Source organism: Cellulomonas sp. P4_H12, assembly GCF_056400905.1.
Genome location: NZ_JBFUKJ010000020.1, coordinates 1 through 56,487 on the forward strand (window position 1 = coordinate 1; position 56,487 = coordinate 56,487).

The window sequence follows — 56,487 nt, forward strand, 5'->3', positions numbered from 1 at the left end:
CCTCGGCCCCGCCCTCGCCGCGCCCGCGACCGCGCCCGCCGCGACGCCGGCGGCTGCCGCCCTCGCCCGACTCGTCGGCCGGACGCTCGGTCTGCGGGCCGCTGCTGCGAGGTGCGGAGCTGGTCCGCGAGTCGCCCCGACGAGAGTCGCCGCGGTTGCCACGGATCGCGTCCGAGTGTGAGCCGCCGGCCGGGCGACCGCCGCCCCGCTTGCCGGTCTCGCCCAGGTCCTCGAGCTTCTCGGCGCCGAGGCCCTCGCGGGTCTGCTGCGCCTTGGGCAGGCGCCCCTTGGTGCCCTCGGGGATGTCGAGGTCCTCGTAGACGTGCTTCGAGCTGGAGTACGACTCGATCGGCTCCGGGATGCCCAGGCCGAGCGCCTTGTCGATCAGGCCCCAGCGCGGGATGTCGTCCCAGTCGACGAACGTCACCGCGGTGCCCTTGGCGCCCGCGCGGCCGGTGCGGCCGGTGCGGTGCAGGTACGTCTTCTCGTCCTCGGGGCACTGGTAGTTGATGACGTGCGTGACGGCCTCGACGTCGATGCCGCGGGCGGCGACGTCGGTGGCGACCAGCACGTCGACCTTGCCGTGGCGGAACGCGCGCAGCGCCTGCTCACGGGCGCCCTGGCCGAGGTCGCCGTGCAGTGCGCCGGCGGCGAAGCCGCGCTCGACCAGGTCGTCGGCCACCTTGGCGGCGGTGCGCTTGGTGCGCGCGAAGACGATGGTCAGGCCGCGGTCGCGCGCCTGCAGGATGCGGGCGAGCATCTCGACCTTGTCCAGGGCGTGCGCGCGGTAGACGACCTGCTTGATGTTCTTGACGGTCTGGCCGTCGTCGTCCGGGTCGGCCGCGCGGATGTGCGTCGGCTGCGTCATGTAGCGGCGCGCCATCGCGACCACGGCGCCCGGCATGGTGGCCGAGAACAGCATGGTGTGCCGGCTGGCCGGCGTGGCGGCGAGCAGCGTCTCGACGTCCGGCAGGAAGCCCAGGTCGAGCATCTCGTCGGCCTCGTCGAGGACGACGGCCTTCACGTGCGACAGGTCGAGGTGCTTCTGCTTGAGCAGGTCGATCATGCGCCCGGGGGTGCCGACGACCACGTCGACGCCGCTGTTCAGCGCGGCGATCTGCGGCTCGTACGCGCGGCCGCCGTAGACCTGCAGCACGCGGACGGACCGGCGCGAGGAGGCGGTGGCCAGGTCGCCGGCCACCTGCACGGCGAGCTCGCGCGTGGGCACGACGACGAGCGCCTGCGGCTTGCCGGGGTGGGCCAGCTGCTCGTAGCCCTCCTCGCCGGGGGCGACCACGCGGTGCAGCAGCGGGACGCCGAAGCCGAGGGTCTTGCCGGTTCCGGTCTTGGCCTGGCCGATGATGTCGTGGCCCGAGAGGGCGACCGGCAGGGTCATGGCCTGGATGGGGAACGGGTGCGTGATGCCGGCGTCGGCCAGCGCCTGGACGATCTCGGGGCGGACGTCGAAGTCCGCGAACGAGGCCTCCACCGCCTGCACGGAGGACCAGGTGTTCTTCAGGGGACGGGTCATGGGCTCGGCCAGAGCAGAGACCTGCTCCGGCGTCTCGTCGGTGGTGGTCACGAGGACTCTTCACTGCGAAGGGTGGCGGGCCGCGCGCTGCCGGGGCCGACGGGTGTCGGAGCGTCCCGGGCGACAGCGGAGATCACCACGCGGGTTGGCCGGCAGCCGATCGTGCAAGTCGACTCGCGCGCGTCGTCCGGACGGGTCCGGGGCTGCGCGAGAATGGGTCTGATCGTCGAACGAACGGGGATTCCTAGACGACCGGGCAACCGAATTACCTGCACAGTCTATCCGACTGCTCCCGCAGGCCGGTCGACGCCCCGCCGGGGCTACGATCCTCGGATGACGACGACGCACGCACGGACCGGTGTCGAGGACGTTCCCGCCGTCGGCTCGCTCGAGCACGACGACGCCGTCGAGCTCCTGGGCCTGGTCGCACAGCTCGAGCACGTCGCGTTCGCCCGCCTGGCCGCCGACGCGTCGCTCGCCCCGACCATCGAGCAGAGCCTCGAGCTGAGCCGCTTCGCGGCCGCCGCCGTCGAGCGGCGTGACCGCGTCCTGGCCCGCATCACGGCGATCGGCGGCGACCCGGTGGCGGCCGTCCGGCAGTATCACGACGTGCTCGACGACTTCGACGCCCGCACGCAGCCCAGCTCGTGGTGGGAGCGCCTGCTCAAGGCCTACGTCGGGTACGGCGTGGCCGACGACTTCTGCCGCCTCGCCGCCGAGGGCCTCGACGAAGGGTCGCGCGCGGTCGTGCTGGAGGTCCTCGACGACGCCTCGCACGCCGAGCTCGCCGTCGCCGAGCTGGACGCCGCGGGATCGGCCGACGGCGTGCTCACCGCGCGGCTCGCGCTGTGGGGCCGACGCCTGGTCGGGGAGGCTCTCGGCGTGGTCCAGCGGCTGCTCGTGCAGCGGCCCGCGCTCGTGCGCCTGGTCGCCCACGGCTCCGCCGCCACCACGGACGCAGCGCCGGCCAGCGCGCCGACCAAGCTCTTCGGCGAGCTCACCGCGCAGCACACGCGCCGCATGAGCCGCCTGGGCCTGACCGCCTGAGCCCGAGCGCGCAAGAGCCCCGCACGGATGCTCCGTGCGGGGCTCTCGGGCGTCGTCGACCGGGTCCTCAGAGGGTGCCGAAGCCGACGCGACCCTTCGTCTCCGAGCCGATCTCCACGTAGCCGAGGCTCGCTGTCGGCACGATGACCCGGCGGCCGCGCACGTCGACCAGCTCGAGCGCGGGCCGACCGCTCAGCGCGGCTGCCACCGCGGCGGCCACCTCGTCCGGCGTCTGGTCGGACTCGAGGCTGATCTCCCGAGGCAGGTTCTGCACGCCGATGGTGATCTCCACCGTCATCTCCTTCACGTCCTTACTCCACGCTGTGGATTCTCACGTCCCGGCCCAGCCGCAGCCGGTGGGCCGTGGCACGTCGTCCGATCCTAGGCGTCCTCGTACACGAAGTCGGGCCGGATCAGCGCGGAGACCCCGCCCCAGGCCAGCTGGGAGACCAGCTCGACCGTGCGCTCGGGCCCGACCTCGGTCGGCTGGCGCAGCCGGTGGGTGGCGGCGCCCTGCGCCATGGCGATGAGCGAGACGGCGAGCATGCCCGCGTCGTCGAGGGACAGCGCTGTGACCTGCGACAACACCACCGTGATCCGGCGGGTGGCCTCGGACGACGCGTGCTCGACCCGGGCGCGCACGTCGGCGTCGTGCGTCACGTCGGACTCGAACAGGAGCGCGGACGACTCTCCTGCGCCCTCGACGAACATGATGTACGCCCGCACGATCGCGGCGATGACGTCGCGCCCGTCGCCCCGGCGCACCGGTCCCTGCTCGATGCCGGACACGGCGGAGTCGACGGCGACGAGCAGGTCCGCGCCGTTCTGGTCCACCACCGCGAGGTAGAGGTCCAGCTTGGACGGGAAGTGGCGGTAGAGGACCGGCTTGCTGACCTCGGCGCGGTCCGCGATGTCGTCCATCGAGACGTGGTGGAACCCCTCGGACGAGAAGAGCTCCTGGGCGATGCGCAGGACCTGGGCGCGGCGCTCGTCGCGCGCCATCCGGGGGCTCCGCGCCCTCGGGGTCGAGTCGTCCGTCCCGTCCGTCATCCCGGCATGGTAGCGACGGGATGTGTCAGTGGTGCGACGATGACCGGGTGACGCCTCCGGGAGTGCTCCGGGCAGACCAGGGACCGGCGCGTGCGCACCAGCGCACGCCGGTCCCTCCTCGTCGTCCGCGCAGGTCGCGGCTCCGGCGCCGCGGTGCGACGCCCGCGCTCGTCGCGGTCGTCGCCGGGCTCGCTCTCGGCGCCGGCGCCGGGTGGTGGACCATGGGGTCGCCGCCCGCGGTCGCGATGGTCGACAAGGTGCTCGGGCCGTCGTCGAGCCCGGCCGCCGTGGGTGCCTACGACGCCGAGCTGCTCGACCGCGACAACGACGCGCAGAGCCGGATGTCGGGCGGCCGCCAGCCTGTGCTCACGGACCCCGTCGAGTCGCCGCTCGGCATGCTCCCGACGGACCCACCGCCGAGCGTCTTCGCCCTGCCCCCGGGGCTGACGGCGCAGGACGTCGCCGCCGGGCTCCTGTCGCCGGACGTCCCGGAGTCGGCCGCGGGCACGTTCACGGTGGTTCCCGGCACCGACCCGGGCCCCGGCACGGGCACCGTCCGGACCGTGCGCGTCGAGGTCGAGGACGGCCTGGCGGTGGACGGGGCGCTGTTCGCCGCGACCGTGATGGCCACGCTCAACGACCCGCGCGGCTGGGGCGCGGACGGGTCGCTGTCGTTCGCGCGCACGGACGGCGACGCCGAGCTGCGGGTGCTTCTCGCCTCGCCGACGACGGTCGACGCGCTGTGCGCCCCGCTGCGGACGGACGGCGAGGTGTCCTGCGGGCGCGCCGGGCACGCCGCGCTGAACCTGCGCCGGTGGGTCGAGGCGACCGCCGAGCTGGCGTCGGACAAGGTGCAGTACCGGCAGTACCTGGTCAACCACGAGGTCGGCCACCTGCTCGGCCACGGGCACGAGCGCTGTCCGGGACCGGGGCAGCGGGCACCCGTCATGCAGCAGCAGTCGTACCAGGCGGCCCCGTGCACGCCGAATGCGTGGCCGTTCCCCTGACCGTTCTTTCCTACGTCCGCTCGGGTCAGGCGGGTCGTGCACGACGGTGTCGGTGGGTCGTGATGGGATCGGTCGCGTGACCACCTCCGCGCCCGCCCTGCGCCTCGTGCGCCCGGCGTTCGCGGACGTCCCGGCCGTCGGCCCCGGAGCCGCCGTCGCGCTCGACGCCGAGCAGGCCTCGGTGGTCGCGGCCGTGGCCGATGGGCTGGATCGGGCCCTCCTCGTCCTCGGCGCCCCCGGCACGGGCAAGACGACGGTCGCCCTCGAGGCGGTCGTCGCCGCGGTGGATCGCGGGCTCTCGGCGGAGGACGTGCTCGTCCTGGCGTCCGGACGGCGCGCGGCCGCGGACCTGCGCGACCGGCTGTCCGCGCGGCTGCGGCGGACCTCGGGCCGACCGCTGGTGCAGACCGCGGCGGCGGCGGCGTTCTCGATCCTGCGTGCGCGGGCCTCCCTGCTGGGCGAGCCGGCCCCGACGCTGGTGTCGGGTGCCGAGCAGGACCTCCTCATCGGTGACCTCCTCGCAGGCCACGCGGTCGGCGAGGGCGTGCCGCTCGCGTGGCCGCCCGAGGTGCGCCCGGACGTGCTCGGGCTGCGCCCGTTCCGCGACGAGCTGCGCGACCTGCTGATGCGCGCTGCCGAGCGTGGCCTGACCCCCGTGCAGCTGGCCGCGCTCGCGGACGCGCACGGCCGACCGGCCTGGGCGAGCGCCGCCCGGCTGTACGAGGAGTACCTCGACGTCCTCCAGCTGCGGACCGGCACGCCCGACGTCGGTGCCCGGCTGGACCCGGCGGTCGTCGTCGACGAGGCGGCGCAGGCCCTCGCCTCGTGGGACGAGGAGGTACCGGGAGCGGTCCGTCCTCGCTGGCGCCTCGTCGTCGTCGACGACCACCAGGAGAGCACGTCGGCCACCGCCCGCCTCCTGCGTGCCCTCGCCGACGACGGAGCCCGCGTGGTGCTGCTCGCCGACCCGGACGCTGCCGTCCAGACGTTCCGCGGCGCGATCCCGTCGCTCGTGGGCCGGGCGGGCGTCGACGGCCCGGGCCCGGGTGAGGTCGGCGCGCGCACGGTCGTCCTGCGCACGTCGTGGCGTCACGACGCCCCCTTGCGGGCCGTGGTCGGGCGGATCGCGGAGCGGGTCGGTGCTGTCGGCGCGGTGCAGCACCGTCGCGCGGCGGCGGGCGGCTCCGGCGGGGGCGGGGTGCGCGCAGCGATCCTGCCCAGCACGGCGCAGGAGGCGGCGTTCGTCGCCCACACGCTGCGCAGCGCCCACGTCGAGCGCGGGGTGCCATGGGGCGAGATGGCGGTGGTCGCCCGGTCGGGCGCGCAGGTCACGGCGCTGCGGCGCGCACTCGCGGGCGCCTCGGTCCCGGTCAGCGTGCTCGGCAGCGACGTGCCGCTGCGGGAGGAGCCGGCCGTCCGGCCGCTGCTCGACGCGATGCGGGTCTGCGTCGGTGCGCTCCCGCTCGACGCGGCGACCGCGACGCGCCTGGCGTGCTCGCCGCTGGGTGGCCTGGACACGGTCGGGCTGCGGCGTGTCCGGCGCGCGTTGCGCGCGCAGGAGCTCGCCCAGGGCGGCGGGCGCACCAGCGACGCGCTGCTGGTCGAGGCGCTCGCCTCGGACGAGCACGTCCCGGCGGCCGCCCGGCCCATCGCGCGGCTCGCCCGGGTGCTCGCCGAGGGCCGCCGGGCGGCGGCGATCGCCGGTGCCGATGCCCAGACGGTGCTCTGGGCGCTGTGGCACGCGGCCGAGCAGGCGGAGCCGTGGCGCCGGTCCGCGCTCGCCGGCGGCACCGCGGGGGAGCGGGCGGACCGGGACCTGGACGCCGTGCTGGCGTTGTTCCGTGCGGCCGAGACGTTCGTGGACCGTATGCCGCGCTCCACCCCCGGGGCGTTCGTCGACTGGCTGCAGGCGCAGGACCTGCCCTCGGACTCGCTCGCCGCCCGCGCCCGCCGGGCGTCCGTCCAGGTGCTGACCCCGGCCGGGGCGGCCGGCCGGGAGTGGGACGTCGTCGTCGTCGCGGGGGTGCAGGAGGGGTCGTGGCCCGACCTGCGGCTGCGCGACTCGTTGCTGGGCGCGCAGGCGCTCGTGGACGTCGTCGCGGGGCGCGTGGGATCGGAGGGCTTCGACGCCGCCGCCGCGCGCGAGGCCGTGCTGGCCGACGAGCTGCGCTCGTTCGTCGTCGCGTGCTCGCGCGCCCGGCGGTCGCTGCTGGTCACGGCGGTCGACGACGCGGACCACCAGCCGTCGCCGTTCCTCGACCTCGTGGACCCGTCGGACGACGACGTCGACCCGCGGCGGACCACGGTGCCCGCCCCCTTGGACCTGCGGGGGCTGGTCGCGCAGCTGCGGGCGCACCTGGAGCAGGCCGCCCTCGACGACGCCGAACCGGACCCCGTGGCGGCGAGCACGCTCGCGCGGCTGGCCGCTGCGGGCGTGCCCGGTGCGGACCCGGCGCACTGGTACGGCCTCGCCGAGGCGTCCACCGACCAACCCCTGTGGGGCGACGACGAGCGTGTGCCCGTCTCGCCCTCCAAGGTCGAGACCGCTCAGCGGTGCGCCCTGCGCTGGGCCCTCGAGGCGGCCGGCGGCACGGCCTCGAGCAGCGGCGGCCAGAGCCTGGGCACGCTCCTGCACGCGATCGCGCAGGAGCACCCGCGCGGCACGGAGGCCGAGCTGGCCGAGGCGCTGGACCGACGCTGGGGCGAGCTGGGCCTTGGCGCAGGCTGGCCGGCGCTGGCCACGCGCCGCAAGGCGGACGCGATGGTGCACCGGCTCGCCGTGTACCTGCGGACCGCGGGCGAGCCGTTGCTCGTCGAGGCGGAGTTCTCCGTCGACACCGACCGGGCCACCCTGCGCGGCTCCGCGGACCGGATCGAGCTCGTGGACGATGGCGCGACCGGTCCCGTGGTGCGCGTCGTCGACCTGAAGACCGGCGCGAGCCCGCCCAGCGTGAGCAAGTCCGCGGAGAACCCGCAGCTGGGCGCGTACCAGCTGGCAGTCGACGCGGGTGCGTTCGACGGGCTGCCCGAGGGCGCGACCTCCGGGGGCGCGCAGCTGGTCTTCCTCGGCACGGGGGCGTCGGCCGTCCTGCGCACGCAGGAGCCGCTCGGTCCGGAGAGCGACGGCCCCAGCTGGGCCCGCACGATGGTGGACCAGGTGGCCGACCGCATGGCGGCGTCCACGTTCGAGGCGACCGCCAACGACCTCTGCGACCGGTGCCCGGTCCGTCGCTCCTGCCCGGTCCGCGGCGAGGGCGGGCAGGTGGTCGCATGACCGGCGTGCTCTCCGCGGCCCAGATCGCCGCCCTGGTCGGTCAGCCGCCGCCCACCGAGGAGCAGCGGCTGGTCATCGAGGCACCGCTCGGACCGTCGCTGGTCGTCGCCGGCGCCGGGTCGGGCAAGACGGAGACGATGGCCGCGCGGGTGGTCTGGCTGCTGGCCAACGGCGTCGTCGAGCCCGACCAGGTCCTCGGCCTGACGTTCACCCGCAAGGCCGCGGGCGAGCTGTCCGAGCGGGTGCGCCGGCGGCTGCGGACGCTCGCGCGCGCCGCCGCCGCGGAGGGTGTCGTGCTGCACGGCGCCGTCGATCCGGCTCGCGGCGACGCGCTCGCGGGCCTGTCCCGTCCGACCATCTCGACCTACAACTCCTACGCGGCGTCCCTGGTCGCCGACCACGCCCTGCGGCTGGGGCTCGACCCGTCGGCGCGGTTGCTCGGCGAGGCCGCACAGTGGCAGCTGGCCTCCGAGGTGGTCGAGGCGTGGAGCGACGACCTCGACACCGACGCGGCGACCTCGACGGTGATCGAGGCCGTGCTGACGCTCTCGGGCGCGCTCGACGAGCACCTGCTCGATGCCGCCGGGGCGCGCGCCGGGATCGAGGGCATCCTCGAGGCGATCGCGGCGACCCCCGCCGGCACGCCGCCGCGCGAGCCGTACGCCGACGTCAAGAAGCTCCTGCGGTCCCTGGGGGAGCGGGTCCGTGTGCTCGACCTCGTCGCCGAGTACCGGGTCCGCAAGCGTGCGGGCGACGCGATCGACTTCGGCGACCAGGTCGCCCTGGCCGCGCGGCTGGCGCTGGACGTGCCCGAGGTGGGCGCGGGCGAGCGGCAGCGGTTCCGCGTGGTGTTGCTCGACGAGTACCAGGACACGTCCTACGCCCAGCTCACCCTGCTCGGCGCCCTGTTCGGCGGTGGGCACCCGGTGACGGCCGTCGGCGACCCGAACCAGTCGATCTACGGCTGGCGCGGTGCCAGCGCCGGTGGGCTGGAGGGCTTCCCGACGTCGTTCCCGGAGGTCCGCGATGACGGCAGCCGGACGCCGGCCGACGTCCACCAGCTGTCGACCTCGTGGCGCAACGACCGCCTGATCCTGGCCGCGGCCAACCACGTGGCGGCCCCGCTGCGCGCCTCGGCCACGCGCGTCGCGGTGCCGGTCCTCGCGGCCCGGCCGGGCGCGGGCGAGGGGCGCGTGCACGCCCACGTGGCCGAGACGCTCGAGGACGAGGCGCGCGCGGTCGCGCAGTTCGTCCGCGAGCGGTGGCGCCCGGCTCGTCCGGGACGGGAGCGGGTCACGGCGGCGGTGCTCTGCCGCAAGCGGTCCCAGTTCGAGCCGCTGCGCCGCGCCCTGCGGGACGCGGGCCTGCCCGTCGAGGTCGTCGGCCTCGGCGGCCTGCTCTCGGCGCCCGAGGTGGTCGATCTGGTCGCCCTGCTGCAGACCGCGCACGACCCGTCCCGCGGCGACGCCCTCATGCGGCTGCTCACGGGTGCGCGGACGCGGCTCGGTGCGGCGGACCTGCACGCGCTGGCGGCCTGGTCGGGCGAGCTCGCCGCGCGGAACGACCGCCGGTCGCAGGCCCGGCACGGGGCGGCCACAGACAGCCAGGGGCCGGCGGGGTCTGCGGCCGAACGCCTCGGGGCGACACCCGTGGACGGCGCGCCGCAGGTCGTGGTGGAGGCCGACGCCGTCGACGAGCGCAGCATCGTGGACGCGCTCGACGCGATCACGGAGCTGCCGGTGGACGGCTGGACCAGCCGGGGCGGCCGGACCCTCAGCGCCGTCGGTCGGGCCCGGCTGGGAGAGCTCGCGTCGACGCTGCGGGTGCTGCGGGCCCACACCTACCTGTCGGTGCCCGAGCTGGTCGGCGAGGCCGAACGCCTGCTCGGCCTCGACATCGAGGTCGCTGCACGGGCTCGGACGTCGCCGGGCCGGGCGCGCGCGCAGCTCGACGCGTTCCGCGACGTGGCCGTGGAGTTCGCTCGCTCCGCCGACCACCCCAACCTCGGCGGCTTCCTCGCCTGGCTCGAGGCGGCCGACACCCGGGAGAACGGGCTCGACATGCCGGTCTCCGAGCCCGACCCGGATGCCGTGCAGCTCATCACGGTGCACGCCGCGAAGGGCCTCGAGTGGGACGTGGTCGCGGTCGCGGGGCTGGTCGACGGTGGCCTGCCGGCGACGCCGACCCAGGGCAAGGACGGTCCCAAGGACTCCGCGTGGCTGACCGGGCTCGGCTCGCTGCCCTACCGGCTGCGCGGCGACCGCCACGACCTGCCGGTCTTCGAGTACGCCGGGGCGGCCGACCCGAAGGACCTCGAGGAGCGCCGCAAGCGCTTCGTCCTCGCAGCCGGCGACCACCAGGTGGCCGAGGAGCGCCGCCTCGCCTACGTCGCGCTGACCCGCGCCCGGTCCGACCTGCTGCTCACCGCGGCCTGGTGGGGCGACGGCACGCGGGCCCGCAAGGTCTCGACCTTCCTCACCGAGCTCGCCGAGGCGGGCCTCGTGGAGTCCGGAGGCTGGGAGTCGGCGCCCGACGACGGCGGGACGAACCCGAGGGCGTCGCTGACCCTGACCGCGACCTGGCCCGCCGACCCGTTCGGCGCGGAGCGCGCCTCGACCCGTCGCCCGCACGTCGAGGCGGCCGCCTCCCGTGTCCGAGCGGCCATGGCGCAGCTGGAGCCGGCGATGGCGGCGGTGGAGACCCCGACGACGCCGCCCTCGGGCGATCCCGCGCACCCGTGGGAGGTGCTCGCGGAGCGGCTGCTCGCCGAGCGTGAGCGCGCTCGGACGCCGGCGGGCGAGGTCGAGCTGCCCGCGCACCTGTCCGCCTCCGCGCTGGTCCGGCTGGAGGGCGACCCGACCGAGTTCGCGCAGCACCTGCGCCGCCCGGTGCCCGCCGAACCGTCCCCGCAGGCCCGCCGTGGCACGCGCTTCCACGCGTGGGTCGAGGGCTGGTACGGCAGCGCGTCGCTGGTGGACGTCGACGCGCTGCCGGGCGCCGACGACGACGACGAGGCGTCGCTCGACCTGGACGAGCGCGCGCTGCGCGAGGCGTTCCTGGCCACCGAGTGGGCGAACCGGTCGCCCGTGGCGGTCGAGGTGGACATCGAGATCTCCGTGGACGGCTACGTGCTGCGCTCCCGCATCGACGCCGTGTTCCCCGACCCGGACCGTGCGGCGTCGAACGATGCAGCCTGGCGCGGCGCGGCCCCGAGCGGCGCGGCTGGGAGCGACGCGGCCCCGAGCGACGCGACCGCGGACCCGGGCGGTGTCGTCGTCGTCGACTGGAAGACGGGCGCCCCACCGAAGGACGACGCGGCGCGCGCGTCCAGGGAGCTCCAGCTGGCCGTCTACCGGCTCGCCTGGTCGCGATGGACGGGCACGCCCGTGGACCGGGTGCGGGCGGCGTTCTGCTACGTCGGCGCCGGGGTGACGGTGTACCCGGAGCGGCTGCTGGACGAGGCGGAGATCACCGCCCTGCTGCGCTCCGCGACCGCGGCCGACGAGCCGCAGGCGGCCGGCCGGCTCGCCGGTCCGCGGCCCAACCGACGCGGACCCCGAGCAAATCCGCAGGGACGTCGTCGGCCCGGCTGGGAGGGCGCTAACGCCGCGCCGGCGCGCCGCTCGGCGCCGACGGCCGCACCGACGCTGTTCGACTCGGACGGAGGCTGACCGTCCGCGTCAGTCGAGCAGCCGGGCCCGCACGCGGGCGAGCTCCGCGTCCGTGAGGCCGTGCCGGGAGAGGTAGTCCGCGACGTCCAGGCCGTCCAGCAGCGCGCGCAGGTGGCCGGTGACGTCGCCGAGCCACGCCGTCAGCTCGTCCGGGGTCCGCGGTGGCTCGTCGCCGTTCCCCGCCGCCGCGTACGCGTCCATGGCGATGACGCTGCACGCGTAGTCGTCGACGATCGCGTCCACGGGCACGCCGACCGCCGAGAGCAGCAGCGCGGTGACGAGCCCGGTGCGGTCGCGGCCCGCGGAGCAGTGGACGACGACGCCTCCGGGGGGCGCCTCGGCGATCGTCCGGACGACGCCGACGACGAGGTGCGGCCAGGCGTCGAGGTTGGCGCGGTAGTAGGCGGGCGAGTTCAGGACGTCGCCCCACCGGGCCATGAAGGCGCGGTCCTCCCACACCTCGATGGGCCGATGGTGCCGCGTGACGGACGGCGGGACGGCGATTGGCTGGATCTCGTGCGGGTTGCGCAGGTCGACGATCGTGCGCACGCCCGCGTCGACCAGCTCGTCCCAGCCGTGCACCTCGAGGCCGTCGAGGCGGGGCGCGCGGTAGACGCGGCCGAACCGGGTGGTCGCCGTCCCCGCGGGCAGGCCGCCGAGGTCGCGGGCGTTGTGCAGGCCGCCCCAGCTGACCGTCCGATCGATCACGCGAGCAGCGAGCGCGCCTCGGTGTCCTGACGCGTGTGGGCGTCGAGGTCCTCGAGCATCGCCACGGCGTCGTCGATGATCTCGTCGTCCTGGCTGCGCACGCCGTAGAGCAGCCACCGGGCGAGCGCGAGCTCCCCGGCGAGCAGCGCGCGATCCGCGAGGTGCGGGTCGGTGAGCTCGGTGCGGCGCAGCTGGTACGCCTCCATGATCGAGTCGGTGACGTCGGGTGCCGCCGCGACGAGCAGCCACGCCAGGTCGTCGGCCGGGTCAGCCACGCAGACGTCGCCCCAGTGCAGGATGCCGGTGACGGCGTCGCCGGCGGCGAGCACCCGGTCGCTGGTGAGGTCGCCGTGCACGACGGTGGGCCGGAAGCGCCAGAGGGCCACGTCCTCGAGCCGCTCCTCCCAGCGCCGCAGCAGCGCGGCCGGGACCTTGCCGGTGCGGGCGGCCTCGTCCACCTCGGCCTGGCGACGCTGGCGGTACTCACCCGCGTCGTAGACGGGCAGACCGGCGTCCTCGACCAGGCCGGTCGGCAGCTCGTGCACCGCGGCGATCGCGCGACCGAGGGCGGCCGCGAGTCCCGGACCGGGGACGAGCCGCTCGAGGCGCAGGGGCTCACCGGCGATCTCGGCGTGCACAGCGGCGCGTCCGCCCTCGGGCAGGTGCGCGAAGCCGACGGGCGCCGGGACGGCGAACGGGAGCTTGCCGCGCTCGACCTGCTCGGCGAGCGCGGCGAGCAGCACGACCTCGGCCTCGAGCGCGGCACCGGCGGTCGCGTGCTGGGGTGCGCGGACCACCCACCGGTTGCGGTGGGCGTCGATGACGACGGCCGTGTCGAAGTCTGACCCGGGCTGGGCGGGCCGCCGAACGTCGAAGGCGTCGAGTCCCGGGACGGCGACGGTCGCCAGCGCGGCCAGGGCGAGAGGGGATCGGACCACGCGCCAAGGATAGGCGGGCGATCGACCGGTCCCGGTCGAGCGGCCCGGCGTGTCTCCGCCCGAATCGTCCGGAAACGGGGCGCCGCGTACCGTGACCGCGTGATCGTTCCGGATGACCTTCCGCTGTCCCGCGCCGGCATCGACCGAGCCGCGCTGCTGCGTGGCGACGACGAGGTGGTGCCTCGAGCCCTCGCCGACGAGGCGACCCGCGTCCTGCTCGTGTGCGACGGCGCGGTCGTCGCGAGCCCTGAGCCGAGGGTGACGCTGCTCTCGCCGCAGGGCGTCGCCGCGATCCTGCCAGGCCCCGGCGACTGGCTGCTGCTCGGGCGGAGCGACGCCGGCGAGACGTACCTGGCCCGGCGGGTGCCCGAGCGCCGGCCGGCCCCGCGCGTCGGCGAGGCGGCCGACGTGCTGGTCCACTCTGCGCCGTCCGCCCCGGACCCGGGCCCCGAGCCGGTCCTGCCCGACGGCCTGGGCTGGACCTCGCTGCGCGACATCGGCGCCGGCCTGACCGCGCAGGAGGCGGGGCTCGTCACGACGGCGGTCGCGCTGGACTCGTGGCACGCCCGGCACCCCCGCTGCCCGCGGTGCGGCGCCGAGACGCGCGTCGCGCAGTCGGGCTGGACCCGGGTCTGCGTCGTCGACGCCTCCGAGCACTACCCGCGCACCGACCCCGCGGTGATCATGGCGGTCGTCGACGCCGACGACCGGCTGCTGCTGGGGCACGCGGCGCACTGGGCGGCGGGCCGGTGGTCGACGCTCGCGGGTTTCGTCGAGGCCGGGGAGTCGCTCGAGCACGCCGTGCGGCGCGAGGTGGCGGAAGAGACCGGTGTGCTGGTCGGTGCCGTGTCCTACCGCGGGAGCCAGCCGTGGCCGTTCCCCGCGTCGCTGATGCTCGGCTTTCGCGCGACCGCGGAGTCGACCGACGTGACCGTGGACGGCGTCGAGCTCACCGAGGCCCGGTGGTTCTCCCGCGAGGAGCTCGCGGCGGCCGTCGGGTCGGGCGACGTCATCCCACCGGGCCGGGCGTCGATCGCGCGGGCACTGGTGGAGGAGTGGTTCGGCGGACCGCTCTGAGGACAGCGGAGCCGGTCAGACGAGCCCGCGGTCAGGAGAGGCGGGCGCGCACCTGCGCGAGCGAAGGGTTCGTCGCGGCGGACCCGTCCGGGTACACGACCGTCGGGACGGTCTGGTTGCCCCCGTTGAGCGACTCGACGAGCGCCGCGGCGTCGGGGTGCTCCTCGATGTTGACCTCGGTGTAGCCGATGCCGGCGGAGTCCAGCTGCGTCTTGAGCCGGCGGCAGTAGCCGCACCACGTCGTGGAGTACATCGTGATGGTGCCGGCGTCGGGCAGGGTCTGCGTGGTCATCGATTCCTCGGTCGCTGGTCGGGACGTCGGGCGAGATCGTCGCCCACGACGTGAACGTCCGCGAGCCCCGGTCTCTTCCCGGGTCGCACGGACGGGCGACGGTACCTGACCGAGACAGGACCGGACGTGCACAGGGCGGCACGGGGTGTGGGCGCGGGCTGCGAGACTGTGCCCGATGTCCGCCGAAGCCCTCCTCGATGCGCTCGACCCCGAGCAGCGCGCCGTCGCGACCTCGCTGCGTGGGCCCGTGCGCGTGCTCGCCGGTGCCGGCACGGGCAAGACCAGGGCGATCACGCACCGCATCGCCTACGGCATCCAGGTCGGCGCGTACAGGCCGGCCAACGTGCTGGCGGTGACGTTCACGGCGCGGGCGGCGGGGGAGATGCGCACGCGGCTGCGGCTGCTCGGCGCGTCGGGCGTCCAGGCCCGGACCTTCCACGCCGCGGCGCTGCGCCAGCTCGGCTTCTTCTGGCCCAAGGTCGTCGGGGGACCGCCGCCGCGGATCCTCGAGCAGAAGGTCAAGCTCGTGGCGCACGCCGCCACCCTGGTGGGGCTCGAGACCGACCGCGAGAGCGTGCGCGACCTGGCCTCGGAGATCGAGTGGGCCAAGGTCTCGCTGGTCACCGCGGACGACTACGCGAAGGCGGCGGCCGCGACCGACCGCCCCGGCCCGGGCGGCGTCGACCCGCAGTCGGTGGCCCGCCTGATGGCGGCGTACGAGTCGGCCAAGGACCAGCAGGGCGTCATCGACTTCGAGGACGTGCTGCTCCTGCTCGCGGCCATGCTGGCCGAGAGACGGGATGTCGCTGAGTCCGTCCGCGAGCAGTACCAGCACTTCGTCGTCGACGAGTACCAGGACGTCAGCCCGCTGCAGCAGTACCTGCTGGACCAGTGGCTGGGCGGTCGCCAGGAGCTGTGCGTCGTCGGCGACCCGAGCCAGACCATCTACTCGTTCGCCGGTGCGACCGCCCACCACCTCACCTCGTTCACGGCCACCTACCCGCGGGCGACCACCGTCGAGCTGGTGCGCGACTACCGCTCGACGCCGCAGGTGGTCAGCCTCGCCAACCACGTGATGGATGCGGCCCGCAAGGCGGGCGGTCCCGCCCCGCTCGCCCTGCGCGCGCAGCGCCCGGACGGGCCCGACGTCGCGTACGTCGCCTACCCGGACGACGACGCGGAGGCCGCCGGCGTCGTGCAGTCCATCGCGGACCTGGTGCGCCGCGGCGTCTCGCCCGCGGACATCGCGGTGCTGTTCCGGACGAACGTGCAGTCGGAGGCCTTCGAGGCGGCGCTCGCCGACCGTGGGATCGCGTACCAGGTGCGCGGGAACGCCCGGTTCTTCGCCCGCGCGGACGTGCGCAAGGCGATGGTCCTGCTGCGGGGCGGGGCGCGGGCGGCCGACCCCGGGGTGCCGATGCCCGAGTCGGTGCGGGACATCCTGCGCACGGCGGGCTGGACCGAGAGCCCGCCGGAGGGCCGGGGTGCGTCGCGGGAGCGGTGGGACGCGCTGCAGGCCCTGGTCACGCTGGCGGACTCGTTGGCCGCGGCCCCGACGACAGGCGGGGGTGAGCCGACGGTGTCCGACCTCGTCGCGGAGCTCGACGAGCGTGCCGCGGCCCAGCATGCGCCGACGGTCGAGGGCGTGACGCTCGCGTCCCTGCACGCCGCCAAGGGTCTGGAGTGGGACGCCGTCTTCCTGGTCGGGCTCTCGGACGGGCTGCTGCCGACGGTCCAGGCGCAGACGGACGCGGCGATCGCCGAGGAGCGGCGCCTGCTCTACGTCGGCATCACCCGCGCGCGCGAGCACCTGCAGCTGTCGTACTCGCGCGCAAGGCACCCGCGCGCCCGGGCCAGCCGGGGCGTCTCGCGCTTCCTCACCGACCTGTGGCCCGACGAACGCCGCCGCCCGGCCGGTCCGCGACGCGAGCTCGACGACCGCCAGCAGGAGGTGGTGGATCGCCTCACCGTGTGGCGGGACGCCCACGCGGCCGAGGTCCGTCGCCAGCCGGCGTCGGTGCTGACGTCGGCGACCATCCGGGCCATCGCCGAGCGCTGCCCCGCCACGCTCGAGGAGCTCGGCGCCGTGCGCGGGGTCGGCCCGACCACGCTCGCCGGCATCGGTGAGGACGTCCTCGCGACCGTGCGCGCGGCCCTGCACGCACCGGCGCGATGAGTCGTTCTCGGCTTGGCAGAAATTAGTCGACGAATCTTCGTTAAATCGGTTGTCCGCGTTTCCGGGCCTGTCCTAGGGTGGGCGACGTCCTTGTAGAGGGATCGCGCAGAAGATGCGAGGGTCCGAGCCGGAGAGGGGGTGGGTGCACTGATGGAGAGCATCACGATGATCGCGACGCCGAACGCCTATGCGTTCCTTCCGCGACTCGTCGCACCCGTCACGTTCCGGTCCCAGGGGATCGCCCTGCCCATCGGCGGCGGCGCCCTGGAGCTCACGGGCGGCCCTGCGAAGCGTCGTACGGCGACCGATCCCCGTCAGCACCTGATCCGGACTCCCATGATCTGACCCCCACAAGGGGCCTCAGGCCGCGGAGTCCGAACTCGGACCCGCGGCCTTTCTGTTTCTCCCGATGAGTCGGGTGGACGGGTGGGCGGTCGGTCCGGCACCGACGCAACACCCTCACCAGCAAGGACATCAGGAGGACATCGTGCGGCTCACGACGCTGCTCGACACGGTGAACCAGGGCGGATCCGGCGCTTGGCCCCTCACCGACAGCACTTCGGCGACTGACGACCGCCAGACCTTCGACCAGATGGTCGCCGACTTCATCCCGTGCCGGTCGGGTGACCCCGAGCTGTGGTTCGCCGAGCGGACCGCCGAGGTGGAGCAGGCCAAGGCTCTCTGCCGCGAGTGCCCGCTGATCGAGGGCTGCCTGGCCGGCGCCATCGAGCGGGCCGAGCCCTGGGGCGTCTGGGGCGGCGAGGTGTTCGTCGGCGGTGTGGTCGTCGCGACCAAGCGCGGTCGCGGTCGCCCCCGGAAGAACGCGGTTCCCGCGGCCTGACTCAGCCGGCCGTGACACGTCCCTGCTCGCGCACCAGCGACGCCGGGAGGGCGGTGCACCCACACTCGGGGTGCACCGCCCACGTGCGTCTGCGGGGGACCGCGTCGGGCAGGCCGACCTCGAACGTGGCGCCCGGCGCCAGCCCGGGCTCGCGGTCGAGGTGCGCCAGGACGGCGGCGGTCCCGATCCCGGCGCAGACCGTGGCGACGGGACCCGGTTCGCCGGGGGCGACCGGGTCGGCGCGCAGCTGGTCGCGCAGCGACGGCCACGCGGCGTCAGCATCAGCACGTTGCAGGTCGAGGCATCGCAGGCACGGACCGGCCCCCGGGACGACGAACGGGCCGACGACGACGTCCGCCTCCCGGACGACGACCGAGAGGTGGACCGTCGAGCCGGCGACGAGCACCGGGCTGCGCAGGGGATCGGCGACCCGGTCCTCGACGAGGACCACGGCGTCGGGGCGCCGGTCGGACACGGTCGACACGTGGGGTGCGACGTCGCGCACCAGCCGCGCCGCCACCTGGTCGCGGACCGATCCGACGTCCGACCAGCGGTAGCCGCAGACCCCCACGTCGGTGGAGCGCACGGGCCGCGCGTCGTCCACCAGCACGGTGCCGACGCCGGCCGCCGCGAGCCCGACCGCGATGCCGAGCCCGGTGGGCCCGAGCCCGAGCACCCCGACCACGCGGTCGGCACGCCCGCGCACCAGCCCGGGTCCGTCGCCGTCCGGGCGCAGCAGGGACCAGACGTCCGCATCCACGGCGGCCGGGCCGCGCAGCAGCGGCCGCACCGGCAGGTCCTCGGTCAGACCGGCGGCCGCCAGGGTGCCGACGATGCCGCGGACCCGGTCGGGGTCCACGCCGACACCGGCCGCGACGGAGTCCAGCCCGGTGAGCTCGGTGCGCGGGTCGACCGCGAGCAGCAGGTCCGCCTCGGCGCGGGTGAGGTCCGGCAGCCGGACGGCCCAGCGGGGGTCGGTGCCCACCTGGACCTCGGTGGCGGTGCGGCGCAGCACCCGCAGCCCGGCTCGCAGTCGCATGCGGTCACTCTGGCAGCGCGCCCCGCGCGCCGGCGGGGGTCGTCCACAGGCGCCGGACATGCCGAAGGGCACCGTCCGAGCGGACGATGCCCTTGGGCGATCCTGGTGGGCTCAGGCCTTGCCGAGGATGCGGTTGAGCTTCGTGCCGCAGACCGGACAGGTGGCCTTGGCCATCCTGCGACCGGACTCCGAGATCACGACGTCGCCCTCGGCCTCGCGCTTCTCCTTGCACTTCACGCAGTAGAACTCGCCTGCATACGTCTCGGCCATGGGGCCCTCCCTCGGTGTCGTGCACCGGACCGGGGGTCCGCCGGCCGGCGGCCGGGCGTGCTGGTGCACCAACGCCCGCGCGCGTCCACAGTAGTAGTCGAGGTGCCCACAGCCCGCGGAATCGTGCAGGACGCGCCGTGTGGTGGTGGGTGAAGCGGGGCGCGACGCCTCCGTCCGTGGCGCGCGCTACCGTGCACCTGTGCAGCCCACGCAGGACCTGTCGCAGGTCGAGATCCGTCGCTCGCGCAAGCGCGTGCGCACGGTGACGGCCTGGCGCGAGGGCGACCGGACCATCGTCGCCATCCCGGCGCGGTTCACGCGGGCGCAGGAGAACGAGTGGGTCCGCCGCATGCTCGCCCGGCTCGCGGCGCAGGAGCGGCGGCGGCGACCGTCGGACGACGAGCTCGCGTCGCGTGCCGCCGACCTCTCGGCCCGGTACCTCGGCGGCCGGGTGCAGCCCACGAGCGTGCGCTGGTCGAGCAACCAGGGTCGCCGGTGGGGGTCGTGCACCCCGTCGGACGGCACCATCCGGATCTCCGACCGCGTCCGCGGGATGCCGAGGTGGGTGCTCGACTACGTGCTGCTGCACGAGCTCGCCCACCTGCTGCACGCGGGGCACGGACCTGACTTCTGGGCCGAGCTGGACGGCTACCCGCGCACCATGCGCGCCCGGGGCTTCCTCGAGGGGTATGCATACGCGGCCGAGCGGGGCGCGGACGAGCGCGGGGAGCCGGAGCCTGGCGACGACGTCCCGGCCGAAGAGGTCGACGACGGCGGCCTCGACGAGCCGGAGGACGTCGTCACGGACGAGGTGGCCGACGACGAGCTCGCCGACGACGACGAAGCGATCGGCCAGCTGGAATTCGAGCTGGACTCCGACCGGGACCGCTGAGCGCGGCCGCGTCCCTCAGCTGGGGTCGGATCCCGTCGGGGCGTTCGGCCCGGCATCCGGGTCCTCGCCCAGGATCTCCGCCAGCGCGCGGTCGACCTCGGCGGCGTCGTCGACCGCCGTGGCGCGGCGCGCGGCGTAGCCGGACGGGTCGTCGAGGTCCTCGGTGCCGGGCAGCAGGTCGGGGTGGTCCCACACGGCGTCGCGGGCCGCGGGGCCGTCGTCGCGACCGATGTGGGCCCACAGCGCCGCGGCGTCCCGCAGCCGGCGCGGTCGCAGCTCGAGGCCCACCAGGTTGGCGAACGTCTGCTCGGCGGGCCCGCCTGCGGCGCGGCGGCGGCGGATCATCTCGCGCAGCGCCATGGTGTGCGGCAGGTGGGGGAGCGCGGCGGTGGCCGTCACCTCGTCGACCCAGCCCTCGACCAGCGCGAGCGCGGTCTCCAGGCGCTCGAGCGCGGCGACCTGAGCCGGCGTGGTGTGCGGTGCGAAGACGCCGCCGGAGAGGGCCTGCTGGAGTGCCGCGGTGTCGGTCACGTCGATCGAGCGGACGGCCTCCTCCAGCTGGTCGGCGTCGATGGTGATGCCGCGCGCGTACGTCTCGACGGTGGCCAGGAGGTGCGAGCGCAGCCACGGCACGTGGGTGAACAGCCGGGTCGCTGCCGCCTCGCGCAGGGCGAGGAAGAGACGGACCTCCTCGGCGGGGGCATCCAGTCCCTCGGCGAACGCGTCGACGTTGGCGGCGACGAGCGCGGGGGCGGGCCGGTCCAGCAGGGGCAGGCCGATGTCGGTGGTGCCGAACACCTCGTGCGCGAGGGTGCCGGCGGCCTGGCCCACCTGCATGCCGAACACCGCGGAGCCGAGCTGCCGCAGCAGCTGGCCGGGCTCGATGCCGCCGGGGAGCATGGGCTGGTCGTCCGAGTCGTCGCCGAGGGCTCCGCCCAGCGCGCCGACGAGCGCGGTCGACAGGGACGACGCGACGGGCTCGGTGAGCGTCCGCCACGTCGGCAGCGTCGCCTCGACCCACTCCGCCCGGCTCCAGGCGCGTGCGGCCCCCGTGGACGGCGGGAGGTCCGTGGCCGCGTCGAGCCAGAGCTCGGCGACGGCGAGCGCATCGAGCACCTGCCGGCTCTGGGCCGCGGTGAGCGACGGGTCGCCGCCGGCGGCGGCCTGCTGGCGGGCGAGGTCGTGAGCCATCTGCCAGTTCACGGGGTCGTCGCCCGAGGCGGACAGCAGCGCCTGGACCTGCGCGAACACCTGCTGGAGCGCGGCGGGGTCGTCGGGCAGGCCCGAGGCGGCGGCCATGGCGGCGGGATCGAACCCCCGCTCCTGCAGCTCGCGGATCGCCTCGTCCGCGCTGTCGCCCAGCATCGCGCGCATCACCTGCTCCCAGGCGGGCACGCCACCATCGGCTCCGGGGACGGCGGAGTTGTCGGGGCTCACGTGGACCTCCTGCGACGATAGGGCCGGCTGCGGACCACGGTAACCGCGCAGCACAGGAACGAGGGATGGTGGGCGAGCAGATTCGCTCAGGGCGCAGCACGCGTCCCGAGCCGGCGGAGGGCGCCGACGAGGTCGTCGTCGTGGGGCAGGGGCCTATCGCGGCCGCGGTCGCCGCTGCCTGGGGCGGGCACGTGCGGACGGTCGACGAGCTGCCTGCGGAGAGCCCGGCCGACGTGCTCGCGGGCGCGACCGTCGTCGTGCTCGTCGCGCACCCCGGCGATCTCGTCGGCACCGCGGTCAAGGGGCGCCGCGAGCGGGAGGCGGCGATCGTCGCGCACACCCAGCGGGGGCTGGCGGCCGCGCGGGCCGTCGGCGCGCGGCACGTCGTGGCCGTCTCGTCGGCCCTCGTCTACGGGGCGTGGCCGGACCGGCCGGTGATCCGGGACGCCGACCCGCTGCCCGGTGCGGACGAGGTGGCGCGCGACGGTCTGGTGGGCGACCTGCTCGCGGCCGAGGCGGTGCTGGCGCGCGGCAGCCGCCGCCGGTCGCCGCTGGTGACGGTCCTGCGGCCGGCCGCCGTCGTCGGGGCCGGCGTCGACACGTTCGTCACGCGGCACTTCGAGGCGCCGCGCCTGCTCACCGTGCGCGGGGCAACCCGGCAGTGGCAGTTCGTCCACGTCGACGACGTCGCCGGGGCCGCGCGGTTCGCGGTGGAGCACGGGCTGGCGGGTGTGCTGACCGTGGGGGCCGACGACGTGCTGGAGCCCGCGCAGGTCGAGGCGGCCGCCGGCATGCGACGGATCGAGCTGGCGGCGGCCACGGCGTTCGGCACCGCCGAGCGGCTGCACCGGGTCGGCGTGCTGCCGGCCCCGGCGTCCGAGCTCGCGTTCGTCGTCTACCCGTGGACCGTCGCGGCCGACCGTCTGCGGGCAGCGGGCTGGGAGCCCCTCTGGTCGAGCGCGGCCTGCCTCGACGTGCTGCTGGAGGGCGTGCAGGGTCGGCTGGCCGTGGCCGGGCGCCGGGTGGGCACGCGCGACGCGGCGGCGCTCGGCGCGGCCGGGGCCGCGGTCGCGCTCATCGGCACCGCCGCCATCTGGCGCCAGGCGCGGGCGCGTCGGCGACCATGAGCCGGGCAAGGGATGATGTGGACGTGCTCGACCAGCCCCCCTCCCCGTTCGACGGCTCCGCCCAGATCACCGACGAGCCCGAGCGGGTCAGCCCGCGCTCGATCATGCTGTCGGTCGGGATGCTCGTCACGGCGCTGCTGCTCGCGGTGCTCGTGGTGCTCCCGGTGCCGTACGCCGTGAACAGCCCGGGTCCGACGCGCGACGTGCTCGGCGAGCACGACGGCACCCCGCTCATCCAGATCTCCGGCGCCGAGACCTACGACTCGACGGGCGAGCTGCGCCTGACGACGGTGTCGGGCACCGGCGGACCCGGCTTCCCGTCCAGCGCGGTGGGCGTGCTGCAGGGCTGGCTGTCGCCGTGGGTCGTCGTGCAGCCGGTCGAGCTGCTGTACCCGCCCGACCAGACGCAGGACGAGATCGACAAGTCGAACACGGCCGAGATGGTGTCCTCGCAGGAGAACGCGACGGTCGCCGCCCTGACGGAGCTCGGCTACGAGGTGCCGGCCACGCTCGTCGTCGCCGGCACGGTCAAGGGCACCGACGCGGAGGGCAAGGTCGAGGAGGGCGACGTCATCGTGGCGCTGGACGGCACGCCGGTACCCGACTACCAGGGCCTGATCGCGCAGCTCGACGGCGTCGACCCGGGGTCGACGGTGACGCTGACGGTCCGCCGGCACGGCCAGACCGTGGACGTGCCGATCGTCACCGGCACCAAGGACGACGGGCGCGCGCAGATCGGCGTGTACATCGACCCGACCTTCGACCTGCCGGTCGACGTGACCATCAGCATCGACGACATCGGCGGCCCGAGCGCCGGCACCATGTTCGCCCTGGGCATCGTGGACAAGATGACGCCGGAGGACGAGGCGAACGGCAAGGACATCGCCGGGACGGGGACCATCGACGTCACGGGCGAGGTCGGGGCCATCGGCGGCATCCGGCAGAAGCTCGCGGGTGCGCACCGGGACGGCGCGACCTGGTTCCTGGCGCCGGAGTCGAACTGCGACGAGGTCGTCGGGCACGTCCCCGAAGGGCTGCGCGTGGTGCGCATCTCGACCCTGCACGAGGCGCGCGAGGCGATCACCAAGATCGGTGCGGGGACGGGCGCGGACCTGCCCACCTGCACGAAGTAGGGGCTACTCGAGGGTGGTCCGGACCGCGGCGACCAGGCCCGGGACGAGGTCCGCACCCTGACCGACCTGCTCGTCGACGTCGTTCGCGCGCGTGCGGACCGCGCACCACGCGGGCCCGTCGCGCAGGGCGCCGACGACGAGGCGCACGTCCTGCCGCTCGGGGTGGCTCAGCAGGTACTCCAGGGCCGCGTCGGTGTCCTGCGGCATGGCCTCCTCGGCGGCGGGCGGCAGCACCACGCGCTCGACCGTGACGGCCATCCCGTCGACCGTCGCCGGCCACGAGAGGCCGGCGAGCAGGGTCTCCAGGTCGGGCGCCTCGGGCAGCTCCTCCTGCTCGACCGACGTGAGGTGCCAGGGCTGCGCGCGGGCCGCGGCGAGGACCGCGGGGTCCAGCTGGGCGGCGAGCCCGGGCTCGGTGGTCAGCATCGCCTGCGTGCGGACGAGCGCGAAGACGCGCACCGGGCCGTCCCAGCCCGCGGCGGCCACGTGGTGCTCGATCTCCCGGACGGAGTCGACGAGAGCGGTGAGGGCGGGGGAGTCGGAGGGGACGGGGTCCACAGGGTCTGAAGCCACCCCCTCATGGTCGCATCCGTGTGGGAACCTGTGCCTCGGCCGGCACGTTCAGCGTGCGAGTGGTGCGCGTCTTGGCGCGTCGCTCGACGCGGTCCGCGACCGTGCTCTGCAGTCCCGCACCACCTGTGCTCATTCCTGTTGCCGACGACGAGGACCGCCACGCCGTGACCTTCGGAAGCCCGCCCCGACCCCGCTCGGCGCCCCCGCGGCGACGCGGTGCCCTCGCCCCGACGCTCGTCGTCCTCGGGGCGCTCGTCATCCTGGTGCTGATCCTCGCCCAGGTGTGGACCGAGGTCCTCTGGTACCGGCAGCTCGGCTTCACCAACGTGATCGCGACCGAGTGGGGCACCCGCGCGATCCTGTTCGTGCTCGGGTTCGCCATCATGGCCGGGGCGGTGTTCTGGAGCCTGAGCTTCGGGTACCGGTCCCGTCCCGTGTACGCGCCGTCGACGCAGGAGCAGGCGAACCTCGACCAGTACCGCGAGGCGATCGAGCCGCTGCGGCGCCTGGTGATGATCGTCGGGCCGGCGGTGCTCGGCCTGTTCGCCGGCGCCGCGGCGTCGCAGCAGTGGCAGACGATCCAGCTCTGGATGCACGGCGCGTCCGTCGGCAAGACGGACCCGCAGTACGGCATCGACCTGGGCTTCTACCTGTTCACGCTGCCCGGCCTGCGGTTCGTCGTCTCGTTCCTCATGGCGGTCACGGTGCTCGCGGGCATCGGCGCGCTCGCCACGCAGTACCTCTACGGCGGCCTGCGCGTCGGCGGCCCGCGCGGGGGAGCGCCGCGCACCACGCGGGCGGCCCGCGTGCACCTGTCCATCATCGCGGCCGTGCTCATGCTCCTCATCGCGGCGAGCTACTGGCTGGACCGCTACTCGATCCTCATGAACACCAAGCGGGACCAGAAGTTCGCGGGCGCCTCGTTCACCGACGTGCACGCGGTCATCCCGTCCAAGGCGATCCTGGCGGGCATCGCGATCTTCGTCGCCGCGATGTTCATCGTGACCGCGGTCCGCGGCAACTGGCGCCTGCCGGCCATCGGCGTCGGGCTCATGGTCGTCGCCGCGATCGCGGTCGGCGGCATCTACCCCGCCGTTGTGCAGCGCTTCCAGGTGCAGCCCAACCAGCAGGACGCCGAGGCGGACTACATCCAGCGCAACATCGGCGCGACGCTCGACGCGTACGGGCTCGACGACGTCGAGAAGACGGACTACAAGGCCAAGGTCACGGCCGAGGCCGGGGCGCTGCGGGCCGACGCCGACACCACGGCGTCGATCCGGCTCCTCGACCCGCAGATCGTCAGCCCGTCCTTCAAGCAGCTCGAGCAGATCCGCGCCTTCTACGACTTCCCCGACTCACTGTCGGTGGACCGGTACACGATCGACGGCCAGAGCCGGGACACGGTGATCGCCGTGCGTGAGCTGTCGCTCGAGGGCCTCGACGCGCAGCAGCGCAACTGGACCAACGACTCGACGGTGTACACCCACGGGTTCGGTGTCGTCGCCGCCTACGGCAACACCACCGCGGTGCGCGGGGGACCGGCCTTCTGGGAGGGCGGCATCCCGTCGACGGGCTCGATGGGCGAGTACGAGCCGCGCATCTACTTCAGCCCCAAGGCCCCGACGTACTCGATCGTCGGCGCCCCCGAGGGCACCAAGCCGTGGGAGCTGGACTACCCCGACGACGCCTCGGGCGGCGCGGTGAACAGCACCTTCCCGACGCAGACCGTGTCGGCCGGCCCGTCGATCAGCAACCCGCTGACCAAGCTGCTGTACGCGCTGAAGTTCGGCTCGGAGCAGATCGTGTTCTCCGACCGCGTGACCAGCGACTCGCAGATCCTCTACGACCGCGACCCGCGCGAGCGCGTGCAGAAGGTCGCGCCCTACCTGACGCTCGACGGGCGCGTGTACCCGGCCGTGGTCGACGGTCGGGTCAAGTGGATCGTCGACGGCTACACCACCTCCGACCAGTACCCGTACTCGGCGTCGCGCCCGCTGGACGAGGCGACGACGGACTCCCTCACCGAGTCCTCCGAGACGGTGCAGGCCCTGCAGCCCAAGACCGTGAACTACATCCGCAACTCCGTGAAGGCCACGGTCGACGCGTACGACGGCAAGGTCACCCTCTACGCGTGGGACGCCGAGGACCCGATCCTCAAGGCGTGGAACCGGACGTTCCCGTCGACGCTCGAGCCGCTGTCCTCGATCGACGGCGACCTCATGAGCCACCTGCGCTACCCCGAGGACCTGTTCAAGGTGCAGCGCTACCTGCTCGCCCGGTACCACGTCACCGACGCCGGTCAGTTCTTCTCCGGCAACGACTTCTGGGCCAACCCGAACGACCCGACCAGCAGCGTCGCCGTGCCGCAGCCGCCGTACTACCTGACGCTGAAGATGCCGGACCAGGACTCGGCCAGCTTCTCGCTGATGTCGTCGTTCATCCCGACCGGCACCAACGCGCGCAACGTCCTGACGGGGTATCTCGCCGTGGACGCCGACGCGGGCAGCGAGGCCGGGAAACCCTCGGCGGACTACGGGAAGATGCGCCTGCTCGAGCTCCCACGCGACTCGACCGTGCCCGGACCCGGGCAGGTCAACAACAACTTCGTCGCCGACCCGACCGTCTCCAACGAGCTCAACATCCTCGGCCGCGGCGACTCCCAGGTGGTGCGCGGCAACCTGCTCACGCTGCCCATGGGCGGCGGGCTGCTGTACGTGCAGCCCGTGTACGTCCAGGCCCGGACCGGGACCACGTTCCCGCTGCTGCAGCGGGTGCTCGTGGCGTTCGGCGACGACATCGGGTTCGCGGACACGCTCGACGGCGCCCTCGACCAGGTGTTCGGAGGCGACTCGGGAGCCGACGCGGGCGACGCCGGCACCTCGCCCGACACCGGCACCGGCACGCCACCGGCCACCGGGACCGAGACCCCGCCGCCGACCGACACCGGCACCGACGCGACCGCCCGCGCGGACCTCGACCGCGCGCTGCAGCAGGCCAAGCAGGCCATCGCCGACAGCCAGGCCGCCCTCGCGATCGGGGACTTCGGGGCCTACGGCGAGGCGCAGAAGCGGCTCGACACGGCCGTGCAGAACGCCGTCGACGCGGAGACGCGCCTCGGTCAGTGACCGCGGACCCGACCGGCGGTGGTGACGCACGCCACCGCCGGTCGGGCCCCGATCCGGGCCTCGCGATTTGGTGGGCCACCGGGGCTGGGGTAAGTTGTACTCACCGACGCGGGGTGGAGCAGCTCGGTAGCTCGCTGGGCTCATAACCCAGAGGTCGCAGGTTCAAATCCTGCCCCCGCTACAAGAAGACGAAGGCCCGGACCATGTGGTCCGGGCCTTCGTCGTTCGCGCACTCATCTCCGGCTCTGCCATTCCGCCGAGGGGCGGTCCGGTGGGCGCGTCGTCATGCCAGCAGACGCTCGAGCTCGGGCGTGGGACGCCCGGTGCGTCTCAGGGCCGTACGCAGCGCTTCGGCCAGCTCGTGCATCTCCTCGGGGGCCGCTCGGCTGTGTGCGCCGAACCACAGCTCTCCCCGGGGACCGGCAAGCACACGGCGCCAGTAGGCGATCACGAGTCTCGTCGGGAGGCGGTACAGACTGCGCAGGTTCATCGGGATCTCGGCGTTGCCGTGGGCACGCAGCGCGGCGAACGCCTGGCGGGTGGCGCTCACCATGAGGCGCATGGTGGCCGCATCGGCGGCGAGGGCGGCCGGGTCGCCGCCGACGCGGTAGAGCGCGAACGCGATCGGCACGACGAAGGCCGCGTGCCCCACGAGCCAGTTCTCGATGTCGGCGCTGATGAGGGTGGGAAACCCGGCTTCCGTGAGAACACCCTGCAGGCGCCTGGCCCGGAGGCTGGTGCTGCCGTCCGACTCGCCGAGCATCGTCCGCTGCTGACTGATCAGCACGTACCTGACGACTGGGCCCTCGAGCGTGCCTCCCACCGCCGGGAAGCCGAACAGGACACGGCTACCCACGGCGGCCGACAGGTCGGCTTGCCTGGTGGCGGTGTTGCCGAAGAACAGCACGTCGGAGCCGTCCGTCATGCCCGTCAGGATCGGCAGGGTGCCGGGGAGCTGCTCAGCCCGCACGGGGACCAGCACCAGGTCGAAGCGATCATCTGGCGCGAGCTCGCCGACCGAGGGCACCGGAACCACGGAGCGTTGCCCGGACTCCGCATCCTCGAGGACGAGGCCACGCGTTTGCAGGTCGACCAGACGGGGACCGCGGGCCAGGAGGATCACGTCGTGCCCGGCCCGCAGGAGCCTGCTCGCGTACACGCTGCCGATCACCCCGGCGCCGAGCACCAGAATCCGCATCGGTGCACCTCCGACCGCCATTGTCTGGTGCCGTCAGTCAACCGCATCGACGCACAGCGGAGCAGCCACGCCGGATTCCCACGAGCACGATTCCCGACGGCGGCACAGCGTTGCAGGCTCAGTCTTCGCCCTCCGGGGGGACCGGGGCGCCGTCGCGCTCGTCCCGCTCGGCCCAGCGCAGCAGAGGCGCGAGGTCGAACACCGCGTCGTCGATGCCGGCGTGGAGGTCGCCGACCTCGGCATAGCGTGCGGGCACCGTGTGCAGGGTGCAGTCGCGGGGATCGACGTCGTCGATCTCGTCCCAGCGCAGGGGCGTCGAGACGGTGGCGTCCGGGGTTCCGCGCACGGAGTAGGCCGAGGCGATGGTGTGGTCGCGCGCGTTCTGGTTGTAGTCGACGAACACGAGGGACGGGTCCCGGTCGCGCCGCCACCACGCGGTCGTCACATCGTCCGGTGCGCGGCGCTCCACCTCCCGCGCGAAGGCGAGCGCGGCTCGTCGCACGTCCGCGAACCCGTGCTCGGGCGCGATCCGGACGTAGACGTGCAGGCCGGAGCCGCCGGAGGTCTTGGGCCAGCCAACCGCGCCCAGCTCCTCGAGGACCTCGTGCGCCACGTGTGCCACCCGCCGCACCCGGTCGAAGGGGCAGTCCGGCATCGGGTCCAAGTCGATGCGCCACTCGTCGGGCTTCTCGGTGTCGGCCCGGCGGCTGTTCCAGGGGTGGAACTCGACGGTCGACATCTGCACCGCCCAGATCACGTGGGCCAGCTCGGTCACGCACAGCTCGTCGGCGGTGCGGCCGTAGCGCGGGAACCAGACCTCCACCGTCTCCATCCACGGCGGCGCCCCGCGCGGCAACCGCTTCTGGTGCACCTTCTCGCCGCCGACGCCCGTCGGGTAGCGGTGCAGCATGCACGGGCGATCCCGCAGCGCACGGACGATCCCGTCGCCGACCGCGAGGTAGTAGTGCGCGAGGTCGAGCTTGGTCGCCCCGCTGGCGGGGAAGTAGACGCGGTCGGGGTTGGACAGCCGCACCGTGCGGGACCCGACCTCGAGCTCGACGGCGGGTGAGTGGTCCGGGGCCATGCCTCATTCAAGCGCCCCGCCTGCCTCTGCGGCTGGTGGAGGGGTGCTACATCTCCTCGGCGCTGCCCGTGACTCGCACCCGGCCGTCGCGCGGGACCTCGACGACGATGAGCGAGGGGCGCCCGACCTCCCCACCCTGGTCGACGGTGATCGTCGCCGGCACGTCGAGGTGCCTGCCGGCCCGCAGGTACGCGCCGAGCCCGGCGGCAGCCGACCCGGTCGCCGGGTCCTCCCGGATCCCACCCCGCGGGAACGGGTTCCGCGAGGCGAACCGCGTCGGGGAGAGCCGCTGCACCACCGGCACGGTGCCGTCCCACCCGTGCGCGTCCTGCAGTGCCAGCACCGCGTCGCTGTCGTGGTCGAGGCGCTCCAGCACGCCGGCGCGCACCGGGACCAGGGGGTGCAGGTTGCCGCCGTGCACCAGCGCCACGGGCAGCTCGGGGTCGAGATCGCTCCGCTCGAGGCGCAGCGTGCTCAGCAGCTCGTCGACGAGGCCGGCGTCGAGCTCCTCGACCGTCGTGTCGACCGCGACCAGGGTCGCCCGCCGATCGCTCACCTCGACCGGGACGAGACCGGCGTTGGTCGTGAGCCGCACCACGGAGGCCGCGTCCCGGCGCTGCGCCAGGGCGACGCCCGACGCGATCGTGGCGTGGCCGCAGAACGCGATCTCCGCGCGTGGCGTGAAGTAGCGCACCCGCGCGGCCTCCGTCTCGATCGCGGTGAGGAACGCGGTCTCGCTGAAGCCGAGCTCCGCCGCGATCCGGAGCATGTCCGCGTCGTCGAGCCCCTCCGCGTCCAGCACGACGCCGGCGGGGTTCCCCGACTCGGGGTTCGGCTCGGTGGTGGTGAACGCTCGGTAGCTCAGGATCTCCATGGGCTCATCGTGACCACAGGGCGCCGCGGTTCGCGACGTCCAATCGGAAGGCTCTGGCCTTCGAGGTCGACGGCTACCAGACGAACGGCACGAGCCGAGCGCGGCCGGCCGCAAACCTGCGGTACCTGTCTCCCATCGCCGCGATCAGCGCCCGCTCCTCGATCCGGATGCGGTGCACGACCGCGGTCAGGAGCAGTGCCAATGAGCCAGCGGCACTCACCCAGTTCCCCACCATCAGTCCGCAGCCGACGCAGACGAGCAGGAGGGCCGTGTAGCTCGGGTGCCGCAGCACCCGGTAGGGACCGCGCTCGACGTCGGGCTGGTCGGCGCTCGTCGCCAGGACGACGGTGAAGTACCTGCCCAGCGCCGCGAAGGACCACCAGCGGAGCAGGAGCCCGAGCCAGGCGACGAGCGCGCCGAGGACGAACGACCAGGCGTCGCCGCCGATCACGGCGTCCGGTGCCACGAGCCGACCGACCGGGAACATCAGGACGGCGGCGACGAACATCGCCCGGAACAGCAGCTCGGCGCCCAGGTCGGTGCGGGTCGCGTCTCGCCGCACGCGCAGCACCCGCGACAGCTCGCCCACGACGAATGCGCCGACGGTGAGGGTCAGGACCCAGCGAGCCCAGTCGGCCTGCTCGACGAACGGCGTCTGCACACGAGGATTATCGGTTGCGCTCAGGGCGCAGGGTGGCGGATGTGCCCTCGCCACGCGCCCGACACGGTCACGGCGACGTCGTCCGCTGCGGCCCGACAGGCTCGTCGGCGGGCGCCCACCTGCGGTGCGTGCCGGCGCCCGGGCCGTGGGCCTGCGCCCGGGCTCGGGCGAGCTCGGCGGCGCCCTGCGAGGGGGGCGCGGCCAGGACCGGCACCATGCACCGCAGGTGCGGCTCGCCGGGTCCCGTTGCGGCGGAGCCGACAGCGTGGCACGACGCGCCGACCGGTTCGTGCGGCGAGGCGGTGGACGCGGCGGGCGGGTGCGCGGGCGAGGACGCCGTCGCGATGCCGGCCCCGATCGAGGCCGCGGTGGCGAGACCGATGGTCACGCCCGTGACGGCGAGCAGGCGACGCAGGTGCGACGCACGGCCGCCGAGGTCGCGGGATGCTGCCTGCACCGGGTCCGGGTCCAGCTCGAACTCGATGACGGTCTCGAGGTGAGCTCGTCGGTGCATGGTCGTGCTGGTCATGGCACGGTCTTTCGTCCGTGGGGATGCTGTGGTCGTCGGCCCCTGGTGCGGTGGGCGACGCATCGTGTCGGTCCAGAGAGAGTCCCGTGATCACTGCGAGCGTCGGATCAGGTGGACCCCCTGGTCTGATGACTCCCCAGCGCGCGCCGAGATACGAGACGGCGCCGGATCCGGAAGGCGGGTCCGGCCGTGCCGGGTGAGACTGGCGCGATGATCTCCGTACCGGTCCCCACCCTGACCCTGCCCGGCGGGCAGATCCCCGTCGTCGGCCTCGGCACCTGGCAGTCGGAGGGCGGTGAGGCCGAACGCGCGGTCAGCGCCGCCCTGCAGCTGGGCTACCGGCACGTCGACACGGCGACCGGCTACGGGAACGAGGCCGAGGTCGGCCGCGCCCTGGCCACCGTGGGCATCGACCGCGACGACGTCTTCGTCACCACCAAGCTGCCACCGGACCACGCCGGCCGCGCCCGACGGACGTTGACCGAGTCGCTCGCGGCCCTGGGCACAGACCACCTGGACCTCTGGCTCATCCACTGGCCGCCGGGACGTCGTGCCGCCCCCGAGACGTGGCAGGTGTTCCGGGAGGTCCGCGACGAGGGGCTCGTCCGGTCGATCGGCGTGTCCAACTACTCGATCGCCCAGATCGACGAGCTGGTGGAGGCCACCGGCGAGGCGCCGGCCGTGAACCAGATCCCGTACAGCCCGCGCGACCACGACCCCGACCTGCTGGCGGCCCACCGCGAGCGCGGCGTCGTCGTCGAGGGCTACAGCCCGCTCAAGCGCACCGACCTGCGCGCGGCTGCGCTCGTGGAGGCCGCCCACGCCCACGACGTCTCCCCTGCGCAGGTGGTGCTGCGCTGGCACCTTCAGCACGACGTGGTGGTGATCCCGAAGTCGACCACCCGGGAGCGGATCGCGGCCAACCTCGACGTGCTCGACTTCGAGCTGACGCCCGCGGAGATGGACGCGATCGACGACCTGCGCTGAGGCCGTTGCCGCGCTGTCGCGCGATCGTATATGATCCCCTCACCTGACAGAGGGGGAGTCGATGACGACGTCCACGGTCCCCGGCAGCGTGCCGGACGACAGCGCGCCCGAGGGGTTCGGCGCGCTGCCGTCCCGCCCGGGGAAGATCGTCGCTGTCCACCTCAGCTACGCCTCGCGCGCCGACCAGCGCGGCCGCCGTCCCGCCCACCCGTCCTACTTCCTGAAGCCGTCCAGCTCCGTCGCGGCCTCCGGGGGAGTGGTCGAACGGCCCGCCGGCACCGAGCTCCTCGCGTTCGAGGGCGAGGTCGCGCTCGTCATCGGCACGCCGGCACGCCGCGTCGGCCTGGACGACGCGTGGAGCCACGTCGGCTGGGTGACCGCTGCGAACGACCTCGGCCTGTACGACCTGCGCGCCAACGACAAGGGCTCCAACCTGCGCTCCAAGGGCGGGGACGGGTTCACGCCCGTCGGCCCGGAGCTCCTCGACGCCCGGACGGTCGACCCCGCGGCCCTGCGCGTCCGCGCCTGGGTGAACGGAAGGCTGGTGCAGGACGACACGACCGCGGGCCTGCTGTTCCCCCTCGCGCAGATCGTCGCGGACCTCTCGCAGCACCTCACGCTCGAGGCCGGCGACGTCATCCTCACGGGGACGCCCGCCGGGTCGAGCGTGATCGTCCCCGGCGACGTGGTCGAGGTCGAGGTGGACGTCCCCGACGGCCCGACGACCGGACGCCTCGTCACCACCGTGACCGAGGGGCACGACGCGTTCGACGCAGCGCTCGGCTCGCTGCCGTCCGTCGACGACCTGCAGCGGTCCGAGGCGTGGGGTTCGCCCGAGGCGGCCGGACTGGCGCCGGCGCTCTCGCCGTCGCTGCGCGAGAAGCTGCTGCGCGCGCCCGTCGCCGGGCTGTCGGCCCAGCTGCGCAGACGCGGTCTGAACAACGTCACCGTGGACGGCGTCCGGCCGATGCACCCGGGTGCGAAGCTCGTCGGCACCRCCCGGACGCTGCGGTTCGTGCCCAACCGGGAGGACCTCTTCGAGCGGCACGGCGGCGGCTACAACGCCCAGAAGCGCGCGTTCGACACCGTGGCCGCCGGCGAGGTGCTCGTCATCGAGGCGCGCGGCGAGACCGGGTCCGCGACGCTGGGCGACGTGCTGGCGCTGCGGGCCCACGCGCGGGGGGCCGCCGGGATCGTCACGGACGGCGCGGTGCGCGACGCCGACGCCGTCGCGGCCGTCGGCATCCCGGTGTGGTCGGCCGGCAATCACCCTGCCGTCCTGGGCCGCAAGCACGTCCCGTGGGAGGCCGACGTCACCGTCGCGTGCGGTGGGACGACGATCCAGCCCGGCGACATCGTCGTCGGCGACGCGGACGGCGTGATCGTGCTGCCGCCGGCGCTCGCCGAGGAGGTGGTCGACGCGGCGCTCGCCCAGGAGGACGAGGACGCGTGGGTCGCCCAGCAGGTCGCGGCCGGGCACCCGGTGCACGGGCTCTTCCCGATGGACGCGCAGGCCAGAGCGAGGTACGACGCGTGGCGCGCGACGCGGTGACGGTGGCGCCGGGCCTGAGCAAGTCCCAGGCGGCGTACCGCTGGATCCGGGACCGCATCGCGCAGCAGGACTTCACGCCCGGCTACCGGCTCGTGCTGGGCACGATCGCGAACGAGCTGGACATGAGCGTGGTGCCAGTCCGCGAGGCCGTGCGCCAGCTCGAGGCCGAGGGCCTGGTCACGTTCGAGCGCAACGTCGGCGCTCGCGTGTCGATGGTCGACGACACCCAGTACCGCTACGCCATGCAGGCGATCGGCATCGTCGAGAGCGCCGCCACGGCGCTCGCCGCGCGCAACCTCACCGCCGACGACCTGCGCCAGGCCCGCGCCGTGAACGAGGTGATGACCCGTTCGCTCGAGCGCTTCGACCCGCGCGCGTTCTCCGCCCTCAACCAGGAGTTCCACCACATCCTCTACTCCCGGTGCACCAACCCGCGGCTGCTCGAGATGGTCGACGCCGAGTGGGCGCGCCTCGGGCACATCCGCGACTCGATCTTCGCGTTCGTCCCGGACCGCGCCCGCGAGTCGGTCCGGGAGCACGAGGGGATCCTCGTCCTCATCGAGAGCGAGGCCCCTCTCGTGGAGATCGAGCAGGCCGTGCGCCGCCACCGGTCGGGGACGCTCGCCGCGTTCCTCGAGCACGAGCACCCCGGCGAGCCCCCCGGCCCTCCGGCGCTGTGAGGACGAAGGAGCCAGGATGCTGACCGCCGAGACGATCAGAGCCATCGCGGACGAGCTCGCCGACGCCGAGCGCTCGCGCGGCATCGTCACGCGCATCACCGCGCGCTACCCCGACGCCACGATCGACGACTCGTACGCCATCCAGGGCGTCTGGCGCGACACCCAGGTCGCCGCCGGCCGGCGCCTGGTCGGCCGCAAGATCGGCCTGACGTCGCGCGCGATGCAGGCGGCCACGGGGATCACCGAGCCCGACTACGGCGTGATGTTCGACGACACCGTCTGGGAGAACGGCTCGACCATCCCGTTCGACGCGTTCTCGAACGTGCGGATCGAGGTCGAGCTCGCGTTCGTCCTGGCGGCGCCGCTCGTCGGACCGCGGTGCACCGTCTTCGACGTGCTGCGCGCGACCGAGTACGTGACGCCGGCCCTGGAGATCCTCAACTCGCACATCGAGCTCGAGGGTCGCACGATCGTCGACACCATCGCGGACAACGCCGCGTACGGCGGCATGGTGCTGGGCGGCCGCCCGATGGCCCCCGACCAGGTCGACCTGCGCTGGGTCTCCGCGCTGCTCTACCGCAACGAGACCATCGAGGAGACCGGCGTCGCGGCGGGCGTGCTCAACCACCCGGCCACCGGCGTTGCGTGGCTGGCGAACAAGCTGCACCAGCACGGCGCGCGCCTCGAGGCGGGCGAGATCATCCTGGCGGGATCGTTCACGCGGCCCGTCTGGGTGTCCCGCGACGACACCGTGCTCTGCGACTACGGACCGATGGGGACGATCTCGTGCCGCTTCCGTTGAGACCGACGTTCCGCGACGACCTCGCGGCCGCCACCCGACCCCTCGCCGGGATGTGGGTGTGCACCGGCAGCCCGCTCGTCGCGGAGATCTGCGCCGACGCGGGCCTCGACTGGGTGCTCATCGACATGGAGCACGGGCCGAACGGGCTCGAGTCGGTGCTCGCGCAGCTGCAGGCGGTGGCCGCCTACCCGGCCGCGCCCGTCGTCCGCGTCCCGAGCAACGACCCGGTCACGCTCAAACGGGTGCTCGACCTCGGTGCGCAGAACCTGCTGGTGCCCATGGTGTCGTCCGCCGACGAGGCGCGCGCCGCGGTGGAGGCCGTGCGCTACCCCCCGCGCGGCCGCCGGGGTGTCGGGTCGGCGCTCGCGCGGTCCGCGCGGTGGAACCGGGTCGACGGCTATCTCGCCGACGCCGACCAGCACGTCGCGCTGTTCGTGCAGGTCGAGTCGCTGGCCGGCGTCGACGCCGCGGCCGAGATCGCGGCGGTCGACGGGATCGACGGCGTGTTCGTCGGACCCTCCGACCTGGCGGCGTCGATGGGCCTGCTCGGCCGCCAGACCCACCCGGACGTGACGGCGGCCGTGCTCCGGGCGTTCGAGGCGGTCCGCGGCGCGGGCGTCCCGGTCGGGGTCAACGCCTTCGACCCGGTCGTCGCGGACGCCTACCTGGCCGCGGGCGCATCCTTCGTGCTCGTCGGCGCCGACGTCACCCTCCTGGCGCGGGGGTCCGAGGCTCTGGCCGCCCGGTTCGTCGGCACCGACGACGCGCAGCGCGCCGGCTACTGACGCCGGCGCGCGTCGTCAGCGGGCCCGGTCCAGCGCGCTGCGCATCCGGGCCAGCCGGTCGCGCAGCGCCGCCGGGACGCGGTCGCCGAAGGTCGCGAAGAACTCCTCGGTCAGGTCGGCCTCGAGCTGCCACGAGTCGGGGTCGATCCCGAACAGCTGCGCGAGCGCCTCGTCGTCCAGGTCGAGCCCGCGGGTGTCCAGCGCGCCGGGCGCAGGCAGCAGACCGACGGGGCTGTGCACGGCGCCGACGTCGGTGCGCAGCCCGCGTCGGCGGTCGACCTGGTCCACCATCCACGCGAGCACCCGCGAGTTCTCGCCGAAGCCCGGCCACAGGAACGCGCCCTCGTCGTCCTTGCGGAACCAGTTCACCTGGAAGACGAGCGGCCGACGGGCGGGGTCGAGGGTGGCCCCGACGCGCAGCCAGTGCGACCAGTGGTCGGCCATGTCGTAACCGCAGAATGGCATCATCGCGAAGGGGTCGCGGCGCAGCTCGCCCACCACGCCCTCCGCCGCGGCGGTGCGTTCCGACGAGATGGTCGCGCCCATGAACACCCCGTGCTCCCAGCTCTCCGCCTGGGTCACGAGCGGCACGTTGGTGGCGCGGCGGCCGCCGAACACGATCGCGTCGAGCGGCACCCCCTCGGGGTCGTCCCACCCGTCGGCGATCGTCGGGCACTGCGCCGCCGCGACCGTGAACCGCGAGTTGGGGTGCGCGGCGGGACGACCCGAGGACGGTGTCCAGTCCTGCCCGGTCCAGTCGACCAGGTGCTCGGGCGGCTCGGGGGTCAGCCCCTCCCACCAGACGTCGCCGTCGGGCGTGAGCGCCACGTTGGTGAAGATCGTGTCGCGCGCGAGGGTCTCGATCGCGGCGGGGTTGGTGTCCGGGCCGGTGCCCGGTGCCACGCCGAAGAACCCGGCCTCCGGGTTGATGGCCCGCAGCGACCCGTCGGGCCCGCGGCGCAGCCACGCGATGTCGTCGCCGATCGTCTCGACGCGCCAGCCCGGCAGCGTCGGCCGCAGCATCGCGAGGTTCGTCTTGCCGCACGCCGACGGGAACGCCGCCGCGACGTGGTACCGCCGACCCTGGGGCGACGTCAGCCGCACCAGCAGCATGTGCTCCGCCAGCCAGCCCTCGTCGCGACCCATGACCGACGCGATCCGCAGCGCGAAGCACTTCTTGCCCAGCAGCGCGTTGCCGCCGTAGCCCGAGCCGTAGGACCAGATCTCGCGCGTCTCGGGGAAGTGGGAGATGTACTTCGTCGGGTTGCACGGCCACGGCACGTCGTCCTGCCCGTCGGCCAGCGGGGCGCCCACCGAGTGGACCGCCGGCACGAACGGCGCTCCGCCCTCGACGAGGTCGAGCACCGGGCGGCCCACGCGCGTCATGACGTGCATGCTCACGACCGCGTAGGGGGAGTCGGTGACCTGCACGCCCGCGTGGGACAGAGGCCCGCCGACGGGGCCCATCGAGAACGGGACCACGTACATGGTGCGCCCCCGCATGCTGCCCGCGAACACCGCGTCGAGCTCGGCGCGCATGGCCGACGGCTCGCGCCAGTTGTTGGTCGGGCCGGCATCGGACTCGTCGCGCGAGCAGATGAACGTGCGCGACTCGACGCGCGCGACGTCGCCGGGGTCCGAGCGGGCGAGGTAGCTGCCGGGGCGCAGGGTCGGGTCGAGCGCCAGCAGCGTGCCGGTGCGCTCCATCTGTGCCACGAGCGAGCGCCGTTCCGCCTCCGACCCGTCGCACCACACGACCGCGGCCGGCTCGGTGAGCTCGGCGACGGTGTCGACCCACGCGTGCACGTCGCCGCGCAGGGCGGCGGCGGTGACGTCGGGGAGCGTGGTGCGGGTGTGGTGACGGGCGGCGGGCGACTCGGCCAGCGTGGTCATCGTCTCGGTCTCCTTCGGTGGGCCTCGGCCGGCCCGTGCTCTCGATACCCCCATCGTGTCGTCAAGCCGCACGTGCTCCCGGGCGAACTTGGCCGTCAACTTTCGGCGTTCTTGACATAGAGTCACGTTATGGCCGCACGAGCGAGTGACACCGACGACACCGGCCGGGTGGCCGACGCACCCGACGCGCTCACGCTCGGACGCCGGATGCGGCACCTGCGCAAGACGCGGGGGCTGACCCTCGACGATCTGGGTCGTCAGGTCGGCGTCACGCCCAGCCTCCTGTCGCTCTTCGAGAACGGACGCCGCGAGCCGCGCCTCGCCCTGCTGCGCAGCCTGGCGACCGCCCTGGACGTGACCGTGGCCGACCTGCTCGACGCCGAGCCGCCCTCCCGCCGCGCGGCCCTGGAGATCGCGCTCGACCGGGCGCAGCGGTCGGCAGGCTTCGAGCGCCTGTCCGTGCCCGCGGTGCGCCCCGGGCGGTCGCTCCCCCTGCCGGTGCTCGAGCACCTGGTCGGGCTCCACGCCGAGCTCGCCCGACGGGACCTCGAAGCCGTCGCGACGCCCGAGGAGGCGCGCCGCGCGAACACGCAGATCCGGCTCGAGCGGCAGCAGCGCGACAACTACCTGCCCGACATCGAGCGGCTCGCGGAGTCCATGGTGCGCAAGGCGGGCTACTCGGCGGGCGCGCTCACGCACCGGGCCGTGTCGCGGATGGCCGAGCAGCTCGGGTTCGCCATCATCCACGTGGACGACCTGCCGGCCTCGACGCGCACGGTCACCGACCTCGCGCACGGCCGGGTCTATCTGCCGCCGGCGTCGACCCCCGGTGGGCACGGCCTGCGCTCGCTGGCGCTGCAGGCGATCGCCCACCGCGTGCTGGGGCACGAGCGCCCGACGTCGTACGACGACTTCCTGCGCCAGCGCATGGAGACCACCTACTTCGCGTCCTGCTGCCTCATGCCGGAGACGGCCGCCGCGGAGCACCTGCAGCAGCACAAGAAGGAGAAGGACCTCGCGATCGAGGACCTGCGCGACGCGTTCGGCGTCACGCACGAGGCCGCCGCGCAGCGCTTCACCAGCCTGGCCACCCACCACCTCGGCATCCCCGTGCACTTCGTCCGGATCGGCGGCGACGGCGCGATCTACCGCGCGTACGCGAACGACGGGCTGCCGCTGCCCACCGACGTGACCGGCGCCATCGAGGGTCAGCTGGTCTGCCGGAGCTGGGGCGTGCGCCGTGCGCTCACGCGGCGCGACCGCACGTCGGAGTCGTACCAGTACACCGACACCCCGGCCGGCACGTTCTGGTGCTCCACGCAGACCGGCTCCGGCACCACCGGCCAGCTGGCGCTCTCGGTCGGGGTGCCCTTCGCGTCGGCGCAGTGGTTCCGCGGGCGCGACACGACGGTCCGCCACGCCTCGACGTGCCCCGACGAGGCGTGCTGCCGCCGGCCGCCCGCCAGCGCGGCCGCGCGCTGGCAGGACGCGTCGTGGCCCAGTGCCCGGATCCACCAGCAGGTGTTCACCGCCCTCCCCACCGGAGCGTTTCCCGGTGTCGACGCCCGCGAGGTGTACGCGTTCCTCGACCGGCACGCGCCGCAGTCGCCGGACGCCGCGGGCGAGGAGTAGGCAGGCTCGCGCGGCCGGACCACCGTCCGGCTAGCCTGAGGCTCATGCCTGAGGCAGCGGCGCCCGAGCCCGCGGGCCGCGCGACGTCGGCGGACCCGGCGCAGGGCGCTGTCCCCGCGGCCGGGGCCCCCGAGGAGATCGCGCCGGATGACGCGGCCGACGCCGGCCCGCCGCCGCGACCGGAGCTCGGTGGCGCGGGCTTCGTGGCCACCAGCGCTGCGCCGCCCATGCCGAGCATCGTGTCCACCGCGCTCGGCCTCTGGGTCGGCAGCCTGGCGGCCGGGCTGCTCGCCGCCGGGTCCGTCGTGCGGTCCCAGCCCCAGCTGCGCGACCGGTTCGCGGAGGAGGTCGTGAAGGCGGACCCGACGACCACGCTCGCGACCGCGCAGGACGCCGCCAGCGTGCTCGTCTGGATCGTGGTCGGTGCGCTGGCGCTCGTCTGGCTCGTGCACCTGGTGCTCGTCGTGCGGACGGCCGGGGGGCACGGGGGAGCGCGCTGGGGGCTCGTCGTCCTCGGGGTCCTGGGCGCGCTGACCGTGCTCGTGCTGCAGGACGTCATCGCCGACCCCGACGCGTCGCCGACGGGCGACCTCAACCGGGTCGCGCTGCTCGCGCAGGCCGTGCTCGCCCTGCTGGGTTCCGTCGCGCTGGCCCTGCCGCCGGCGGGACGGTGGTTCAAGGACGTGCGTCGGCGACGCTGACCTCGTGCTGCGCCGGGGTGACCGCGAGCTCGCGCGCCGCTCGCGCCACGTCGGGGACCCGGTCGTCCAGCTGCGCCAGGTCGAGCAGCTGCTCGAGCGCGTCCTGCGCGAGGTGCTGGTCCCGTCGCTCGACCGCGACGTCGAGTCGTCGGCGCAGCTCCTCCACGCCGCTGCGGCGGGTGAGCTCGCCGGCCAGGCCCGCGGCGTCGAGGTGGTTGCCGCGCAGCAGGGCCAGGCACGTGCGGACGCCGAACATGCCGAGGCGGTCCAGCAGGTCCGCCCGCGCGTCGGGGGACACGGGCACCGCCAGCGACGGGCGTCGGAACCGGTCCACCGAGAGCAGCAGCTCCTCGACCACGTGCCGGTCCAGGGCCGCGAGCGCGTGCAGGTCCGCGACCTCGCTCGGCCGCAGCGTCTGGGCCGTCTCGGCGAGCAGTCCCGCGGCCGGCAGCGCGACGCCGCACAGCCGGGTGAGGTCCGGGTTCTCGCGGTGGCGCTGCGCCAGCCGCTCGGCGGACACGAGGGCGTCGATACGGCCCGCGCCCACCTCGTCGGCCCGCGCCACGACGGCGATCGTGCTCGCCGCGCCGCCGTCGCCCCGCAGCCGGGCGAGGTCCTCGAGGTAGCGCAGGTCGGAGCGTCGCACCTGCCGCATCAGGTAGACCACCACGTCGATCACGGAGGTGGACGCGCCGCTGGCCAGGAACTCGTGCGAGCGGCGCGACGCGATCCCGGACAGTGAGTCCAGGCCCGGCGTGTCGACCAGGGTGAGCGCGCGCAGCGCCGGCGCGGGCCACGACACGTCGACGTGGTCGATCTCGTCCGCGGGGGCGCCGCGCAGGTCGATCTCCAGGCCGGTGCGGCCCGCCATCGCGGCGCTCTCCCAGGGGCGGCCGGACCGCGGGTGCACCTGGACGCGCGGGGCGTCGCCGTACCGGTACCAGGTGACGGTGCGGGTGCACTCGGTCGCGTCGGACGCGGCGACCCGCGCGCCGGCCAGCGCGTTGAGCAGCGTGGACTTGCCGGACTTGATCATCCCGGCGAGGCCGACGGTCAACGGCCGCTCGAAGCGGTCGAGCAGCCCGCGCAGGGTCGCGGCGGCGACCGGGTCGTGCGCGTACTCCTCCAGGGCGACCTGCAGCAGCTCGCGGATGCGCCGGGACGTCGGACGCAGGGCCCCGTCGGGGTCGCCGGGTCCGCGCTGCCGCCGGCGACGGCCCGTCGCGGGGACGCGGATCTCGTCGCCGGTCATGCCGGCACCGCCTCGAGCGCGGGCAGGCCGTACCGCTCCGCATCAGCGCGCAGCCGCTCGAGCTCGGCCACGCGCTCGCGCAGCCCGCCGAGCGTGACGGCGCGGTCGCCGTCGACCGTCCGGGTCGCCTCGCGCGTCGACCGGATCGACTCGTCCAGGGACCGCACGAGCTCGTCGGCGCGCGTGGTGAAGTGGTCGCGCAGCACCCGCTGGAGCCGGCGCAGCCGGTCCTTGGAGTCCTTGCCCACCTGGAAGACGACCTCGTCGAGGTGCCGCTTCACCGCGGCCTTGGCCTCGGCCTGCCGCCGACGGACGCGATTGGCCTTGTCCTCCCGGTAGGCGCGGCCGCCGAGGATCACGCCGACCCCCACGGAGATCGGGTTGACGATCGACATGCCGAGCGCGATCGCGGTGACCATGCCGAACATGAGCACGCCGCCGTAGGACCCGCGGAGCGCGATGAGCGTCTTCTGCAGGCGCGAGACGGGCTCCACGCGGACCCGCTCGAGGCGGGCGACCAGGTCGAGCGCCTCGCCGTCGTCCCCCTGCACGAGCTCGGGCAGGGCCACGTCGGTCGCGTCGAACTGGCCCGCGACCTGCGCGGCGAGCCACTGCGCCCGCTCGTGCGCCCACACGAAGTTCGCCGCGACCGTCGCCCGGACCCGTTGCGAGAGCCACTCGTCGAACTCGTCCCAGACCGCGCCGGGGTCGCCGCTGTCGATGGCCTCCTCGGCCTCGCGGCTGATCCGGCGCAGCCGGTCGCGCAGGTCGTACTCGATGTCGGCGGTCAGGTCGGTCGTGCCGTCCTGGAGGAGCTGCTGCCACCGCGCGCTGCGTCGGCGCAGGTCGCCCGCGTTCTGCCGGCCGGTCTGCAGGCCCGCGAGGATGGTCTCGCCGCTGGCCGGGTCCTCGAGCGCCGACAGCTGCGCGCGGCTCGCCATCAGCAGGTGGTCCGTGACGGTCACGACGTCGTGCGCGACGGAGCGCCGGGCCAGCACGCCGGCGTTGTCGACGACCTCGTCGCGCAGGTAGCGGACGAGCTCGGGGAACCCGGACTCGTCGTGCAGGTCGCGGTCCTGGCGTCGCGCGGCCAGCAGCCGCAGCGTGGAGGAGACCGGGATGAGGGGCGCGCGGACGCCCGCGCGCTGCAGGTGGCGGCGGTCCAGCTCGGCGACCGCCCGCCAGTGCGGGTACAGGTCCGTCTTGGTGAGGACGCACGCGACGTTCGGGCAGACCTTGAGGGCCTGCTGCAGGAACTCGACCTCGGGTGCCGAGTACTCCTGACCCGCGTCCGAGACCAGCAGGACGGCGTCCGCCGACGGGAGGGCGGCCATCGTCGCCGCGCCGTCCGCGGAGCCGATGCCGCCCACCCCGGGCGTGTCGACGAGCACCAGCCCGCCGGCCAGCACGTGCCGCGGCAGGCCCACCTCGGAGCAGTCCACCGCCGAGCCGTCCGGTGCTCGCCGCTCCGCGACGCACCGCGCGTGCGCCTCCAGCGGGACGGTGGTGCGGCGCAGGCGTGCCGGGTCGAGCTCCGGCGTGCCGTCGGTGCCCGTCGGCAGGCCGATCAGCACCGCCGTCGGCGCCGCGGACCATCCCACGACCGTGGTGACGGAGGTGGCCACGTCGTCATCCACCGGGCACACCGGCGCGTTCACCAGGGCGTTGACCAGCTGGCTCTTCCCCTGCTTGAGCTCCCCGACGACGAGCACCCGGACGTGCGGGTCTTGGAGGCGCCGGCGCGCCTGCCGCAGCCGGCCCAACAGGTCGACGCGGTCCGCGTCGGTCGACAACGCCTCGGCGCGGTCGAGCAGGTCCATCAGTGGCAGCACAGCAGCTCCTCGGGGTGGTGCGGAGACGCGAGAGCGACCGGGTCGGGGCAGGGGACCCCGGCCCGGTCGGGCCTCTCACTGGTCAGACGTCGACATCGACGAAGTCGTCGTCGGACGCGTCCGTGTACGAGCTGTCGTCGTCGATGAAGTCGTCGTCCGAGTTGTCCGTGGACGAGTCGTTGCCCGAGCTGTCGACGTCGAAGCCGTCGTCGTCGGAGTTGTCGGAGTGGTCGTCCATGGAGTTGTCGGTCTCCGAGTGGTCGTCCGTCGAGCTGTCGTTGCCCGAGTTGTCGACGTCGATGCCGTCGTCGTCGGAGTTGTCACTGTTGTCCGAGTTGTCGGTGTGATCATCCGTCGAGCTGTCGTTGCCGGAGTTGTCGACGTCGATGCCGTCGTCGTCGCTGTTGTCGCTGTTGTCGGAGTTGTTGCTGTTGTCGCTGTTGTCGCTGTTGTCAGAGTTGTCGCTGTGGTCGTCGGTCGAGCTGTCGTTGCCGGAGTTGTCGACGTCGATGCCGTCGTCGTCGCTGTTGTCGCTGTTGTCGGAGTTGTCGCTGTTGTCGGAGTTGTCGGTGTGGTCGTCCGTCGAGTTGTCGTTGTGGGAGTTGTCGTTGTCGATGCCGTCGTCGTCGGAGTTGTCGGACCGGTCGCTGTTGTCGGAGTTGTCGTTGTAGGAGTCGCTCGGGTTGTACGAGTCGCTGGTGTTGCCCTGGTTCGAGTTGTTCGTGTTGCCGACGGTGTTGTCGTCGCCCGTGATGTTGCCGTCGCCGACGATCGCGGTGCCGGACAGGTCGCGGCCCGCGGCGACGCCGCCGCCCGAGGCGGTCACGGTGCTGAGGTCGAACATCTGGTCCACGTCGCCGTCCGCCCAGATGTTCTGGTTCACGGACGAGTCGACGATGGTGTCGCGGTCGTCGATGGTCGACGTGTTGTACGTGTAGGTCTGGAAGACCTGCTGGAGCTGCGGGATGGCCGCGCTCACGCCGACGCTGCCGCCACCGGCGAGCGACGCGGCCTCGCCGCCACCGCCGCCGGAGGAGCCGCCGCCACCGCCGGCCATGCCACCGCCGCCGGACGAGGACTGGGACGCGCCCAGCGAGTTGCCCCCGGTGGAGTAGGCGCGGTCGAAGCTCGACGGCGACGCGTCCATGAGCACGGGCATGATGTCGTCGATGTCGACCGACGTGATGTCGCCGAGGCCGTGGTCCTCGAGCGTGCCCTGCGGGTCCCGGGCGAAGGCCTCGGCGGTCTCCGGGTCACGCAGCAGGTTCAGGATGAAGTCGAGCAGTGTGCTCGCGACGCTGGACATGGTCTTCCCTTCGTTGAGCGTGGTCACGCGGTGCGGTGACCCCGACGCTAGGGAGCGAGGCCCCGCGGACCATCGGGGGCCACCCCCCTCCTGAGAGCGCCGCACTGGGGGTTCGGTGCGGTCCCGCCGGGGTCGGGGCTCCGGAGGCGCCTGGGGGGTGGGTGAAAATGGACGACCGTGCAACTCCCCGCTCAGAGCGGACCTGGTCGCGGATCATCGCTCTGACCTGCGGCATCGTTCGCCGATGCCGCGCGAGCGCCGGTCGCGCGAATCGGGGCGAATCGTGACAAGAGGGTGCGCCCCGCCGGTGGGGGAGAGCATCATGCCGTGGGGGCAAGGCCCGGCACCGTCGCCGGACCGCATCGACAGTTCCACGATCCTCGAGACCCCGAGCGGGGGCGCTGCAGAAACAGGCGCCCGTGGTCGTCGTCGGACGGGCTCGCGACCCTCGTGGTCGCCGTGCCGGCGCTGTCGTGAGTGCCGCTCGCAGCGGCTCCGTGGGGGATGAGCACATGAACGCCGACGAGGTGGGGGCCCGCGGGGTCGTCCAGGTCGAGCGGCTGCTCCGGAGCGTCGGCGCGGACCCGGGGGCGCCCCGGCTGGTCGCCGTCACCGGACCGGGCGGCAGCGGCAAGAGCCTCGCGCTCGCGTCGCTGCGCGCGCTCTACGCCCGTGGTGAGCCGGGCACGGGTCTGGCCGCACGGCAGKACCGACCGGTCGGTGGCGGTGAGGCGCCGCTCATCGTGGACGACGTCCACGCGCTCGGCGACGACGCGGTGCGCCGCATCGTCGAGGCGGCGCACCGTCCCGGCGCGCAGGTCGCGATCGCCTTCCGGCCGTGGCCGGTCGAGCGCGGCCTCGGCGAGCTCCGGGAGCTCATCGGCGATCGCGGCACGACCGTCCGCCTCGACGCGCTGGACCGCGCCCAGGTCGCGGCGCGCGCCCGCCACCGCCTCGGCCACGACCTGGACGACGCGGCGGTCGACGCGCTGACGGCGGCCACGGGGGGCGTGCTGTGCCTCGTCGACGCGATGCTCGACGGGGCCGACGGCGCCGGTCCGGCGCCGTGGGACCGGTCCGGCGCGCTCGCGGGCTGGGATCCCGTCCGGCGGCTGGCCAACGTCGACGACGCATGGCTGCCGGTGCTGCGGGACGCCGTGCTCGCGCTGTGCCTGGGCGCCCCACCCGACCCGGGGGCGTTGACCGCGGTGCTGGACCGCAGCCCGACCGAGCTGGTCGAGGTGCTGGAGCACCTGCAGGTCAGCGGGTTGCTGCGCCCGGACGGCTCGGTCGTGCCCGCCGTGCAGGAGGCGGTGCTGGTGACCACCGCTCCGGAGCACCGCACGTCCGTCCTCGACGGGGTGCTCGCGGCGCTGCAGGACCGGGGGGATGCGCCCCTCGAGATCGCCGGACGCACCGCGTCGGTGCACGTCCACGACGCCGCCCTCGCGCAGGTGCGCACCCGGGCGGCGCGCGAGCTCGTCGACACCGACCCGGCGCGGGCTGCGGGGCTGTTCGCCGACGCGGTGAGCGCGGGCGCGGACGCCGAGGCCCTCGTCGTCGACCGTGCCCGGGCCGCGGCCCTGGCCGGTGACATGCCGACGGCGACCCGGCTCGCCGACGAGGCGCTCGCGCTCGCGACGGGCACGCGTGCCGCCGACGCCGCCCAGGTGCTGGGCGCCGCGCTCGCGTACGAGGGTCTCGCGAGCCACGCGGCCGCGGTGTACCGACCGCTCGCGGACGCGGGCGACGTCGCGGCGGCGCAGCTGTGGTCGCTCGTGGCCCTGCAGACCGGTCGCGCCGAGGGGCGGCACCCCGACTGGCCCGTGGAGGACCACCCGCCGAGCCTGCTGGACGGTGCACGCGAGCTGATGGTGCGCGGCGTGCAGCAGTCGCTCGACGGCGACGGGACGGCCGGGCTCTCGACCCTGCTCGAGGCGGCCGCCGTCCTGCGGACCCGGTGCCGCGGCGCGCTGCTCCCCGACACCCCGGCCGCCCTCGGCGCGCTCGTCGCCCTGCACTGCGGTGCCGGCGACCACGCGACGACGGCGCTGCGGGAGGCGGTCGAGTCCGGGCTGGGCGGACCGGTGGCTCAGCCGCGCCACCGGTTGCTGCTCGCGTGGGCGGCGATGCTCGACGGCCGCCTGGAGGAGGCGAGCGCGGAGCTCGCCCTCGCGGAGCAGGCCTGCGACGGACGTCTCGGCGCGCGCGACGACCTGGTCGCGCGGGCGATCGCCCTGGGCGTCGCGCGCCGGTCGAACGACCTGGCGGCGCTGGTCAACGCGTGGCCGCCGGCGATCGACGCGCTCGTGCGCCGGCCGGCCGACCTGTTTGGCCTGCTGCCGCTCGGCGAGATCGCCGTGGCCGCGGCGCGCCTGGACGAGGCGTCCCGGGTCGCGTCGCACCTGGAGCAGGCCGGGACCATCCTGGAGTCGCTGGGTCATCCGGTGCTCTGGTCGGCGCCCCACCACTGGTACGGCATCCAGGTCGCCATCGTCGCCGAGCGACCGGACTGGCTCGAACGGCACGCGCGTCCGCTCGCTGAGGCCGCCCGGGACAGCCACTACGCCCGCGTCCTTGCCGACGCCGCCCGCGTCTGGCTGCAGGTGCTGGGCGCGCGGGTGGAGCCCCGCGCCGTCGAGCGGGCCGCCCGGCGGCTGGCCGGCGTCGGGATGGCGTGGGACGGAGCGCGGCTGGTGGGTCACGCGGCGGCCCGCACGCCCGACCGCGCGTCCATGGTCGGCCTGCTCCAGCTCGCGCGCTCCCTGCGGCCGCCAAGGGACGAGCCGGCGCCGTCGGGCGCGGTCCGGCCGGTGACGCGAGCCACCCGCGGCGCGCCGGCCCCCGCGTCGACCCCCACGACCGGGCTCCTGCTGAGCGCTCGCGAGCTCGAGGTCGCGCGCCTCGTCGTCGACGGACAGACCTACCGGGAGATCGCCGAGCGGCTGTACATCTCGCCGAAGACGGTCGAGCACCACGTCGCCCGGATGCGCCAGCGGCTCGGCCTGACCACGCGCGGCGAGCTGCTGGCACACCTGCGGGGGCTGCTCGCGCAGGTGCCGGCGGGCTGACGCGGATCCCTACCTGGGCGCCCAGCGGGCGCCGAGCTCGGCCGCCGTCGGGGCACCGGTGGGCAGGGGGAGCGGGTCGACCGCGGCGCGCAGGCCCTGCAGCTGGATCTCGACGTAGCGGCGGCGCAGCTCCGCGGTGCGGTCGGCGTCGCCCAGGCGGAGCGCCGTCAGCTGCTCCCAGACCATGGCGAGGTCCTGGGCGTCCGCATCGCCCCGCACGACCCCGGCGTCCTGCGCCCGGCCCAGGATCGCCGTCCCGCGCCGCCCGGCCTCGTCGGCGAGCCGGCGGTGCTCGGGTGTGGGGGTGAACAGCCCGGCGAGGTGGACGGTCAGCCCGTGCACGTCCGACGCGACGATCCCGCGGACGAACTCGGCGAAGGCCTCCCACGGGTCGTCGATCGCGTCGGCGCGGTCCGCGACGACGAGGTACTCCCGCAGCCCGTCCCGGCACAGCTGCGCGAGCAGCGCCTCCTTGCTGGGGTACCGGCGGTACAGCGCGCTGATGCCCACGCCCGCCGCCTGGGCGACGGCCGAGACCGGGGCCGCCGGGTCGGCCGTCAGGACCGTGCGGGCCGCCGCGAGGATGGTGACGTCGTTGCGCGCCGCCTGCCCGCGCCGACCGCTGAGTGTTTCCACGCGGTCACGCTAGCACTTGAACGGAATGAATCATTCCGCTACGTTAGGACCAACGGAATGAATCATTCCGTTCCGTTCCGCCTACCTCGGAGACTGACATGGGCACAGGGTTCGACGTCCTCGACCGCGCGCACGCCGCGCTGCTCGCCACCGCCGGGTCGCTGACCCCCGACGACCTCCGGCGCGCGACGCCGTGCGCGCTGTGGGACGTCGCGCAGGTGCTCCAGCACGCCGCCGGTGACCAGCGTGCCTACGCCTTCTTCGTCACGGGTGCCGACGGACCCTCCGGGGACCCGTTCGCGCCGGACGGGGTGCTCGACACGTCGCCGCTCGACCTCGTCGGTCCGGCCGTCGACGCGACGGCGCGTGCCTACGCGGGTGTCGACCCGGACGGGACCGTGCCCACGCCGCTGCCGCAGGGGGTGCTCCCCGCCGGTACGGCCGCCGGCGCCGCGGCCCTCGACGCGGCGGTGCATGCGTGGGACGTCGCCGTCGCCGCCGGGCTGTCGTCGCCGCTCGACGACGACCTGGCCGCGCTCCTCCTGCCGACCGCCCGCGCGATCGTCGAGCCGCTGCGGCAGTGGGGCGCGTACGCCGCGGAGGTACCCGGGGAGGACGACGGGCCCTCCGCCGAGCTGCTGCGCTACCTCGGTCGCGACCCGCGCTGGACGCCGCCGGAGGGGTGACGGTCGGCGGCGAGAACGCGTCGTCCGAGATGTGAGATGCCTTGACAGCATGTGGACGCAGTCGCACACTCGTGGCATGTCCCTCGACCGCACCGCGCCCGTGGCCCCTCGCCACGAGGGCTTCGTCGACGCCGCGTCGACGCACCGGTGCAGCTGTCGAATGTGTCGCTGACGACCCTGTCGTACCGGTCCCCACAGCTCTGAGGAGCTCCCCGCAGGCGTCCTGCCTGCCCTGAGGGTGTGGACCAGTCCCGCCGCACCGCGGCGCAGCCCGACACCGCCCGCCGGTGCGGACCACACAGTGGCATCGCAAGACGATCGATGGAGCATGACGTGCCGAACCGCACCCGAATCGACCTGCTTCCCATCCAGGAAGCCGTCGCCACCGCCTCGCCGAGCGCCTGGCGCGACGGCCTGGTCTCCGCGCACGAGCCCGGCACCCTCACGGTCGCCCTGCTCGACGGACAGACAGCCGTGCTCGCGACCACGGCGTCGCCCGCGATCGGCGAGCCCGTCGCCTTGCACCTGGTCGCCGGCGTCGTCGCCCTGGGAGGCGCGTGGTACTCCGCGCGCCCCGTGGTCGGCTAGGCCGACTGCATCGAGGTCATCGCGGCCCTGCAGGCATCCACCATCGCCGTGCACGCGGCGGCGCAGATGCGGCAGTGCTCGGACATCTCGGCGTGCATCGAGCACTCGGCCGCGCAGGCCTCGCCCATCGCCATGCACGCCGTCATCATCGAGGTCATGACGCCCATGTCATAGCCGGTCGGCCGCATCATCATGCGCATCATGGTCGTCGCGACATCGGCCGTGTTCATGCACATGGACGCACATCGGCCCATGCCCTCTCCGCCGTCGGCGTCCGCGCACATCGTCGCCGCCATCGAGGCCGCCGAGCACGCCTCGATGCACTCCTGCATCATCGGCATCTGCATGGCCGTGTCACCCATCGGCATGGACTTCATCATGTCCGTCATCATGTTCATGGTTGATCTCCCGCTCTCGTCGGACGCCCGGTGATCGTGCCCTTGCGACGGTACGCCGGGCGTTCGGCCCGGCGCCACGGTGTCGTCGCCGCGACCTCGTCGCGAAACGACGGCGTTACTCCTAGGGTCGGTTCCGGACGCGATGCGTCCGGATCGGAGGCGGTGTGAGCGGCGACCCGAACCCGACCTCCCGCGCCCTGACGACGCTCGAGCTCATCCAGTCGAGCCCGGGCATCACGGCCGAACGCCTCTCGGCGACCCTCGGCGTCTCGGAGCGGGCGGCTCGGCGCTACGTGACGAACCTGCGCGAGGCGGGCATCCCGATCGTGTCCGTGCGCGGTCCCTACGGCGGCTACCGGGTCGGGCGCGGGCTGCGGCCGCCGCCCCTCATGCTGAGCGCGCCGGAGGCGTTGGCGCTCGTCATGGCGGTGCTGGACGGGCACCACGACCTCGACGACCCCACCGAACCCGTCGGCACCGCGATCGGCAAGATCCTGCGCGCGCTGCCCGAGGCGGTCGCGGCACCCGTGCGGGCGGTCCGGGACGTCGCCGCGCCGGCACCCGACCGGGCCGCGGCCCGGCCGGACCCGCGTACGGCCACGACGCTCGTGCAGGCCTGCGCCGCGCACCGCCGCGCGCGGCTGGCCTACCGGTCCGAGAGCGGCAACGCCTGGGAGAGCGAGGTGGAGCCCTGGGCGGTCGTCGTCCGGCACGGCCGCTGGTACCTGCTCTGCCGGTCGGTCGCGGCCGGCGAGCGCCGCGCGTACCGCGTCGACCGGGTGGAGCGGGTCGACCTGCTGGACGACACGTTCACGCCGCCCGCCGAGCTCGACCCCGTCGCCGAGCTCGACGCGCACCTGGCCTCCGGGTGGGAGTTCGCCGTCGACGTGGTCCTGCAGGCGCCGGCGCACCGCGCGCAGCACTGGCTCCCGCGCGGACTAGGCCGGCTCGAGGCGATCGACGGCTCGACGTGCCGCCTGGTGGGCACGACGAGCAACCCCTACTGGTACGCCGAGCGCCTCGCGCCGGTGCCCGTCGACTACCGCGTGGTCGGCGGCCCCGAGCTGCTGGCGACGGTGCGCGCGCTCGGCCGCCGGATGCTCGCGGCCACCGAGGAGGCCGTCACCGCTCGCGGATCCACGTGAGCGGCGCTCCGGACACCGGCCGCCAGTCCAGCGGCGGGTCCTCGCCGACGCGGCCGTCCACCGCCTCGCGCAGCAGGTCCGCGTGGCCGGTGTGCCGGCCGTACTCCTCGATCAGGTCGAAGAGCAGCCGCCGCAGGGACGCGTGGTTCCCGTCGTCGTCGCCGTCGTGCCCGAGCTGGTCCAGGCCGTCGTTCTCCAGCGCCTCCGCCAACCGGTCCCGCGACCGCGCGACCGCGCCGTCCCACGCGGCGTAGAGCTGCTCGGGGGTGTCGTGCGCCGCGGACAGGAGCTCGGTGTCGTTCTCGCCCCAGGTCTGCGGCTGCCACATGTCGCCCGGGTGCTGGCCGGCGAGCTTCCAGCGGAACGTGGTGTCCTCGACCGCGGCGAGGTGCTTGAGCAGTCCGCCGAGGGTCAGGGCGGACACGCCGATGTGCTGCGCGAGGCCGGCGGAGTCGAGTCCGTCGGCCTTCCAGCGGAACGTCGTGCGGAGCCGGTCGAGGGCGCCGACGAGGTGGTCGAGCTCGGAGCCGGCCATGGGCGGGAACCAGGGTGCAGTCGTCATGCGCCGACCGTAGGACGGTTTCCGGACGATCTCCGTCCGGATCGTCATCGCGGCTCGACGGTTCCCGCCGGATTGTCGTCGGCGGCGTCGCCGGTCAGGTAGGTGACGTGCCCCTCGACCACGACGCCGTCCGCGAAGACGAGCACCTCGTCGACCAGGTTGCCGCGCTGGTTGCGGTAGCTGATCACCAGCACGCTCACCCCGGCGAACACGCGCTCGACGGAGAAGCGGAGGTCCGGGATCCGCCGCAGGCCCTCGGTCCAGTAGGCGCGCAGCGCGTCCTTCCCACGCAGCACGCCGCCGGACTCAGGGACGATCTGCGCCGCCACCGGGGAGGTGAAGACGACGTCGTCGTGGAAATGCGACAGCAGCGTGTCGAGGTCGTGCGCGTTCCACGCGGCGACCCAGTCCGCGCTGAACTCGGCGGGATCGGGGAGGCCGGTCTGGCTGAGCTGGTCCACGGCACCGACGGTACGGCCTGAGAACCCGTCCCTCACCCCAGGTGGTCGAGGTACTGCAGGATCAGTCCCTCGCGCAGCGCCCACGGCGAGACCTCCAGCTCGTCCAGCCCGAACGCGCGCATGGTCTCGGCCAGCACGATCCCGCCCGCGACGATCTGGAACGTCCGGTCCTCGGTGATGCCGGGCAGGGCCGGCCGGGCGGCGGCGGGGATCTTGGCCAGCCGCGGGACCCAGTCCTCGAGCGCGGCCCGACGCAGCAGCCGGCGGTCCTGCGGCCCGACGCCGTCGGCGAGCGACCCGGCCAGGCGAGCGAGGGAGCGGATGGTCTTCGACGAGCCCACCACGTGCGCCGGTGCCGCGTGGCCGGCGAAGAGCCCGCGCGCCTCCCGCAGCCGTTCGCGCGCGTGCGCGCGGAGCGCCGCGACCTGCGGCTCCGTCGGCGGGTCGTCGTGCAGGAAGGCGACGGTCGACCGGCCGGCGCCGAGCGGCAGCGACACCGCCACGTCGGGGATCTCGCTGCCACCGGCCGCGATCTCGAGCGACCCACCGCCGATGTCGAGGAGCAGGACGTCCCCCGCCGACCAGCCGAACCAGCGGCGCACGGCCAGGAACGTCAGGCGGGCCTCGTCCTCACCGGTGAGCACCTGCAGCCGGACGCCGGTCGTGGACTCCACCAGGGCGAGCACCTCGGGACCGTTGGCCGCCTCGCGCAGCGCCGACGTGGCGAACGCCAGCATCTCGGTGATCCCGGCGTCGGCACCGGCGGCGACCGCCGCGGACACCGCGTCGACGACCGCGGCCACGCCCTCGTCGCTGATCGCGCCCGACGGCTCCAGGTACCGCATGAGCCGGAGCACGGACTTGTGTGACGAGGGCGCCTGCGGGGGAGCGCCGCGGCGGGCGTCGACGACCAGCAGGTGGACCGTGTTCGAGCCGACGTCCAGCACCCCGAGTCGCATGGACGGCACGCTACGCCCGCGCCCCTCGTCCGAGTGGGCCCGACCGTTCTCACCCGCGCCCGGCGTGCGAGTGCCACGACGACGGCCTAGCGTCGGGCGACGTGCTGGGACATGTCAGCGGGCGGCGCCCCGAGACGTCGGACGAGGACCGGCCGTCGGTCCTCGACGGCCGGTACCGGCTCGACGGCGTGCTCGGCCGGGGTGGCATGGCGACCGTGCACCGGGCGCGCGACCTGCTCCTCGAGCGCGACGTGGCCGTCAAGGTGTTCCCGGCGGCACCCGAGGACGGCGACGACCTCCTGCGCAACCGCGCCGAGATCCGCGTCCTGGCGACCCTGAGCCATCCCGGCCTGGTCACGCTGCACGACGCGGGCACGGTGCACGGGGACGACGGGTCGCAGCAGGTGTACCTGGTCATGGAGCTCGTCGCCGGACCGACGCTGGCCGAGCGGCTGCAGCGCGGCGAGCTCAGCGTCCGCCAGGCGGTGACCGTCGGCAAGGAGCTGGCGGAGGCGCTCGCGGTGGTCCACGCGCGGGACATCGTCCACCGCGACATCAAGCCGGCGAACGTGCTGCTGACCGGCCCGGACGCGCTCGACGACGATGCCGGCGGCCCGGCGGTCAAGCTGGCCGACTTCGGGATCGCCCGCCTGGCCGGCGCCACGCGCCTGACCCTGACGGGCATGACGCTCGGCACCATGAGCTACCTGAGCCCCGAGCAGGCCGCCGGTGGCCCGCTCGGCCCGGCGAGCGACGTCTACGCGCTCGGTCTGGTCCTCCTCGAGTGCGTCACGGGTCGGCCCGCGTTCACCGGCACGCCCGCCGAGGTCGCGGCGGTCCGGCTGACGACCGTGCCTCCCGTGCCTGCGGACCTGCCGCCGGACCTGCACGAGCTGCTTGCGCGCATGACGCGCCTGGTGCCCGATGAGCGGCCCAGCGCACAGGAGGTGGCGACCGCGCTCGCGACGGTCGGCGCCGGACCGACGCCGGCAGAGACCGCCGTCATGCCGGTGCTGGACGACGAGGTCTCGACGGAGTCGCCCGGCCGGCGGGCACGCGTGCGCTCCGCGCGCTGGGCTGTCGCCGCGGGCGCGGCGGTGCTGCTGGTGGGCGGGGCGGTGCTCGTCGGGCAGGTGGCYGGCGGACCGGGTCCGACCGATGCGCCGTCCTATCCGGCCGTGTCGGGCACGATCGGCGAGTCCCTGACCCGGCTGCAGGGGAGCGTCGAGCCATGAGGCGCGTCCTCGTCCTCGTCCTGGGCGTCGCCCTCCTCGTCGCCGGGTGTGGGGGCCGCCCCGACCTGGCCCCCGACCGCGCGCACACCCTCCAGAGCACCGTGCTCGCCGTCACCCAGGCCTCGGCCGAGGCGCGCTGGGACGACGCACTCGCCCTGCTGGGCGAAGCCCGGACGGAGCTCGACGCCGGGGTCGACGCGGATCAGGTCTCGACCGCCCGGTACCGCGAGGTCGACGCGGCCCTCGACGAGGTCGAGTCGCAGATCACGGCCGAGCGCGACCGCGTCGCCGCCGAGCAGGCCGCGGCACAGCAGGCCGCGGCCGACCAGGCGGCTGCAGAACAGGCGGCCGCCGACCAGGCGGCTGCCGACCAGGCGGCGACGAGCAACGCGCCTGCCCCCGCCCCGAAGCCCGCGCCCCCCGGCAAGGACAAGGGCAAGGGCGCGGGCAAGGGCGGCAAGTAGCGCGCGACCAGGGTCCGAGGGGTCAGGCTCAGGGGCCGGGTCCGGGCGATCACCGATGTGCTCGGTGGGGTGGCCGTCGCATGCTGGGGGAGTCCGGTCGACGGCGGCCGGCGAGAGGAGCACGACGATGGGCACCATCCACGACAGCATGGCTCGCCAGGGTCTGGTCCGGCCGGCGGACGGCCGCATTCTCGGCGGCGTCTGCGCCGGCCTCGGCCGCCGGTTCGGCCTCGACCCGTGGCCCGCACGGTTCCTGTTCGTGCTGGTCCTCCTGGTCCTGCCGGGCAGCCAGCTGCTGATCTACCCGATCCTCTGGATCCTCATGCCGACCGAGCGCTGGGCCCCGGCCGCGCCGACGGCACCGGCGGCGCCGGCGGGCTCGGCTGGGTGACCTAGACGGTCGACGAGAGGTGACGTGGCCGGCGCTGCGACGGGACCAAGGGGCTCGTCTGGCCGGGGACGGCCTTCTCCAGCTCGTCCACGAGCGATCGCCAGCAGCGCTCGGCCTGGCGCATCTGCGCCGCCACCGTCTCGGGGGCCAGGTGCCCGACGATGCCGGCACCGGCCGCGGCGTCGAGCGCGTCGAGGGCGCGCTCGACGGTCTGCCGGGCGGCCCGGTAGTTGGCGGTGTCGCGCGCGTCGGGCGGCGTCAGCACCTCGAGCGCCGCGGCGGCGTCGTCGACCAGCGACCGCACGAGCGCGACGGCGTGCGGGCGGTCGTTCATCGGCATCCGCACCGAGGCGTCGGCCACCGCGCTGACCAGCGTCGACTGGGCTAGGCGCTCGATCGTGTGGCGCAGGGCATCGGGGTCCAGCTGGATGGCGAGCAGCAGCACGACCGTGCGACCCAGCAGGGTCTCGGACCGGACGCGGGCCACCCGACGGCGCTCGGCGGCCTCGCGCGCCTCGTTCTCGGCGCGCATCACCTCGGCGTGCGCCTCGCGCTCGCGCCGCTCGGCCGCCTGGCGTGCCGCGGTCGCGCGGCGGGCCACCTGCTCGGTGGCCACCCGCACGTGCTGCTCGCTCTCGGTCTGCCCGCGGTGCATGAGCTCGACCGCGCACTGGTTCACCGGTGCGGCGTAGCCCGTCCCGGTGTAGCCGAAGAGCGCGATCCGGTGCTCCTCGGCCCACAGCACCGCGGTCTTGGTGTAGCCGGAGCGGGAGTAGAAGACCGCGACCGAGGCACCCGCCGCCGCCCGCAGGTCCTCGAGGTCGCCGCGGCCGACCGGGCTCCGGCGGTGCTCGACGCGACCCGCGAAGTCGGCGCCGACCAGGTCGAGCTCGGTCGAGGTCCCCGTGGGCGTGA

General features: G+C 74.5%; 51 protein-coding genes and 1 tRNA gene (1 of these 52 only partly in view). 27 read left to right on the forward strand and 25 right to left on the reverse strand.

Annotated features, from left to right (window positions below; all coding sequences use genetic code 11):
• A partial coding sequence (locus AC1DQC_RS12610; protein WP_477051659.1) for a DEAD/DEAH box helicase occupies positions 1-1,531 on the reverse strand: 1,531 nt, incomplete at its 3' end.
• 333 nt (positions 1,532-1,864) lie between these two features.
• Between AC1DQC_RS12610 and AC1DQC_RS12615 the strand changes: the two genes are divergently transcribed.
• Positions 1,865-2,578, forward strand: a complete 714-nt coding sequence (locus AC1DQC_RS12615) for a ferritin-like fold-containing protein (protein WP_477051584.1) — start codon at positions 1,865-1,867, stop codon at positions 2,576-2,578.
• A gap of 67 nt (positions 2,579-2,645) precedes the next feature.
• Here AC1DQC_RS12615 and AC1DQC_RS12620 read toward each other — a convergent pair whose 3' ends face one another.
• Together AC1DQC_RS12620 and AC1DQC_RS12625 are read right to left on the reverse strand one after the other, a co-directional pair.
• Entirely contained in the window at positions 2,646-2,870 is a 225-nt protein-coding gene (locus AC1DQC_RS12620; protein WP_477051585.1) for a DUF3107 domain-containing protein, read from the reverse strand.
• Positions 2,871-2,959: 89 nt separating this feature from the next.
• Positions 2,960-3,628, reverse strand: coding sequence for a TetR/AcrR family transcriptional regulator (locus AC1DQC_RS12625; RefSeq protein ID WP_477051586.1), 669 nt, complete (start codon positions 3,626-3,628; stop codon positions 2,960-2,962).
• 47 nt (positions 3,629-3,675) lie between these two features.
• Between AC1DQC_RS12625 and AC1DQC_RS12630 the strand changes: the two genes are divergently transcribed.
• From AC1DQC_RS12630 to AC1DQC_RS12640, 3 genes are all read left to right on the forward strand, one after another.
• Positions 3,676-4,635, forward strand: coding sequence for a DUF3152 domain-containing protein (locus tag AC1DQC_RS12630; protein WP_477051587.1), 960 nt, complete (start codon positions 3,676-3,678; stop codon positions 4,633-4,635).
• 76 nt (positions 4,636-4,711) lie between these two features.
• Complete coding sequence (locus AC1DQC_RS12635) at positions 4,712-7,909, forward strand: ATP-dependent helicase (RefSeq protein WP_477051588.1); 3,198 nt, start codon at positions 4,712-4,714, stop codon at positions 7,907-7,909.
• Positions 7,906-11,580, forward strand: a complete 3,675-nt coding sequence (locus AC1DQC_RS12640) for a UvrD-helicase domain-containing protein (RefSeq protein WP_477051589.1) — start codon at positions 7,906-7,908, stop codon at positions 11,578-11,580. The genes AC1DQC_RS12635 and AC1DQC_RS12640 overlap by 4 nt, the downstream gene beginning before the upstream one ends.
• Before the next feature lie 9 nt (positions 11,581-11,589).
• On the opposite strand, the gene AC1DQC_RS12645 is transcribed toward AC1DQC_RS12640, so the two are convergent.
• Together AC1DQC_RS12645 and AC1DQC_RS12650 are read right to left on the reverse strand one after the other, a co-directional pair.
• Positions 11,590-12,288 (reverse strand): tyrosine-protein phosphatase, encoded by a 699-nt coding sequence (locus AC1DQC_RS12645; RefSeq protein WP_477051590.1) that lies wholly within the window; start codon positions 12,286-12,288, stop codon positions 11,590-11,592.
• Positions 12,285-13,226 (reverse strand): phosphotransferase, encoded by a 942-nt coding sequence (locus tag AC1DQC_RS12650; RefSeq protein WP_477051591.1) that lies wholly within the window; start codon positions 13,224-13,226, stop codon positions 12,285-12,287. The genes AC1DQC_RS12645 and AC1DQC_RS12650 overlap by 4 nt, the downstream gene beginning before the upstream one ends.
• 99 nt (positions 13,227-13,325) lie before the next feature.
• Here AC1DQC_RS12650 and nudC point away from each other — a divergent pair, with 99 nt between their 5' ends.
• Positions 13,326-14,303, forward strand: coding sequence for an NAD(+) diphosphatase (gene nudC / locus AC1DQC_RS12655; RefSeq protein ID WP_477051592.1), 978 nt, complete (start codon positions 13,326-13,328; stop codon positions 14,301-14,303).
• Positions 14,304-14,334: 31 nt separating this feature from the next.
• Here nudC and AC1DQC_RS12660 read toward each other — a convergent pair whose 3' ends face one another.
• Positions 14,335-14,595: a mycoredoxin gene (locus AC1DQC_RS12660; protein ID WP_477051593.1), complete on the reverse strand. Its 261-nt coding sequence runs from the start codon at positions 14,593-14,595 to the stop codon at positions 14,335-14,337.
• 175 nt (positions 14,596-14,770) lie between these two features.
• On the opposite strand from AC1DQC_RS12660, the gene AC1DQC_RS12665 reads away from it, so the two are divergent.
• The 3 genes from AC1DQC_RS12665 to AC1DQC_RS12675 all read left to right on the forward strand — a co-directional run bounded on the left by AC1DQC_RS12665 (position 14,771) and on the right by AC1DQC_RS12675 (position 17,612).
• Complete coding sequence (locus AC1DQC_RS12665; RefSeq protein ID WP_477051594.1) at positions 14,771-16,771, forward strand: ATP-dependent helicase; 2,001 nt, start codon at positions 14,771-14,773, stop codon at positions 16,769-16,771.
• A 150-nt stretch (positions 16,772-16,921) separates the two neighbouring features.
• On the forward strand, positions 16,922-17,116 hold the full coding sequence (locus AC1DQC_RS12670) for a hypothetical protein (RefSeq protein WP_477051595.1): 195 nt from the start codon (positions 16,922-16,924) through the stop codon (positions 17,114-17,116).
• A gap of 142 nt (positions 17,117-17,258) precedes the next feature.
• Positions 17,259-17,612 carry a WhiB family transcriptional regulator gene (locus AC1DQC_RS12675; RefSeq protein WP_477051596.1) on the forward strand — a complete coding sequence of 118 codons (354 nt, stop codon included), beginning with the start codon at positions 17,259-17,261 and terminating at the stop codon, positions 17,610-17,612.
• A gap of 1 nt (position 17,613) precedes the next feature.
• On the opposite strand, the gene AC1DQC_RS12680 is transcribed toward AC1DQC_RS12675, so the two are convergent.
• Both AC1DQC_RS12680 and AC1DQC_RS12685 read right to left on the reverse strand, forming a co-directional pair.
• A complete protein-coding gene (locus AC1DQC_RS12680) occupies positions 17,614-18,651 on the reverse strand; it encodes a thiamine biosynthesis protein ThiF (RefSeq protein WP_477051597.1) in 1,038 nt (345 codons plus the stop codon).
• A gap of 111 nt (positions 18,652-18,762) precedes the next feature.
• Positions 18,763-18,921: a DUF5679 domain-containing protein gene (locus tag AC1DQC_RS12685; protein WP_370504085.1), complete on the reverse strand. Its 159-nt coding sequence runs from the start codon at positions 18,919-18,921 to the stop codon at positions 18,763-18,765.
• A 199-nt stretch (positions 18,922-19,120) separates the two neighbouring features.
• Between AC1DQC_RS12685 and AC1DQC_RS12690 the strand changes: the two genes are divergently transcribed.
• Positions 19,121-19,813, forward strand: a complete 693-nt coding sequence (locus AC1DQC_RS12690; RefSeq protein ID WP_477051598.1) for a YgjP-like metallopeptidase domain-containing protein — start codon at positions 19,121-19,123, stop codon at positions 19,811-19,813.
• Between the two features lie 15 nt (positions 19,814-19,828).
• On the opposite strand, the gene AC1DQC_RS12695 is transcribed toward AC1DQC_RS12690, so the two are convergent.
• A complete protein-coding gene (locus AC1DQC_RS12695; RefSeq protein ID WP_477051599.1) occupies positions 19,829-21,250 on the reverse strand; it encodes a zinc-dependent metalloprotease in 1,422 nt (473 codons plus the stop codon).
• 65 nt (positions 21,251-21,315) lie between these two features.
• Here AC1DQC_RS12695 and AC1DQC_RS12700 point away from each other — a divergent pair, with 65 nt between their 5' ends.
• Both AC1DQC_RS12700 and AC1DQC_RS12705 read left to right on the forward strand, forming a co-directional pair.
• Positions 21,316-22,377, forward strand: coding sequence for an NAD-dependent epimerase/dehydratase family protein (locus tag AC1DQC_RS12700; protein ID WP_477051600.1), 1,062 nt, complete (start codon positions 21,316-21,318; stop codon positions 22,375-22,377).
• 23 nt (positions 22,378-22,400) lie between these two features.
• Positions 22,401-23,510 carry a YlbL family protein gene (locus AC1DQC_RS12705; RefSeq protein WP_477051601.1) on the forward strand — a complete coding sequence of 370 codons (1,110 nt, stop codon included), beginning with the start codon at positions 22,401-22,403 and terminating at the stop codon, positions 23,508-23,510.
• A gap of 3 nt (positions 23,511-23,513) precedes the next feature.
• Here AC1DQC_RS12705 and AC1DQC_RS12710 read toward each other — a convergent pair whose 3' ends face one another.
• The gene (locus AC1DQC_RS12710) at positions 23,514-24,083 is read right to left on the reverse strand and encodes a PPA1309 family protein (RefSeq protein ID WP_477051602.1); all 570 of its coding nucleotides are present in this window, start codon (positions 24,081-24,083) and stop codon (positions 23,514-23,516) included.
• 164 nt (positions 24,084-24,247) lie between these two features.
• Here AC1DQC_RS12710 and AC1DQC_RS12715 point away from each other — a divergent pair, with 164 nt between their 5' ends.
• Positions 24,248-27,208 carry a UPF0182 family membrane protein gene (locus AC1DQC_RS12715; protein ID WP_477051603.1) on the forward strand — a complete coding sequence of 987 codons (2,961 nt, stop codon included), beginning with the start codon at positions 24,248-24,250 and terminating at the stop codon, positions 27,206-27,208.
• Positions 27,209-27,315: 107 nt separating this feature from the next.
• Positions 27,316-27,389, forward strand: a tRNA-Met gene (locus AC1DQC_RS12720).
• A gap of 102 nt (positions 27,390-27,491) precedes the next feature.
• On the opposite strand, the gene AC1DQC_RS12725 is transcribed toward AC1DQC_RS12720, so the two are convergent.
• The 5 genes from AC1DQC_RS12725 to AC1DQC_RS12745 all read right to left on the reverse strand — a co-directional run bounded on the left by AC1DQC_RS12725 (position 27,492) and on the right by AC1DQC_RS12745 (position 31,554).
• Positions 27,492-28,406, reverse strand: coding sequence for a ketopantoate reductase family protein (locus AC1DQC_RS12725; RefSeq protein ID WP_477051604.1), 915 nt, complete (start codon positions 28,404-28,406; stop codon positions 27,492-27,494).
• 118 nt (positions 28,407-28,524) lie between these two features.
• Complete coding sequence (gene ligD, locus AC1DQC_RS12730; protein WP_477051605.1) at positions 28,525-29,490, reverse strand: non-homologous end-joining DNA ligase; 966 nt, start codon at positions 29,488-29,490, stop codon at positions 28,525-28,527.
• Between the two features lie 46 nt (positions 29,491-29,536).
• Complete coding sequence (locus tag AC1DQC_RS12735) at positions 29,537-30,364, reverse strand: PhzF family phenazine biosynthesis protein (protein WP_477051606.1); 828 nt, start codon at positions 30,362-30,364, stop codon at positions 29,537-29,539.
• Between the two features lie 73 nt (positions 30,365-30,437).
• Positions 30,438-31,025 carry a methyltransferase family protein gene (locus tag AC1DQC_RS12740; RefSeq protein WP_477051607.1) on the reverse strand — a complete coding sequence of 196 codons (588 nt, stop codon included), beginning with the start codon at positions 31,023-31,025 and terminating at the stop codon, positions 30,438-30,440.
• A gap of 67 nt (positions 31,026-31,092) precedes the next feature.
• Positions 31,093-31,554, reverse strand: coding sequence for a hypothetical protein (locus AC1DQC_RS12745; protein WP_477051608.1), 462 nt, complete (start codon positions 31,552-31,554; stop codon positions 31,093-31,095).
• A gap of 210 nt (positions 31,555-31,764) precedes the next feature.
• Here AC1DQC_RS12745 and AC1DQC_RS12750 point away from each other — a divergent pair, with 210 nt between their 5' ends.
• The 5 genes from AC1DQC_RS12750 (at position 31,765) to AC1DQC_RS12770 (ending at position 36,360) form a co-directional block, all read left to right on the forward strand.
• Positions 31,765-32,541: an aldo/keto reductase gene (locus AC1DQC_RS12750; RefSeq protein ID WP_477051609.1), complete on the forward strand. Its 777-nt coding sequence runs from the start codon at positions 31,765-31,767 to the stop codon at positions 32,539-32,541.
• A 61-nt stretch (positions 32,542-32,602) separates the two neighbouring features.
• Entirely contained in the window at positions 32,603-34,093 is a 1,491-nt protein-coding gene (locus AC1DQC_RS12755) for a fumarylacetoacetate hydrolase family protein (RefSeq protein WP_477051610.1), read from the forward strand.
• Positions 34,075-34,773 (forward strand): GntR family transcriptional regulator, encoded by a 699-nt coding sequence (locus AC1DQC_RS12760; RefSeq protein WP_477051611.1) that lies wholly within the window; start codon positions 34,075-34,077, stop codon positions 34,771-34,773. Before AC1DQC_RS12755 ends, AC1DQC_RS12760 begins: the two co-directional genes overlap by 19 nt.
• A gap of 16 nt (positions 34,774-34,789) precedes the next feature.
• Positions 34,790-35,575 (forward strand): 2-oxo-hept-4-ene-1,7-dioate hydratase, encoded by a 786-nt coding sequence (hpaH, locus tag AC1DQC_RS12765; RefSeq protein ID WP_477051612.1) that lies wholly within the window; start codon positions 34,790-34,792, stop codon positions 35,573-35,575.
• Complete coding sequence (locus AC1DQC_RS12770) at positions 35,560-36,360, forward strand: HpcH/HpaI aldolase family protein (protein WP_477051613.1); 801 nt, start codon at positions 35,560-35,562, stop codon at positions 36,358-36,360. Before hpaH ends, AC1DQC_RS12770 begins: the two co-directional genes overlap by 16 nt.
• Before the next feature lie 15 nt (positions 36,361-36,375).
• Here AC1DQC_RS12770 and AC1DQC_RS12775 read toward each other — a convergent pair whose 3' ends face one another.
• Positions 36,376-38,253 carry a phosphoenolpyruvate carboxykinase (GTP) gene (locus AC1DQC_RS12775; protein ID WP_477051614.1) on the reverse strand — a complete coding sequence of 626 codons (1,878 nt, stop codon included), beginning with the start codon at positions 38,251-38,253 and terminating at the stop codon, positions 36,376-36,378.
• A gap of 129 nt (positions 38,254-38,382) precedes the next feature.
• Between AC1DQC_RS12775 and AC1DQC_RS12780 the strand changes: the two genes are divergently transcribed.
• Both AC1DQC_RS12780 and AC1DQC_RS12785 read left to right on the forward strand, forming a co-directional pair.
• The gene (locus AC1DQC_RS12780; protein WP_477051615.1) at positions 38,383-39,885 is read left to right on the forward strand and encodes a helix-turn-helix domain-containing protein; all 1,503 of its coding nucleotides are present in this window, start codon (positions 38,383-38,385) and stop codon (positions 39,883-39,885) included.
• A 44-nt stretch (positions 39,886-39,929) separates the two neighbouring features.
• Positions 39,930-40,586 (forward strand): hypothetical protein, encoded by a 657-nt coding sequence (locus AC1DQC_RS12785; protein WP_477051616.1) that lies wholly within the window; start codon positions 39,930-39,932, stop codon positions 40,584-40,586.
• On the opposite strand, the gene AC1DQC_RS12790 is transcribed toward AC1DQC_RS12785, so the two are convergent.
• The 3 genes from AC1DQC_RS12790 to AC1DQC_RS12800 form a co-directional block, all read right to left on the reverse strand.
• A complete protein-coding gene (locus AC1DQC_RS12790) occupies positions 40,561-41,838 on the reverse strand; it encodes a dynamin family protein (protein WP_477051617.1) in 1,278 nt (425 codons plus the stop codon). The two genes, AC1DQC_RS12785 and AC1DQC_RS12790, sit on opposite strands and share 26 nt — an antisense overlap.
• Positions 41,835-43,670, reverse strand: coding sequence for a dynamin family protein (locus tag AC1DQC_RS12795; protein ID WP_477051618.1), 1,836 nt, complete (start codon positions 43,668-43,670; stop codon positions 41,835-41,837). Before AC1DQC_RS12795 ends, AC1DQC_RS12790 begins: the two co-directional genes overlap by 4 nt.
• An 82-nt stretch (positions 43,671-43,752) precedes the next feature.
• On the reverse strand, positions 43,753-44,976 hold the full coding sequence (locus AC1DQC_RS12800) for an IniB N-terminal domain-containing protein (protein ID WP_477051619.1): 1,224 nt from the start codon (positions 44,974-44,976) through the stop codon (positions 43,753-43,755).
• Positions 44,977-45,488: 512 nt separating this feature from the next.
• On the opposite strand from AC1DQC_RS12800, the gene AC1DQC_RS12805 reads away from it, so the two are divergent.
• Positions 45,489-48,047: a helix-turn-helix transcriptional regulator gene (locus AC1DQC_RS12805; RefSeq protein ID WP_477051620.1), complete on the forward strand. Its 2,559-nt coding sequence runs from the start codon at positions 45,489-45,491 to the stop codon at positions 48,045-48,047.
• Positions 48,048-48,056: 9 nt separating this feature from the next.
• On the opposite strand, the gene AC1DQC_RS12810 is transcribed toward AC1DQC_RS12805, so the two are convergent.
• Entirely contained in the window at positions 48,057-48,683 is a 627-nt protein-coding gene (locus tag AC1DQC_RS12810; RefSeq protein ID WP_477051621.1) for a TetR/AcrR family transcriptional regulator, read from the reverse strand.
• Positions 48,684-48,781: 98 nt separating this feature from the next.
• Between AC1DQC_RS12810 and AC1DQC_RS12815 the strand changes: the two genes are divergently transcribed.
• Positions 48,782-49,369 carry a TIGR03086 family metal-binding protein gene (locus AC1DQC_RS12815; protein WP_477051622.1) on the forward strand — a complete coding sequence of 196 codons (588 nt, stop codon included), beginning with the start codon at positions 48,782-48,784 and terminating at the stop codon, positions 49,367-49,369.
• Between the two features lie 333 nt (positions 49,370-49,702).
• Positions 49,703-49,957 (forward strand): nuclease, encoded by a 255-nt coding sequence (locus AC1DQC_RS12820; protein ID WP_477051623.1) that lies wholly within the window; start codon positions 49,703-49,705, stop codon positions 49,955-49,957.
• Here the strand turns inward: AC1DQC_RS12820 and AC1DQC_RS12825 are convergent.
• Complete coding sequence (locus AC1DQC_RS12825; RefSeq protein WP_477051624.1) at positions 49,954-50,355, reverse strand: four-helix bundle copper-binding protein; 402 nt, start codon at positions 50,353-50,355, stop codon at positions 49,954-49,956. The genes AC1DQC_RS12820 and AC1DQC_RS12825 overlap by 4 nt on opposite strands.
• A gap of 164 nt (positions 50,356-50,519) precedes the next feature.
• Here AC1DQC_RS12825 and AC1DQC_RS12830 point away from each other — a divergent pair, with 164 nt between their 5' ends.
• Entirely contained in the window at positions 50,520-51,500 is a 981-nt protein-coding gene (locus tag AC1DQC_RS12830) for a helix-turn-helix transcriptional regulator (RefSeq protein WP_477051625.1), read from the forward strand.
• Here AC1DQC_RS12830 and AC1DQC_RS12835 read toward each other — a convergent pair.
• From AC1DQC_RS12835 to AC1DQC_RS12845, 3 genes are read right to left on the reverse strand one after another with little or no spacing between them, the layout of a single operon-like run.
• Positions 51,478-52,062: a mycothiol transferase gene (locus AC1DQC_RS12835; RefSeq protein WP_477051626.1), complete on the reverse strand. Its 585-nt coding sequence runs from the start codon at positions 52,060-52,062 to the stop codon at positions 51,478-51,480. The genes AC1DQC_RS12830 and AC1DQC_RS12835 overlap by 23 nt on opposite strands.
• Positions 52,063-52,106: 44 nt before the next feature.
• Positions 52,107-52,523: a nuclear transport factor 2 family protein gene (locus tag AC1DQC_RS12840; RefSeq protein ID WP_477051627.1), complete on the reverse strand. Its 417-nt coding sequence runs from the start codon at positions 52,521-52,523 to the stop codon at positions 52,107-52,109.
• Positions 52,524-52,555: 32 nt separating this feature from the next.
• Positions 52,556-53,482 carry a Ppx/GppA family phosphatase gene (locus tag AC1DQC_RS12845; protein ID WP_477051628.1) on the reverse strand — a complete coding sequence of 309 codons (927 nt, stop codon included), beginning with the start codon at positions 53,480-53,482 and terminating at the stop codon, positions 52,556-52,558.
• 101 nt (positions 53,483-53,583) lie between these two features.
• Here AC1DQC_RS12845 and AC1DQC_RS12850 point away from each other — a divergent pair, with 101 nt between their 5' ends.
• From AC1DQC_RS12850 to AC1DQC_RS12860, 3 genes are all read left to right on the forward strand, one after another.
• Complete coding sequence (locus AC1DQC_RS12850; RefSeq protein ID WP_477051629.1) at positions 53,584-54,717, forward strand: serine/threonine-protein kinase; 1,134 nt, start codon at positions 53,584-53,586, stop codon at positions 54,715-54,717.
• Positions 54,714-55,181, forward strand: a complete 468-nt coding sequence (locus tag AC1DQC_RS12855) for a mucin-associated surface protein (RefSeq protein ID WP_477051630.1) — start codon at positions 54,714-54,716, stop codon at positions 55,179-55,181. The genes AC1DQC_RS12850 and AC1DQC_RS12855 overlap by 4 nt, the downstream gene beginning before the upstream one ends.
• A gap of 127 nt (positions 55,182-55,308) precedes the next feature.
• Complete coding sequence (locus AC1DQC_RS12860) at positions 55,309-55,572, forward strand: PspC domain-containing protein (protein WP_477051631.1); 264 nt, start codon at positions 55,309-55,311, stop codon at positions 55,570-55,572.
• Position 55,573: 1 nt separating this feature from the next.
• Here AC1DQC_RS12860 and AC1DQC_RS12865 read toward each other — a convergent pair whose 3' ends face one another.
• Positions 55,574-56,487, reverse strand: the 3' portion of a protein-coding gene (locus AC1DQC_RS12865) for a hypothetical protein (RefSeq protein WP_477051632.1). It continues 94 nt past the right edge of the window; 914 of the gene's 1,008 nt are visible here — the last part of the coding sequence; its start codon lies beyond the right edge, outside the window; the stop codon is at positions 55,574-55,576.

Bases quoted from the DNA above. Each gene is read 5' to 3' on its own strand.
- AC1DQC_RS12700 (WP_477051600.1), top strand. From the start codon at position 21,316: ATGGTGGGCGAGCAGATTCGCTCAGGGCGCAGCACGCGTCCCGAGCCG.
- AC1DQC_RS12860 (WP_477051631.1), top strand. From the start codon at position 55,309: ATGGGCACCATCCACGACAGCATGGCTCGCCAGGGTCTGGTCCGGCCG.
- AC1DQC_RS12685 (WP_370504085.1), bottom strand. From the start codon at position 18,921: ATGGCCGAGACGTATGCAGGCGAGTTCTACTGCGTGAAGTGCAAGGAG.
- AC1DQC_RS12680 (WP_477051597.1), bottom strand. From the start codon at position 18,651: ATGCGACTGCGAGCCGGGCTGCGGGTGCTGCGCCGCACCGCCACCGAG.
- AC1DQC_RS12855 (WP_477051630.1), top strand. From the start codon at position 54,714: ATGAGGCGCGTCCTCGTCCTCGTCCTGGGCGTCGCCCTCCTCGTCGCC.
- AC1DQC_RS12775 (WP_477051614.1), bottom strand. From the start codon at position 38,253: ATGACCACGCTGGCCGAGTCGCCCGCCGCCCGTCACCACACCCGCACC.
- AC1DQC_RS12790 (WP_477051617.1), bottom strand. From the start codon at position 41,838: ATGACCGGCGACGAGATCCGCGTCCCCGCGACGGGCCGTCGCCGGCGG.
- AC1DQC_RS12800 (WP_477051619.1), bottom strand. From the start codon at position 44,976: ATGTCCAGCGTCGCGAGCACACTGCTCGACTTCATCCTGAACCTGCTG.
- AC1DQC_RS12615 (WP_477051584.1), top strand. From the start codon at position 1,865: ATGACGACGACGCACGCACGGACCGGTGTCGAGGACGTTCCCGCCGTC.
- AC1DQC_RS12735 (WP_477051606.1), bottom strand. From the start codon at position 30,364: ATGGAGATCCTGAGCTACCGAGCGTTCACCACCACCGAGCCGAACCCC.
- AC1DQC_RS12780 (WP_477051615.1), top strand. From the start codon at position 38,383: ATGGCCGCACGAGCGAGTGACACCGACGACACCGGCCGGGTGGCCGAC.
- hpaH (WP_477051612.1), top strand. From the start codon at position 34,790: ATGCTGACCGCCGAGACGATCAGAGCCATCGCGGACGAGCTCGCCGAC.
- AC1DQC_RS12665 (WP_477051594.1), top strand. From the start codon at position 14,771: ATGTCCGCCGAAGCCCTCCTCGATGCGCTCGACCCCGAGCAGCGCGCC.
- AC1DQC_RS12725 (WP_477051604.1), bottom strand. From the start codon at position 28,406: ATGCGGATTCTGGTGCTCGGCGCCGGGGTGATCGGCAGCGTGTACGCG.
- AC1DQC_RS12750 (WP_477051609.1), top strand. From the start codon at position 31,765: ATGATCTCCGTACCGGTCCCCACCCTGACCCTGCCCGGCGGGCAGATC.
- ligD (WP_477051605.1), bottom strand. From the start codon at position 29,490: ATGGCCCCGGACCACTCACCCGCCGTCGAGCTCGAGGTCGGGTCCCGC.
- AC1DQC_RS12785 (WP_477051616.1), top strand. From the start codon at position 39,930: ATGCCTGAGGCAGCGGCGCCCGAGCCCGCGGGCCGCGCGACGTCGGCG.
- AC1DQC_RS12835 (WP_477051626.1), bottom strand. From the start codon at position 52,062: ATGACGACTGCACCCTGGTTCCCGCCCATGGCCGGCTCCGAGCTCGAC.
- AC1DQC_RS12660 (WP_477051593.1), bottom strand. From the start codon at position 14,595: ATGACCACGCAGACCCTGCCCGACGCCGGCACCATCACGATGTACTCC.
- AC1DQC_RS12815 (WP_477051622.1), top strand. From the start codon at position 48,782: ATGGGCACAGGGTTCGACGTCCTCGACCGCGCGCACGCCGCGCTGCTC.
- AC1DQC_RS12745 (WP_477051608.1), bottom strand. From the start codon at position 31,554: ATGACCAGCACGACCATGCACCGACGAGCTCACCTCGAGACCGTCATC.
- AC1DQC_RS12845 (WP_477051628.1), bottom strand. From the start codon at position 53,482: ATGCGACTCGGGGTGCTGGACGTCGGCTCGAACACGGTCCACCTGCTG.
- AC1DQC_RS12825 (WP_477051624.1), bottom strand. From the start codon at position 50,355: ATGAACATGATGACGGACATGATGAAGTCCATGCCGATGGGTGACACG.
- AC1DQC_RS12640 (WP_477051589.1), top strand. From the start codon at position 7,906: ATGACCGGCGTGCTCTCCGCGGCCCAGATCGCCGCCCTGGTCGGTCAG.
- AC1DQC_RS12670 (WP_477051595.1), top strand. From the start codon at position 16,922: ATGGAGAGCATCACGATGATCGCGACGCCGAACGCCTATGCGTTCCTT.
- AC1DQC_RS12625 (WP_477051586.1), bottom strand. From the start codon at position 3,628: ATGACGGACGGGACGGACGACTCGACCCCGAGGGCGCGGAGCCCCCGG.